Raw genomic sequence first — 57,109 nt, 5'->3', positions numbered from 1 at the left:
CTGCGGCGCATCGAGCGCGACCTGCACGACGGCGCGCAGGCGCGGCTGGTGGCGCTGGCGATGGACCTGGGCCTGGCCAAGGAGAAGCTGCTCGAAGATCCGTCGGCCGGGGCCGTGATGGTCGAGGAGGCGCACGGGGAGGTGAAGATCGCGCTTCAGGAGCTGCGGGATCTGGCGCGCGGCATCCACCCGGCGATCCTCACCGACCGCGGGCTGGACGCGGCCCTGTCGTCGGTCGCGTCGCGCTGCACCGTGCCGGTCGCCGTGACCGTCGATTTGCCGGCGCGGCCGGTGCCGGCCATTGAGGGCATCGCCTACTTCACGGTGTCCGAGCTGCTGCAGAACGTCAGCAAGCACAGTGGCGCTTCGCGCGCGACCGTGGAGGTGTGGCGGGTCGGTGACCGGCTCATGATGCAGGTGTCCGACAACGGGCGCGGGGGCGCCGCCGTGTCCGGTGGGTCCGGGCTCGCCGGGCTCGCCGAGCGGCTCGACTCCGTCGACGGTGTCCTCGCCGTGGCCTCGCCGCCCGGTGGCCCCACCCACATCACCACCGAACTCCCCTGGCGCGTCTAACCCCTCCGGGCCGGTCCCCTTACCCCTCCCCGCGCCCCGCCCAAAACGGCTCGCCCCTCCAAGAGGCGGTCCGCCGATCTTTTCAGGGGCGCGGGGAACTGCGCGGCCCGCCCCCACCGGGCCTTCAGCCCGAAAACAACCGCGTCTGCCCCACCGGGGCCGCGCCCCTGAGAGATCGGCGTCCGCCCGGCAGGGGGCGGCTAGGTCAGGGTGAGGAGGACTTTGCCGCGGTTGGTGCCGGCCTGGAGGGCTTGATGGGCTTGGAAGGCCGCGGCAAGCGACAACTCGGCGGTGATGTCGAGCCGAATGGCTCCGGAGGCCAGGAGGGACAGGGCGGCGAGGGCGTGGCCGCGCAGAACGGCCGGGGCGCGGAGCGCGAGGTCGCGGATGGAGTAGCCGGTGAGAGCGCGGTTGCGCTCGGAGAAGGGGAGCACCGGCAGCGTGAGGTCGGGCTGCCGGGCAGCCTCGCCGTAGGCGACCAGACGGCCGAAGGGGGCCAGAAGGGAGAGCCCGGCCAGCCGCGTCCCCCCGCCGATGGGGTCGAGCAGCACGTCGATCTCGGTGCGGGCGGCGGCCAGCTCCTCGGCGAAGGTCTCGCGCAGCAGCACCGCGTCGTAGCCGAAACGTTTCGCGTACTCGGCCTTCTCGGCCGTACGGACCGTCCCGTACACGGCGGCGGCCCCCAGCGCGCGGGCGATCTGCGCCGCGACCGAGCCGACCCCGCCCGCGGCGGCGTGGATGAGGACGGTGTCCCCCGCGGTGAGCCGCGCGGCCCCGGCGAGCACCCCGTACGCGGTGGTGAGGACGAGCGCCGCCCCGCCCCCGTCCCGGAGGGAGATCCCGTCGAGCGGGAAGGCGAAGTCGGCGGGCGCGACCGCGTATTCGGCGTATCCGCCGCCGTCGGGCAGGTAGGCGGCGACGGGGTCGCCGACGGCGAGCCCGGTGACGCCCGCGCCGAGCGCGGCGATCTCGCCGGAGACCTCGAGGCCGGGCACGGCGATCCCGTCCGGCGGACCGTAGTCGCCGAGCCGGTGCAGCACCTCGCCGTGGTTGACGCCCGCGTACGCGACCTGGATCAGCACCTGCCCGGGGCCCGGTTCCGGGACGGGGATTTCCACCGGCCGGAGCACTTCCGGGCCACCGTTGACGTCGAATCCGACCGCGCGCACACGCTCTCCTCTTGCCTGTGAGCCGCTGACGCGCGACCCCCGCCGACCTTCCGGGCGCAACCTTGCCCACCGGAACCGTATTCCCCATCAGCGCGTCGTTGCTGGGATGCTGGGGAAGACAGGGTCGGATGTGGGGGGCTGGAACGGGTGGAGGACAGGGTGCGGGTGGTCATCGCCGAGGATTCGGTGCTGCTTCGGGAGGGACTGACCCGATTGCTGACCGATCGCGGTCACGATGTGGTGGCCGGCGTCGGTGACGCCGAGGCGCTGATCAAGGTCGTACGGGAGCTGGCGGACGAGGGCGCGGCCCCCGACGTGGTGGTGGCGGACGTACGGATGCCGCCGACGCACACCGACGAGGGGGTGCGGGCGGCGGTGCAGCTGCGCCGGGACCACCCCGGCGTGGGCGTGCTGGTGCTGTCGCAGTACGTGGAGGAGCAGTACGCGACCGAGCTGCTGGCGGGCAGCAGCCGCGGGGTGGGGTATCTGCTCAAGGACCGGGTGGCCGAGGTCCGCGAGTTCGTGGACGCGGTGGTGCGGGTCGCCGAGGGCGGCACGGCGCTGGACCCCGAGGTGGTCGCGCAGCTCCTGGGCCGCAGCCGCAAGCAGGACGTGCTGGCGGGGCTGACGCCGCGCGAGCGCGAGGTGCTGGGGCTGATGGCGGAGGGCCGGACGAATTCGGCGGTGGCCAAGCAGCTCGTGGTGAGCGACGGCGCGGTGGAGAAGCACGTCAGCAACATCTTCCTGAAGCTGGGCCTGGCGCCGAGTGACGGGGATCACCGTCGTGTCCTGGCGGTGCTCACCTATCTGAACTCCTGATCTGTTGACACTCTGTCTCACAGCAGACGCCTGACGGCGCGGGCCTCACGGGCACCGCGCCGTTACCTGCACATGCCACACACATGTCCGGCAGTCCGCAGGTCGGGGCCGCGCTCCCGCATCCACATTCCGGGACGTACGGGGAAGGCGACCCTTACCGACGTACGATGACCGGTGAGCCGCCGCCTCTAGGGAGGTCCGTTTCAGTGACCAGCCAGGTCAGCAGCAGCAGCCCCGTGCCCACGGAGCAGCCCGCGCATCCGCCGGTGATCGGCGATGTCCTGGGCGAACAGCGCAAACCGGCGAAAGAGACGAAACGCCTCGACCGGGTGATCATCCGGTTCGCCGGTGACTCCGGGGACGGAATGCAGCTCACCGGGGACCGTTTCACCTCGGAGACCGCGTCCTTCGGGAACGATCTCTCGACGCTGCCGAACTTCCCGGCCGAGATCCGGGCCCCCGCAGGCACCCTGCCGGGCGTGTCGTCGTTCCAGCTCCACTTCGCGGACCACGACATCCTCACGCCCGGCGACGCGCCCGACGTGCTGGTCGCGATGAACCCGGCCGCGCTGAAGGCGAACGTCGCCGACCTGCCGCGCGGCGCCGAGATCATCGTCAACACCGACGAGTTCACCAAGCGCGCGATGGCGAAGGTCGGATACGCCGCCAACCCGTTGGACGACGGGTCCCTGGAGGCGTACGCGATCCACCCGGTGCCGCTGACGACGCTCACCGTCGAGGCGCTCAAGGACAGCGGCCTGGCGCGCAAGGACGCCGAACGGGCGAAGAACATGTTCGCGCTCGGCCTGCTGTCGTGGATGTACCACCGGCCGACCGAGGGCACCGAGTCCTTCCTCCGCAGGAAGTTCGCCAAGAAGCCGGACATCGCGGAGGCCAATGTCACGGCCTTCCGCGCGGGCTGGAACTTCGGCGAGACCACCGAGGACTTCGCGGTCAACTACGAGGTGCAGCCCGCCTCCAGCGCCTTCCCCGCGGGCACCTACCGCAACATCTCCGGGAATCTGGCGCTGTCGTACGGCCTGATCGCCGCGAGCAGGCAGAGCGAACTGCCGCTCTTCCTCGGCTCGTACCCGATCACCCCGGCCTCCGACATCCTGCACGAGCTGTCCAAGCACAAGAATTTCGGCGTGCGCACCTTCCAGGCCGAGGACGAGATCGCCGCGATCGGCGCGGCGCTCGGCGCGTCCTTCGGCGGGTCGCTGGCGCTCACCACCACCTCGGGTCCCGGTGTGGCGCTGAAGTCGGAGACGATCGGGCTCGCCGTCAGCCTGGAGCTGCCGCTGCTGATCATCGACATCCAGCGCGGCGGCCCTTCGACCGGGCTGCCCACCAAGACCGAGCAGTCCGACCTGCTCCAGGCGATGTACGGGCGCAACGGCGAGGCGCCGGTGCCGATCGTGGCGCCCAGCACCCCGGCGGACTGCTTCGACGCGGCGCTGGAGGCGGCCAGGATCGCGGTCACGTACCGCACCCCGGTCTTCCTGCTCTCCGACGGCTATCTCGCCAACGGCTCGGAGCCGTGGCGGGTCCCCGACGTCCAGGACCTGCCCGACCTGCGGGTGCAATTCGCGACCGGGCCCAACCACACGGCCGAGGACGGCACCGAGGACTTCTGGCCGTATCTGCGCGACCCGGAGACGCTGGCCCGCCCGTGGGCGGTGCCCGGCACGCCCGGCCTCGAACACCGCATCGGCGGCATCGAGAAGCAGGACGGCACCGGCAACATCTCGTACGACCCGGCCAACCACGACTTCATGACCCGCACCCGGCAGGCCAAGGTCGACGGCATCAAGGTGCCCGACCTGATCGTGGACGACCCGGAGGGCGCCGCGCGGACCCTGGTCATCGGCTGGGGTTCGACGTACGGGCCGATCACCGCGGCCGTGCGCCGCATCCGGCGCGAGGGCGGCACGATCGCGCAGGCCCATCTGCGCCATCTCAACCCCTTCCCGGCCAACCTCGGTGAGGTCCTGCGGGCGTACGACAAGGTCGTGGTGCCCGAGATGAACCTCGGCCAGCTCGCCCACCTGCTGCGCGCCAAGTATCTGGTCGACGCCCGTTCGTACACGCAGGTCACCGGGTTGCCGTTCAAGTCGGAACAGCTCGCGAAGGCCCTCGTGGAGGAGAGTGCGAATGATTGAGGCGCTGTCGCTGGTGCCCAAGGCCGAGGCGAAGCAGTCCATGAAGGACTTCAAGTCGGACCAGGAGGTGCGCTGGTGCCCGGGCTGCGGGGACTACGCGATCCTGGCCGCCGTCCAGTCCTTCATGCCGGAGCTGGGCCTGGCCCGCGAGAACGTGGTGTTCGTGTCCGGGATCGGGTGCTCGTCCCGCTTCCCGTACTACATGAACACCTACGGCATGCACTCCATCCACGGCCGCGCCCCGGCCATCGCGACGGGGCTCGCCGCCTCGCGCCGCGACCTGAGCGTGTGGGTCGTCACCGGTGACGGCGACGCGCTCTCCATCGGCGGCAATCACCTGATCCACGCGCTGCGGCGCAATGTGAACCTGAAGATCCTGCTGTTCAACAACCGGATCTACGGGCTCACCAAGGGCCAGTACAGCCCCACCTCCGAGGTCGGCAAGATCACCAAGTCGACGCCGATGGGTTCGCTGGACGCGCCCTTCAACCCGGTGTCGCTGGCGATCGGCGCCGAGGCGTCCTTCGTGGCCCGCACGATCGACTCCGACCGCAAGCACCTCCAGTCGGTGCTGCGGGCGGCGGCCGAGCACGAGGGCACGGCGCTGGTGGAGATCTACCAGAACTGCAACATCTTCAACGACGGCGCCTTCGACGTCCTGAAGGAGCGCGAGACCGCGCAGGACGCCGTGATCCGGCTGGAGCAGGGGCAGCCGATCCGCTTCGGCGCCCCCGCCGAGGACGGTCTCGGTTCGAAGGGCGTCGTACGCGACCCGGCGACCGGTGACCTGAAGGTGATCGACGTGACCGTGGAGGGCAGCGCGGGAGTGCTCGTCCACGACGCGCACACCCAGTCCCCGACGACCGCTTTCGCGCTGTCGCGGCTGGCGGACGCCGACACGCTCCACCACACGCCGATCGGTGTGCTGCGGGACGTGACGCGCCCGGTGTACGACACGGAGATGTCGGACCAGCTCGAAAAGGCCGTGGTGCAGCAGGGCAAGGGCGACCTCGCCGGGCTGCTGACCGGGCGGGACACCTGGACCGTCGTCGGCTGAGGCACGGGACCGCACAAGGGCGGGGCGCGCACCCTCATCGGTGCGCGCCCCGCCCTCGTCCGTCTCTCCCGTGCTCACCGCGTGGTCCCGCTGTTGAACAGCGAGCGCGACCAGAGGTACCCGGCCAGGCCGATACCGGCGCACCAGGCGAGCGAGATCCAGGCGTCGTGGCCGATCGCCGAACCGGTCAGCAGCCCGCGCAGGGTCTCGGTAATCGGCGTGAACGGCTGGTACTCGGCGAACCAGCGCAGACCGGGGGACATCGAGTCGGCCGGTACGAAGGCCGAGCCCAGGAACGGCAGGAACTGGACGAGCAGCGGCTTGTTGCTCGCCGACTCGACCGTCTTGGAGATCAGGCCGAGCGCCGCCGACAGCCAGGTCACCGCGAAGGCGACGGCGGCGAGCAGCCCGGCCGCCGCCAGCCACTCCAGCGGGCTCGCGTCGGGCCGGAAGCCGACCGCGAGCGCCACGCCCATGACCAGCACGAGGCTGGTCATGGTCTGGATGACGCTGCCGACGACATGGCCGGTCATGAACGAGGCCCGCGAGATGTTCATCGTGCGGAAGCGGTTGATGATGCCCTCGGTCATGTCGGTGCAGACCGCGATCGACGTGGACATGGCCCCGGCGGCCACCGCCATGATCAGGATGCCGGGCGTCAGGTACTCCAGGTACACGCTCCGGCCGCCGCCCGCCCCGAGTCCGGCGCCGATCGACCCGCCGAAGGCGTACACGAACAGCAGCAGCATGAGGATGGGCATCGCGGCCGTGCCGAAGCCGACCGCCGGGTAGCGGATCGCGTGCTTCAGATTGCGCCGCAGCATCGTCGTCGAGTCGCGCACGGCGTAGGTGAGGGTGCTGCTCATCGCGAGGTCTCCTTGGGGTGAGGGGCGGAACCGTCGCCGGTCAGGGCGAGGAAGACGTCGTCCAGGTCGGGGGTGTGCACGGAGAAGTCGGCGGTACGCACGCCGGCGGCGTCGAGCCGGTCGAGCAGCGAGCGCAGCGCGTCGAGTCCGGCGTCGCCCGCCACGCGCAGGGCCAGCTCCCCGTCGTCGCGGACCGCGCCGGGGACGGCGGCGGCGGCCCGTTCGTACTGCTCGGGGTCGGTGAACCGCAGGCGTACGTGGCTGCCGGGGATACGCGCCTTCAGCTCGTCGGCGGTGCCCTCGGCGACGATCCGGCCGCCGTCGAGCACGGCGACACGGTCGGCCAACTGGTCGGCCTCCTCCAGGTACTGCGTGGTGAGGAAGACGGTGACGCCGCTCGCGACCAGTGACCGCACGGTGTCCCACATCGTGCGGCGGCTGCGCGGGTCGAGGCCGGTCGTCGGCTCGTCCAGGAAGATCACCTTCGGGTCGCCGACCAGCGTCATGGCCAGGTCCAGGCGGCGCCGCATGCCGCCGGAGAAGAGCGCGGCGCGCTGCTTGGCGACGTCGGCGATGTCGAAGCGGGCCAGCAACTCCTGGGCCCGCGACCGCCCTTCGGCCCTGCCGAGGTGCAGCAGGTCGGCCATGAGGAGCAGGTTCTCCTCGGCGGTGAGCAGGTTGTCGAGCGCGGCGAACTGCCCGGTGACGCCGATCGCGGCGCGGACGCCGTCCGGTGAGCCGGCCACGTCGTGGCCCGCGACCTGGGCGTGGCCGCCGTCGGCGGAGATGAGGGTGGACAGGATCTGCACGGTGGTGGTCTTGCCCGCGCCGTTGGGGCCGAGCAGCGCGAAGACGGTGCCCGCCGGGATGCGCAGGTCGATGCCGTCGAGGACGGTCTTGTCGCCGTAGGACTTGCGCAGGTCGGCGGTGGAGACGGCGGGCGGGCGCGGGTCGGCACCCTGAGCATTTCTGGGCATGGGCATGACAGAAGAAGGCATGGAGCTCTCCCGTTTCGGGGCGTGGTGAGAGGAGCGGGGTGGGGGGTGCGCGGTGAAGGATGCGCGGTGCGCGGTGAAGGGTGGGCGATCGGCGGTGCGCGGTGAAGTGGCCCGGTGCGTCGGGCCGTACGTGGCGAGGGGGGCGGGCGGGTCAGCCGCGCGCGCGGAGGATCTCGATGTTGCCCCAGTTGGTCCTGGCGCGGACCGAGACGGTGTCCTCGCTCTGGCCGGGGGCCTCGGAGGCGGGGAGCCTGTTGCGCACCTGCCCGTGGCTGGAGCTGACGTCGAGCCAGGCGGCGGTGCCCTCGCGGACGCCGACCTCGATGGGGCCGTTGGAGGTCTCCAACTGGACCTCGCCGCGTACGACTTCGGCGACGCGCAGGTGGCCGTTGGACGTGGTGCCGGTGACCGACGCCTCGGCGCGCGCGATGTCGATGCCGCCGTTGGTGCCGCTGACCCGCAGTTCGCCGGTGACGGCGGCGAGGGTCGTGGTGCCGTTGGAGTTCTTCAGCACGGCGGTCCCGTCGACCGTGCCGATCCGCAGACTCCCGGAGCTGGTGGCGATCTCGGCCGGGCCCTCGACCCGGTCCACGGTGACGCTGCCGTGCGACACGGCCAGATTGAGCGGCCCGGTCGTGTCGAACCGCACGTCGCCCACCGAGACCTTCACCCGCACCTCGCCGAGCCTGCCCTCGCCGTGCACCTGCGCCCACGCGCCGGTCACCTCGACCGCCGAGCCCGTGGGCAGTTCGACCGCCACGTCCACGGCGCCCGAAGGCCCGATGAGGCGGCGGCCCTTGGGGGTCCTGATGGTCAACAGGCCGCCGGAGTAGCGCACTTCGGTCTGCTCCGCCGCCTTGACGTCCTGGTCCCGCTTCGGGTCGCGGGGCCGTACCTCCACGAGGGTGTCGAGGCGGTCCTCGGCCGTGAACTGGATCGATCCGGCTTCCACGGTGCTCGTCACCGAGATGGGTTCCGGGGTGTCGAAGGGGGTGAAAGAAGGCATGGTTGTCCCGTCCTCTTGGGTCGTTGTGACGTCTCCGCAGGTGGGAGGCGGTGGGCTTCTCGCGCTTCTCGCGCTTTTCGCGCTTTTCGCGCTTTTCGCGCTTCGCGGCTAGCGGACCCAGCCCTTGAAGCTCTGTCCGACGGTTCTGGTGGTACGGGTCTTCTCCGTCGTACGCGGCTGGCCGCCGCCGTCGCCGACCGCCGCCGAGACGGCTCGCACCAGCCAGGAGTTGACCGACAGGCCCTCCCTGGTCGCGGCCTCCTCGGCCCGCGCCTTGAGGTGGCCCGGCAGTCGCAGATTCACCCTGGCGGTGCCGCTGTCGTCGCCCTCGACCGGTGCGGGCGGCGCCGGGGCCTGCGCCTGTGCCGGGGCCTCCTCCTGCGCGTACGGCCGCGTCACCACGAAGTCCGGGTCCAGGCCCCGGAGCCGCACGTCCACCGAGCCCGGTGCCAGGTCCCGCGTGATCTCGTCCATGGCCGCCGACAGCACATTCAGCATCGTCAACCGCGTCGCCGACTCCAACGGTGCCGTCAGGCGCTCCGCCAGCTCCCTCGCTTCTTCGCCTCCGGCTTCGGCGGCCACCGCCAGCTCGCGGCGCAGATTCTCGACATACGGCGTCAGGTCCATGACGCCATAGTGGCACCACCCTGGCACCACCCGCAACCCCCTCCCTGACACCACCCTGGCACCACGTGACACCACCCCCCACCCAAGGGCTTGCTTCCAGGTGCGCGGAGAACTGCGCGCTCACCGGCCCCAGCGGGGCAGACGCGGTTGCGTTCGGGCTGAAAGCCCGGCGGGGGCGGGCCGCGCAGTTCCCCGCGCCCCTCAAAAGACCGGCCCACCGCCCCGGTGCGTTCACGCCACGCAAGGGCCCGTCTTCAGGGGCGCGGGGAACTGCGCGACCAGCCACGACCATGGCACCGCCAAAAAACCGGCCCACCGCCCCGGTGCGTTCACCACACGCAAGGGCCCGTCTTTAGGGGCGCGGGGAACTGCGCGCTCAGCCACGACGGTGGCACCGCCAAAAAACCGGCCCACCCCCCCAGTGCGTTCACGCCACGCAAGGGCCCGTCTTCAGGGGCGCGGGGAACTGCGCGACCAGCCACGACGGTGGCACCGCCAAAAAACCGGCCCCAGCGGGGCAGACGCGGTTGTGTTCGGGCTGAAAGCCCGGTGGGGGGCGGGCCGGGCAGGGCCCCGGCGAGTCTTAGAGGGTCGGCGAGCCGACCGGGGAGTGGGCGGCGTCGTAGGCGGTGCGGGCGGAGAGGACGGCGGGGACGGCGGCAGCCGTCCAGACGGAGAGGGCGCGGACCTGACCGGCGGCCTCACGGCCGAGAGGGGTGAGGGAGTAGGTGACGTGCGGCGGGATGACGGGCAGAGCCCGGCGAAGGACGAAGCCGTCCCGCTCCAGCGTGCGCAGCGTCTGGGTGAGCATCTTCTCGCTGACCCCGCCGACGGCCCGCCGCAGCTCACTGAAGCGCAGCACCGCCCCGTCGAGCAGCTCGCACAGGACAAGAACCCCCCACCGGGAGGTGACGTGTTCGAGAATGAGCCGCTCGGGGCAACTTACGTCCATGTCGGTACCTTACTTCAAGGTGGGTACTTTCCAAGAGTTAGTGCCCGGCGTACGGTGGAGCCGAAGACACCGGACCACCGCAAACAGGGAGCAAAAAGACATGAGCATCGTCGTCACAGGAGCCACCGGGCACCTCGGCCACCTCGTCATCGACGAGCTGCTCAAGCAGGTCCCGGCCACGGACGTGGCCGCCGTCGTGCGGGACGAGGCCAAGGCCGCCGACCTGGCGGAGCGCGGCGTGGAGCTGCGGATCGCGGACTACAACCACCCCGAGACGCTGAAGGACGCCTTCCACGCGGGCGACAAGGTGCTGCTGATCTCCGGCAGCGAGGTCGGCCGCCGCATCGCGCAGCACAGCGCCGTCGTGGACGCGGCGGCGGCCTCGGGCGTGGCGCTGCTGGCGTACACCGGCATCCTCGGCGGCCCGGACGCCGACCTGAAGCTGGCGGACGAGCACAAGGCGACCGAGACGTACATCCTGGCCTCGGGCCTGCCCTACGTGTTCCTGCGCAACGGCTGGTACAGCGAGGTCCAGACCGAGAATCTGGCCCCGGTCCTGGAGCACGGCGCCGTCATCGGCAACGCGGGCGACGGCCGGGTCGCGAGCGCGGCCCGCGCCGACTACGCCGCCGCGGCCGCCGCCGTCCTGACCGGTGAGGGCCACGAGAACACGGCGTACGAGCTGAGCGGCGACACGGCGTGGAGCTTCGCCGAGTACGCGGCACTGGTCGCCGAGCTGACCGGCAGGGAGATCACGTACAAGAACGTCCCGGCCGAGACGCGCCAGTCGATCCTCGAAGGCGCGGGCGTCCCGGCGGACTTCGCGGCCATCCTGGTCGACGTGGACCACGCCATCGAGCGCGGCCTGCTCGCGCGCACCAACGGCGAGCTGTCCCGGCTGATCGGCCGCCCCACGACCCCGATCCGCGAGACCCTGGCCGCCACCCTCAAGGACACGTCCAAGGACACGCCCAAGGCGTGACCCCGGCCTGACCCGGCCTGACCCGGCCTGACCCGGCCTGACCCGGCCTGACCCGGCCTGACCCCGGCGGCCTGCACCACCCCCGCACACGACAGAGGTCCCCGGCTGTTCCGGCCGGGGACCTCCCCCGTTCACGCCCCCGCCCCGGAGCGTTGCTTGTCTTCGCGGGACGGCGCGTCCTCGTGAACAGACGGCGGGCGGCCTCGACGCAGCGCCCCGAGGACCCCACCGTGACCACGGCCACCGCACCGCCGCACCCGCGGAACCCGCCGCGCCTGGACATCCAGGGGCTGCGCGCCGTCGCGGTCACCCTCGTCGTCCTCGCGCACGCGGGCGTCGGCGCGGTCGCGGGCGGATACGTCGGCGTCGACGTCTTCTTCGTCGTCTCGGGCTTCCTGATCACCTCGCTGCTGACCCGCGAGTCCCGCGCCACCGGCCGCATATCGGTCAGGGACTTCTACGCCCGCCGCGCGGTGCGCCTGCTGCCCGCCGCGACCCTCGTCGTGCTCTGCACGCTCGCGGGCTGCCGGCTCTTCCTGTCGAAGATCCGCTTCGCGCAGTACGCGGGGGACGCGCTCGGCAGCTCGCTCTACGCCGTCAACTTCCGGCTGGCCGCCGCCGGTACGGACTACCTCGGCGCGAGCGAACCGCCCTCCCCCTTCCAGCACTTCTGGTCGCTGGCGGTGGAGGAGCAGTTCTATCTGCTCTGGCCGCTGCTGCTCGTCCTGTGCCTGCGGTGGCGCCGCCGCCCCGCGCTCCCGGCGGCCCTGGCCCTCACCGCCCTCAGCGCGGCCTCCTTCGCGCTGAGTCTCGCCCTCACCCGCTCCTCCCCCTCCTGGGCCTACTTCGGCTCCCCCGCCCGCTTCTGGGAGCTGGGCGCGGGCGCGCTGCTCGCCCTCGGCGCGCACCGACTGGCCCTCCGAGCCCCCCTCGCGGCGGCCCTGAGCTGGGCGGGCCTGACCGGCATCGTCGTGGCCGCGCTGACGTACGACGACGCCACGCCCTTCCCCGGCCGTTACGCGCTCCTGCCGGTCGTCGGCACCCTCCTCGTCCTCGCGGGCGGCCGATCCCCCGGCCCCTCCCCGACCCACGCCCCCGGCTCCTCCCCGGCCCACGCCCCCGGCCGCTCCCCGACCCGCACCCCCTCCCCCGCCCGCTACGGCGCCCAACTCCTGCTCGCCCGGCGGCCGGTCGCCCGGCTCGGCGGCCTCTCCTACGGCTGGTATCTGTGGCACTGGCCCCTGCTGGTCATCGGACCCGCGGCGCTGAACACCGCGCCCTCCACCGGTCTCGCCCTCGCCCTGTGCGCGGTCGCGCTGGCGCTGGCCTGGGCGACGCTGCGGCTGGTGGAGAACCCGATACGGTTCCACACCGCCTTCCGCCGCCGTCCGGCCCTGGCGCTGCGGCTCGGCGGCGGCCTGTCGGCGGGCGCCGCGGTGGCCGTGCTGACCGCCGCCCACTTCCCGCCCGCGGTCGACTCCGGCAGACCCGCGCCCGACCTGCGGCGGGAGCTGACGGCGGCGCGCGACCCCGCGCTGCGGCTCGGGCAGCTCCTGCGGACCTCGGGTCCGAGCCTGCCGAGCAATCTCACCCCGCCCCTGGCCGAGGTCAAGCCGGTGCGCTCGGCGGTCTACCAGGACGGCTGCCACGCGGGCTACGCGAGTACCAGCACACCCCCGTGCGTCTACGGCGACCCGTCCGCGGCAACCACCGTCGTCCTCTTCGGCGACTCGCACGCCGCCCAGTGGTTCCCCGCGCTCGACCGGCTGGCGCGCGAACGGCACTGGAAACTGGTGTCGTTGACGAAGGCGTCGTGCAACGCCGCGACGGTGACGACCGTTTACCAGGGCGGCCCCGCCGTCTGCGACACCTGGCGCCGCGCGGCGGTCGCCCGGATCGCCGCGCTCCGCCCCGGTCTCGTCCTCGTCTCGTCCTCGGACGCGGGCCGCCCGCTGCACCCGGCCGCCGATCCCGTACGGCAGTGGACGGACGGCTTCCGCGCCACCTTCACCGCGCTCTCGGCCTCGGGCGCGCGGGTCGCCGCCCTGCTCGACACCCCCTGGCCCGCCTCCGACGCCGTCGAGTGCGCGGCGGCCCACCCGCTGCGGCTCGGCCACTGCGCGAGCCGGCTGCCCGACGCGCTCCGGGACCCGGCGCGGCAGGGCGCGGTACGGGCGGCGGCGACGGCGGCCGGCGCCGCCGTGATCGACCCCGCGCCCTGGCTGTGCGCCACGGACGGCACCTGCCCGGTGCTCGCGGGCGACACCCTGGTCTACCGCGACGACAGCCACATGTCCGAGACGTACGCCGAGGCGCTGGCCCCGGTCCTCGTCCGCCGCCTCACCGCCCTCCTGCCGTAAGGCGGTCCCGCCCGGCCCCGGCCACCGTCCTGTCATGACCGTGGAGCGGAACGGACATGACAGGCCGGGGCGGCTGCCGCTACCGTCGTCACGTCGCGCGCCGACGGCGGGTCGTACGGCCGGGGCGGTACGGGAAGGGGTCGGGATGAACGAGCGGCGCGCGGGACTGGTCTACGGCTTCGCGGCCTACGGCATGTGGGGCCTGTTCCCGCTGTTCTGGCCGCTGCTCGAACCGGCGGGAGCGCTGGAGATCCTGGCCCACCGGATGGTGTGGGCGCTGGTGGTGGTCGCCGTGATCCTGCTGGCGATGCGCCGCTGGGCGTGGATAACCGAACTGGTCAGGCAGCCCGGGCGGCTCGGCCTGATCGCCGTCGCCGCCGTCTTCGTCTCCGCCAACTGGGGCCTGTACATCTGGGCCGTCAACGCGGGCCATGTGGTGGAGGCTTCACTCGGCTACTTCATCAACCCGCTGGTCACCATCGCGCTCGGCGTCCTCGTCCTGCACGAGCGGCTGCGCCCGGTGCAGTGGGCGGCGGTCGGCGTCGGCGCGCTGGCCGTCGTCGTCCTCACCGTCGGATACGGGCGGCTGCCGTGGATCGCCCTCTCGCTCGCCTTCTCCTTCGGCGTCTACGGCCTGGCGAAGAAGCAGATCAACATGGGCGGCCTGGAGTCGCTGGCCGCCGAGACCTCGGTGCAGTTCCTGCCCGCGCTGGTCTTCCTCGTCGTGCTCGGCGCGCGCGGCGACTCGACCTTCACCCACCACGGCCCCGGCCACGCCGCCCTGCTGGCCGCCTGCGGCCTGGTCACGGCGGGGCCGCTGGTCTGTTTCGGCATGGCGGCGACCCGGCTCCCGCTGTCCACCATCGGCCTCATGCAGTATCTGACGCCGGTCTTCCAGTTCCTGATCGGCGTGCTCCACTTCCACGAGGAGATGCCCCCCGAGCGCTGGGCCGGTTTCCTGATGGTGTGGGCGGCGCTCGTCCTGCTCACCTGGGACGCGATCAGGGGCGCACACCGCGGGCGTACGGAAGCGCGCGCGGCGCGCCAGGCCCCGGCGGTCGTGGAGTCCCCGGAGGCGACCGACTCCCCGCTGCCCGGCTGAGCCGTACGGGCGAGCGACGACATCCACTCGGGTGACACGGACACCGCCGCCGATTGGGTGATCTGACGATGGGTCATGCGAAGGACGTACTGGTCCGGCGGTCAGGCGCCGGGCCGCCCGAAGTGCAGGAGAACGCGTCGTGCGCATGCCGGCCAACAGACTCACCACGAGAACGGCCCGGGGGCTGGCCGCGGCGGCCACGGCCGCCGTCATGATCCCGCTGGCCGCGAGCCCGGCCGTGGCGGCGGGCTCCGCCTACGGGAGCTGGAGTCCCGAGGTGCTGCACGTGCCCGTGACCGGCTTCCCCGACGCCACCTTCAGCACCGACAGCAGCTCGCCGTCCATCCCCGGCGGCACCTCGACCTTCCTCAACGGCTCCACCCCCTTCGGCGCCGAGTACGGCAGCTCGCGCGGGCAGAACTACCTCGCCCTGCGCCCCTCGACCGGCGGCACCAACGGCCGGCCGTCCCTCACCACCGTCACCTTCGCCGCCGCCACCCCGGTCGGCTGGGGCTTCACCCTCGGCGACATCGACGCCGACCAGGTGCGGATCAGCGCGACCGGCGCGGGCGGTGTACGGCTGACGGCGGCGCAGCTCGGCTTCCAGTCGACCTTCAACTACTGCGTGGGCACGCCGAAGCCGTCCTCGTGCGGCTCCGGCCCGAACACCGACGTGCCCACCTGGGACCCCGCGACCTCGACGCTGCGCGGCAACGTGCTCGACACCAACGGCGCCTCCGGCTGGTTCCGCCCCACGGCCCCGGTGACCTCGGTCTCCTTCACCTACAGCGTGCTCAGCGGATCGCCGGTCTACCAGATCTGGATGGCCGCCCCGGACGCCGACATCAGCGGCACGGTCGCCTCGGACTGCGGCATCCCGCCCGGCACGTCGGTACGGCTGCGCACCGCGACCGGCGCCCCCGTGCTCGACAGCGCGGGCCAGCCGGTGGCGGCGGCCGTCGACGCCGACGGCGCGTACTCCTTCTCCGGCGTGGCCACCGGCCGCTTCCGGGTCGTGCTGCCGGTGCCCGCCGGGTACACGGCGACCGGCGCGACCAGCCGTACCGCCGACACCTCGGGCGGTGACGTGCGCGGCGCCGACTTCCGGATCGGCTGTACGCCCGAGCCCGCGCCGCCGGTGACCGTCCCCGAGAACGGCGGCCCGGTCCGGGTCCCGGTCACCCCCGACCGCGCGCCCCACACCCCGGTCACCGTCCCCGAGCCGCCGGACCACGGAAAGGTCGCGGTCGAGGGAGACCACCTCGTCTACACGCCCGACAAGGGCTACGCGGGCAAGGACTCCTTCATCTACAAGGTGACGGCGAAGGACGGGCAGCCGAAGTTCGTGAAGGTGAGTGTGGACGTCACCAGGCCGAAGCCGACGCCGACGCCGCCCAGGCCGCACCCCGCTCCCCCGGCCAACCACCCGCAGCCGCAGCAGACCGGCCCCGAACTGGCCGCCTCGGGCACCGACGGTCCCCTCGCCATGGTCGCGGGCGGCCTCGTCGCCGCCGGGGCCCTCGCGGTGACCGCCACCCGCGCGCGGAAGCGCCGCCGCTGACCCCTGCCTTCGTGTACGGCTCCGCGCCCGCCGGTACGGTTCCCGGCGGGCGCGGTCACGTTCACCCGCGCGTCACCGCCCGAGGCCGCACTCCGCCCAGACCATCTTCCCGACGCCGTCCCGCTCCCCGACGCCCCAATGCCCGGGCCCCGCGACCGCGTTGACCAGCGCGAGCCCGCGCCCGTCCTCGTCGCTCTCCGCCGCGACCCGTGGCTCGGGCCGCCCGTCCCCCGCGTCGTGCACCTCGATCCGCACACCGCCCGGCGTCCGCACGTACCGCGTCTGCACATCGCGCCCGGCGACCCGCGCGTGCACGACGGCATTCGTGAATAACTCCGACAGGATCAACACGGCGGAATCCGTGAGGTCTTCCAGTCCCCAGCCCTTGAGGGCCGTTTCCAGTTCGTGCCGCGCCCGCCCCACCGAACGCGGCGTACGCGGCCACAACCGGGCGACCGTTCGGGATTCGGCACCGGGCGGCTCGCCCGCCGATTCGTCGGACTGTCCAGGTGGTTCTCGGTGCATGGCCGTGCCTTCCCTCGTCGCCGAATCCCATTGACGTCGGGGCCCCCTTGTCGCCACGTCGGGGGCCCCGACGGAGGACTCACCCGGGCGCCCACGGGGAGTGGCGCCGCACGGGGGTCCTCGCCACCCGTCGCGGGGCGCGGCACCCACGCGACGGGAATCGGTACGTACTTGGCAGCGCCAAGCACCGCGCCGCATCGCGGTGCGAAGTAGCGCGTAGTACGAGAGTAGGCACGGAATTGGCCGCGCCGCAACCAGAACAGGCGCACGCGTGCAATCCGGTGCGTCAACGGCGTCGCGTGGCCCTAGAGTTGTGCCCGGTACGTGACCGGGCGTGCCGAGGAGGGAGCCGACCCATGCCCGCAGGGGGACGGCCGACCGTGCGCAGCAGGCGACTCGGGTCGGCCCTGAAAAAGTACAGAACCGCAGCTCAGCTCGATCAACCACAGGCCGCCGAGGTGATCGCGGTCAGCGCCAGCAAGATCAGCCGCATCGAAACCGGCCACATCAGCACCCGCGTCATCGAACTGCGCCTGCTCCTCGACGCGTACGGCGTGACCGATCCCGAAGTGCGTTCTCGGCTCGAAGAGTTGGCCAAGGGGTCGAACCGGCGCGGTTGGTGGCTGGAGCACGCTGCGCACCTACGCGCGGACTACTTGGACCACATCTCGCTTGAGGATGACGCGACGTACATCCGCGAGTGGCAGCCCAACCTGATCCCCGGACTGCTCCAAGTCCCCGCGTACGCGGAGGCGGTGATCACAAGTGCTCCGCACTTCATCGACCCGGAGCGGGTCTCGCAGCTCGTCAAGGTGCGGCAGGACCGCCAGGTAAAAATCGACGAGGTCGAGGGCTCGGCGAACTACACGGTCATCATCTGGGAACCGGTGATCATCCACTCGATCGTCAAACCCGAGGTCTACCAACAGCAATTGGCCCATATTCTTGAGGTCGGCCAAAGGCAGAACGTGACGCTACAGGTGCTATCGATTTCAGCCGGAGTCAAGGCGTCAATGCCCGCCGCGTTTTCGAGCTTCTCCTTCGACAGCGAACCCGTGGTCGAGGCAGTCACGTTGGACAATCTCCGGGGGGCCTCCATCCTGGAAGCCGCCGAGGATTTGACCGCTTACGCTCTCGCATTTGATCAACTACGATCGGCAGCACTGGCCCCGGATGCAAGCGCGCGGCTCATCCGAGGCGCACTACAGAGAAGCAAGGACGACACAAAGTGACCCCTAAGGTAATAGGGCCCTTCCGGAAGTCCTCGTACTCCGGGGCGGAAAACAACTGCGTGGAGGTCGCCGCCACGGCCGGCGGAGGGCGGGCCGTGCGGGACAGCAAGGACCCGGCCGGTCCGAGCCTCTACTTCACGCCCACCGAGTGGACCGCCTTCCTCGCGGGTACGCGAAACGGCGAGTTCGCTCACTAAGGCACCACGCGCCACGCGAAGGCCCCCGGAGTCGCCACCGGGGGCCTTCGCCATGTCGGCGGGCCAACGGCATGCTGCCGTCGACCAGCGCGCGGAAGTACGGATTGTTCAGGACCCCGGTATCGGCGACGACGCGTTTGGCGTGCGCCGTCACCAACGGGGCTGCGGGCGCCCGCAGATGGGTGGTCACCGCTGTTCCCCTGGCAGGGCTCCCAGGAGGCGGTGGCCCCGGTCGGCCGGGTCGGTGCCCGAGCCGTCGGTGTCGATGACGAGCACTGGGGGCCGCTGAGCGGGCCGGGTTACGGCATCAGGTGGGCGCTTGAGGGGTGAGCGTGTGCTGGAGGCGGGTGATGGTCGCCCGCCAGGGGCCGTCAGGGGGCTCGTCCCAGAGCTCCAGCAGCTCGGAGGGTTCGGTGACGACCCGGTCCAGGGCCCTGAGGGCCGTGGACCGCAGCGGTGTGAGGTCCGCGAGCGGCCGCTTCGGCCCGTAGTCGGGGTCGATGGGCTCACCGCCGGGGCACTGGGCGGCGACCAGCGCGGCGGCGGCGACGGCCTCTTCGGAGATGTCCGCGTCGAGGTCGCCCGTCGTGTCGATCACGCGGACGAGGGCGTCGCGGACGATGCCGGGGCGCGCCTCGGGGCTCGCCTCGTCGAGGGTGTCGCTGAGGTCCCACGCGGTGTCGTTGTCGAAGGGGCCGACGTGCCAGGTGCCCATGTCCTTCTCCCGCCGCTCAGACGGCCGCCGCGCCCAACGCCTCCGTCAGGGCGCTGAGGGTGGGGCCGAGGGGCAGGTCGAGGGTGAGCGCGGCCAGATCGTCGCCCCTGGTGGGGCCCTGGTTGACGATCGCCACCGGGGTGCCCTGGCGGGCGGCGCGGCGGACGAAGCGCAGCCCCGACATCACGGTGAGGGACGAGCCCAGGACGAGCAGGGCGGGGGCGGCGTCGACCAGGGCGAAGGCGCGGTGGACCCGCTCGGGCGGCACGTTCTCACCGAAGAAGACCACGTCCGGCTTGAGCGTGCCGGTGCCGCAGACCTCGCAGGGCACGAGCCGGAACCGCTCGGTGCTCCCCGCCGGGAGTTCGGCGTCGCCGTCCGCGTTGGTGTGGGCGACGGCGGTGGCGCGGAAGCCGGGGTTCGCCTCGTCCAGGCGCTCGTCCAGCCGCGTACGGTCGCTGAGGTCGCCGCAGTCCAGGCACACCACCCGGTCCAGCCTGCCGTGCAGGTCGATCGCCTCCGCCGTACCGGCCGCCGCGTGCAGCCCGTCCACATTCTGCGTGATCACCCCGGTCACCGCGCCCGCCCGCACGAGCCGCGCCACCGCCCGGTGCCCGTCGTTCGGCAGCGCCCGCGCGATCGTCCGCCACCCGAGGTGGCTGCGCGCCCAGTACCGGCGCCTGGCCGCCTCTTCCCCGACGAACTCCTGATACGTCATCGGCGCCGACGTCCGCCGCCGCCCCGTCACCCCGCGGTAGTCCGGAATCCCCGACTCCGTCGACAGCCCCGCCCCGCTGAGCACCACGGCCGGCCGCCCGGCCAGGAACCCGGCCAGCACGTCCACGCCTTCCCCCAGCCCCCTGCCGACCCCGGTCTCCATACCGGCAGCGTACGCCCGCCTGACGGGCGCTAGGGGCCTGTCCTAGGCCGTCACGTCGCGGGTGGTGAAGCGGGCCCAGGCGGCCGAGCCGAAGACGGCGGCGTAGAGGGCCTGGAGGCCGAGATTCTTGGCGATGCCGGTCCAGGTGACGGGGTCGCGGAGGATGTCGGCGAAGCTGAGCCAGTAGTGGGGGAAGAGGTAGGGCTGGAAGGCGTGGAGCTGGGGGATGTTGTCGATGATCTGGACGGTGATGAGCAGGCCGACGGTGGCGGCCATGGCGCCGATGCCGCTGTCGGTGAGGGTCGAGATGAACAGGCCCAGCGCGCCGATGCCGACCAGGGAGGCCGCGACCAGGACCGCGATCAGCAGGCAGCGCAGCATGCCGTCCGAGAGCGGGATCGTCGTGCCCGACAGCAGCGTGACGTCTCCGACCGGGAAGAGCGCGAAGCCGACGATCAGCGCCGAGACGGCGACCACCAGGGTGGCCGCCAGGCAGAAGGCCAGCACGGACGCGTACTTGGCGAGCAGCAGGCGGGTGCGGCCCGCCGGGGCCACCAGCAGATAGCGCAGCGTGCCGCCGCTGGCCTCGCCCGCGATCGAGTCGCCCGCGATCACCCCGATCGCCATCGGGAGGAAGAACGGGAGCGTGGCCGCCAGGGCGGCGAACGTCAGGAACAGGCCGTTGTTGCTCACCTGCTCGATGAACGCCGGGCCGTTGCCGTTCCCGTCCGGCCCGCCGCCCCCGCCGAGCGACCCCCCGTTACGCGTCTCGATCCGCACCGCCACGCCGACCAGCAGCGGCACCCCCGCCAGCACCGCGAACAGCGCCAGCGTCCGCCACCGCCGGAACACGGTGACCAGCTCCGACCGGAACAGCCCGAAGGTCCAGAGCAGCCGGGGCGTACGCGGCCCGGACGGCGGCTCGGTGGCCACGGTGCCCGCGGCGGCTCCGGCTTCGGTCCCAGGGGGATCGGTGGCGGGCCCGGAGGGCCGGGCGGCGGGCTCCGGGGGCGATGCGGCCTCCGGGCCGGCCGGGCCCGGGGCGGGGGTCGGCTCAGGTCGCGGCCCGGTCGCAGGCCGGTTTTGGTCGACCGCAGGCCGGTTCTGGTCGGCGCTCGAAGCGGTCGGCTCCGTTTCAGCCCGCGACATCGAAACCCTCTCCTGTCAGGGCGACGAACGCGTCCTCCAGGGAGGCGCGTTCGAGGCCGAAGCCGCGGACGCGGACGCCCGCGGCGACCAGCGCGGCGTTGAGGTCGGCGAGGTCCGGCGGGTCGGGGGGCAGTTCGCCGCTGACGCGTTGGCCGTCGGTGAGGAGGGCGCCGACGCCCTGGTCGGTGAGTACGCGGGCCGCCTCCGCCGGGTCCGGTGTGGTGACGACGAGCCGCCCGCGCGTACCGGCCGCGAGGTCGGCCACCGGCCCCTGCGTGAGGAGCCGGCCGCGCGCCATGACGGCCGCGTGCGTACAGACCTGCTCGATCTCGTCCAGCAGGTGCGAGGAGAGGAAGACGGTGGTGCCGTCGGCGGCCAACTCCCTTACCAGGGAGCGGATTTCGCGCATGCCCTGCGGATCGAGCCCGTTCGTGGGCTCGTCGAGGACCAGCAGCTCGCGCGGCTGGAGCAGGGCGGCGGCCAGTCCGAGCCGCTGCTTCATGCCCAGCGAGTACGCCTTCGCCTTCTTCGGGCCCGCCGCCGTGAGCCCGACCCGGTCCAGCGCGGAGCCCACCCTGGCCCGGCGCGTACGCGGGTCGGCCGTCGGGTCGGCCGCGTCGTACCGCAGCAGATTGTCCCGGCCGGACAGGAAGCCGTAGAGGGCCGGGCCCTCGATCAGCGCGCCCACCTTGGGCAGCACCGTGCGCTGTGCGCCCGGCATCGGGCGGCCCAGCACCCGCGCCGTGCCCGCCGTCGGCGCGATCAGGCCCATCAGCATCCGGATCGTCGTCGTCTTCCCCGAGCCGTTGGGGCCCAGGAAACCGAAGACGCTGCCGCGCGGCACCCGCAGGTCCAGGCCGTCCACGGCGAGCGTGCCGCGGTACCGCTTCGCGAGGCCGCGCGTCTCGATCACCACGTCGGCGGCGTCCGCCGCGGGCACGGTCACCGCGTCGTACGCGCTCGGCCCGTTCGGCCCGGCGGCCTGCGGCTGCTGCATCGCGCTCCTCTGCGACGGGGACTGGGAAGTGTACGGCGCACGCCGCGCCCGGCCGGAACTCCCGGCTCCGGGCCTGGGCCCGGACCCGCTTCCGCCCGCGCCCGGTGGGTGCCCCCCCGGACGGGGACGGGCACCCGCCGACTGGCGTGCGAGCGACGCTACTTCGCCGCGTTCGCCGCGTTCGCCGCGTTCGCCGCGTCCATCAGCGCGGACTGCGTCACCGCGCCCACGTACAGGGTGCCCTTGTCGGTCAGGAGGGCGTTGACCAGGCGGGTGTGGAAGACGGTGCCGGAGCCGAAGTCACCGGTGACGTGCCGCCCGAAGCTGTTGAGCAGGGACTGGGCGTCGCCGCCGCCCTTGCCGTGCGCGTTCTTGTCGGCGCCGGAGGGCAGGCCGCCGGGCGACGTGATGACGGCGATGGAGTCCCAGCCCTTGCCGATGACGGTGGGCTCGCCGCCGGAGGTGTGACCGGTGCCGTTGACACCGTCGAAGCCGGGCAGGCCGGTGACACCGTCAAACCCCTTCTGGCCCTTGGTGACGGCGTCGGACTCCTTGCCGGCCTCGGTGACCTTCGTGCCCTTGGGCGGGGTGAAGGTGAAGGTCGACGCGGACGGCTTGCCGAAGCTCACCTTCGTGAAGCCGATGTCCACGATGGCCTTGCCGCCGCCCTTGGGCGAGAGCGTGAACTTCAGCGGGACGCCGGTCTTGGAGTCGACGGCGATACGGATCGCGCCGACCGTGGTCTTGTCCGCGTGCTGCGGGGTGACCAGGAGTTGGTACGCGCTGTGGCCCGCGACGCGCGCGGTGCCGTCCACGGTGACCGAGGCCGTACCGTCGGCGGCCTTGAGCACCTGCTGGGCGGCGGCCTGCGGGGTGGCCGGGAAGTCCTGGGACCGGGCCCTGCTGTCGGCGCCGCCCTTGGCGTCGGCCGGGGCGGTCGCGTGATACGCCTCGTTGGACCCGCTGTCGTAGCCCCAGACCTCGGTGCCGTTGTGGATCAGGCTGTACTCGGCGGTGGGCTCGATGATCGAGACCTTCTGCCGGTCGGGGCCGTCCGCCGCCACGTGCAGGGTGTGCGAACCGGCCAGGAGCTGGGTGAGCTGGGCCTGCGGGGCCGCGGCCGAGCCCTTGCCGTCCTTGCCGGACGGGCCCGCGGCGCTCGCGGCGCCGCCGAACAGGCTGCTCGCCGCGCCGCCGGACAGGACGTCGGGCAGCCCGAGGTCCGTACTGACCTTCACCGAGCCCGACACCGTCTGGGTGTCGGACGCCGCGACCTTCGTGAGCAACTGCTCCGCCGTCAGCGTGGGCAGCGACGGGCTGCCGGTGTCCGCGAGCGCGGGTACGAGGCTGATGGTCGCCGCCGCCACCCCCGCCACCGCGACGGGCACCGCGTACCGCATGGCCTTGCGTCCCCGCCCCCTGCCGGGCTCGTCCGATTCCGGGTGCTCCGGAAACTGTGCCGGTTGGATCCGTGCCATCGCGTCTCTACCTCCGTCGTCGCGGCGGTTCACTGCCTCGCACTCGTCCGCTCCCCGGGCCATTGTCGCCCGGTCCGCCGTGAAGTGGACGTCTCCATCACACCAAAACGGCCAACCCGCCACATCAGCCGACGGATGCAACCCTGTGTACGTCCCCGGGATGACAGACCCCGACGCCGTACTCGGGTCGGCGCAGGGCGCCACCTAGGGGACGCCGGCGATCCGACCTCACCGGCCGGTGCACGTCGCCGATGCAGCCCGACGCCGGGGCCCGACGCGGGAGCCCGACGCGGGGGCTAGCCCGCCCGGTGCACCACGATGTCGCACAGCGCCGCCAGCGCCAGCTTCGCCGTGCACTCCGGCAGCGGCGCGAGGGCGGCGCGCGCCTCGTCGGCGTACCGGAGGGTGTCACGGCGGGCCTGTTCGAGCGCGGGGTGGCCGCGCAGGAGGCTCAGGGCCTCGCCGTGCAGGGCGTCGTCGGTGAGGTCGCCGTCGAGGAGCTGGTTGAGGCGGCGGTCGGTGGCCGAGACGCCGCCCGCGGCCTGCTGGTACAGACGGCGTACGTGCAGGATCGGCAGCGTGGCGATGCCCTCGCGCAGGTCGGTGCCCGGGGTCTTGCCGGACTCGTGGCTGTCGCTGGTGATGTCGAGGAGGTCGTCGGCGAGCTGGAAGGCCAGGCCGATGCGCTCGCCGTACTGGGTGAGGGTGTGCACGACCGTCTCGTCCGCGCCGGACATCATCGCGCCGAACCGCCCGGACACGGCCATCAGCGAACTGGTCTTGCCCGCGAGGACGTCCAGGTAGTGGTCGATCGGGTCGCGGCCGTCGCGCGGTCCGACCGTCTCCAGGATCTGGCCGGTGACCAGCCGTTCGAAGGACTCCGCCTGGACGCGTACGGCCTCGGGGCCGAGGTCGGCCAGGATGTGCGAGGCGCGGGAGAAGAGGAAGTCGCCGGTCAGGATGGCGACGGAGTTGCCCCAGCGGGCGTTGGCGCTGGGCACGCCGCGGCGCACCTCGGCCTCGTCCATGATGTCGTCGTGGTAGAGCGTGGCCAGGTGGGTCAGCTCGACCACGACGGCCGCGGGGACCACCCGGGGCGCGTGCGGGTCGCCGAACTGGGCCCCGAGCATCACCAGGAGTGGCCGGAAGCGCTTGCCTCCCGCCTTGAGGAGGTGGCGCGCGGCGTCGGTGATGAACGGGACATCACTCTTGGTGGCCTCCAGCAGGCCCTCTTCGACGGCCGAGAGACCGGCCTGGACGTCGGCCTCAAGGGCCTCGTCCCACACGCTCAGCCCGAAGGGCCCGACGACGGTCACGAGGGGTACTCCTGTCGCTGATCTGGCTTCTGGCGGGGTCTGAGGGGCGGCACTGTCTACACGGGCAGCGTAGCCGGTCGGCTGTGGATCACCGCCGGGGCATCGCCCTGGAAGCGGGGTCGCGGCGTACCGGAAGCGAGGTTCCGGAATTCCCCCCGGATTCGCCCCGTATTCGCCGCGGCTTCCTCACGGGTTCCCCGCTCCGGCGGCACCGATTCCTCACTCCGGCGGCGCGGCTTCCCCCGCTCTGCCCCTCGGCTTTCCCCGTCCCTGCCCCTCGGCTACCCCCGTCCCTGCCCCTCGACTACCCCCGCTCCGGCACTACACCAGGCCGTCTCCGACCGGGCCGGTTATGATCCGTAATGCCGGTTTTAGCGACGTAAAGACCGCCCGGAAGGGATGATGGCCGATTCGGGCGGTTGACCGAAGAACGTTCACCATTACGTAAGACGGTCCCGCAACATGGTCAACTACACTCGCGGCAGCAACAGGTGACATGTCCTCGCTTCGGGGTAGACCCCACGGGTAATCCCCGGGGAAACCCCCCAAGGAAAGAGAGGAGGTGGATCGATGGCAGCCGACCTGCGGGAAGACGAGGCGGAGGCCCACGTGCGCGGGGTCTGCTTCAAAACGGGTCCGCCCGCACGCACCGGTGTGGAATTGGAGTGGCTGGTCCACGACCGCTCCGATCCGCTGTCCCTGATATCCGTCGACCGGCTGGACGCGGCCCTCGCGCCCGTCGAACAGCCGGGCGGGCTGCCCAGCGGCAGCAGGCTCACCCGTGAGCCGGGCGGCCAGGTGGAGCTCAGCTCCCGGCCCGCCGACACCCTCGCCGCCTGCGTCGACTCCATGGCCGCCGATCTCGCGGCACTGCGACAGGCGACCGACGAGGCCGGACTCGTCCTCGTGGGACGCGGGCTCGACCCGTTCCGCGACCCTCCCCGCGTGCTCGACCATCCCCGCTACCGGGCCATGGAGAGCTTCTTCGACCGCGACGGCCCGTGGGGCCGCACGATGATGCGGCGCACCGCCGCCCTTCAGGTGAACCTCGACGCGGGCGACGACTCCGCGGGCACCTCCGGCTACCGCTTCCGCTGGGAGCTGGCGCACCGGATCGGCCCGGTCCTGGTCGCGGCCTTCGCGAATTCGCCGGTCCAGGGCGGTACGCCGACCGGCTGGGTCTCCACCCGGCAGGCGGTCTGGAGCCGGATGGACCCCAGCCGCACCCGGCAGCCGGGGCACGACGAGGACCCCCGTACCGCGTGGACGCGCTACGCCCTCGACGCGCGCCTGCTGTGCGTACGCGAGGGGCCCACCGACAGCAGCGGCGTCTGGGACGCCGCCCAGCCCGACTGGTCGGTGCCGGGCGACCTGACCTTCCGCGCATGGCTGCGGGGCGCGCCGGGCGTGCGGGCGCCGACCGTGGACGACCTCGACTACCACCTCAGCACGCTCTTCCCGCCGGTCCGCCCGCGCGGCTGGCTGGAGCTGCGGATGACCGACGCGCAGGACGGCGACGACTGGATCGTCCCGACCGTGCTGACGGCGACACTGCTGGACGACCCCGTCGCCGCCGAGGCCGCCCACGCGGCCACCGAGCCGCTCTGCGAGGACGGCGATCCGATGCCGTCCGAGGAGATGTGGCGGCGCGCCGCCCGGGTCGGCCCCGCCGACCCCGTCATCGGCGAGGCCGTACGGGCCTGTTTCGACGCCGCTGCCGGTGCGCTGGCGCGTACCGACGCGCCGGCGGCCCTGCGGCTGGCCGTCGCCGACTTCGCCGAGCGCTATCCAGAACGCGGACGATGTCCCGCCCATGACCAGTTGGACGCGCTGCGCCGCGTCTGACCCTCCGGAAGGCATGTCGTGACAAACCCTCGTACCGACGGCCGGAACACGGCCGAAAACAGTGCCTCACCCGGCACTTCCCTCACTTCTGGCGCATCCAGCACTTCGGACGCTTCCGCCACGCCTGGCTCGGCATCGGGCGCTTCGGGCGCTTCGCGTGCTTCGGGCGGTGCTGACGGGTCCGGTGGCTCCGGGGCTTCCGGTGGCTCCGGGGCTTCCGGCGGGTCCGGGGCTCCCGGCGGCTCCGGTGGCTCAGGCGGCTCAGGCGGCTCCGGCGGCTTTGATGTCAAGGCGCGGGCGCTCGCCGCGCTGGAGACCGCCCGGCGCAGGACCATGGCCCTCACCGACTGCGTGGACGACGCGGATCTGGCCGCGCAGCACTCGCCGCTGATGTCCCCGCTGGTCTGGGACCTGGCGCACATCGGCAACCAGGAAGAGCTGTGGCTGGTCCGTGAGGCCGGCGGCAGGCCGGGCCTGCGGCCCGACCTCGACCAGCTCTACGACGCCTTCCAGCACCCGCGCGCCGACCGTCCCGCGCTGCCGCTGCTCGGCCCCGACGAGGCCAGGGCGTACGTGGCGGAGGTACGCGCCGAGACCGTCGACGTACTGGACGCCGTCGACACCTCGCCCAACGACTCGCCGTCCCTGAAGCGGGAGCGGGCGGAACGGCTGCTCGCGGACGGCTTCGTCTTCGGGATGCTCGCCCAGCACGAGCAGCAGCACGACGAGACGATGCTCGCCACCCATCAGCTCCGCAGCGGCCCGGCCGTCCTGGAGGCCCCCGAGCCTCCGCAGGCGCCCGCGGACGCGGCCGTGCTGCCCGCCGAAGTCCTCGTCCCCGGCGGCCCGTTCACGATGGGCACCAGCACCGAACCGTGGGCGCTGGACAACGAGCGCCCCCAGCACACCGTGGACGTCGCCGCCTTCTGGCTGGACACCGTGCCGGTCACCAACGGCGACTACCTCGCCTTCATCGCGGCGGGCGGCTACCAGGACGCCCGCTGGTGGACCGAGGAGGGCTGGCGGCACGTCCAGGACGCGGGCCTCGAAGCGCCGCTCTTCTGGTCGTACGACGACGGCGCCTCCGTCTGGACCCGGCGCGTCTTCGGCCGGACCGAGCCCGTACGGGTCAACGAGCCGGTCGTGCACGTGTGTTGGTACGAGGCCGACGCGTACGCCCGCTGGGCCGGGCGGCGGCTGCCGACCGAGGAGGAGTGGGAGAAGGCGGCGCGGCACGACCCGGCGACCGGGCGCTCGCTGCGCTACCCGTGGGGTGACGCCGATCCCGGTCCCGAGCACGCCAATCTCGGCCAGACGCACCTGCGGCCCGCGCCCGCGGGCAGTTACCCGGCCGGTGCGGCGCCCTGCGGCGCGCGTCAACTCCTGGGCGACGTATGGGAGTGGACGTCCTCGGACTTCGCGCCGTACCCGGGCTTCGAGGCGTTCCCGTACAAGGAGTATTCCGACGTCTTCTTCGGTCCCGACTACAAGGTGCTGCGCGGCGGGTCGTTCGGCGCGGACCAGGTGGCGGCGCGCGGGACGTTCCGCAACTGGGACTATCCGATCCGGCGGCAGATCTTCGCCGGGTTCAGGACGGCGCGGGACGCGTCGGGGCCGGGGGCCGGGGCAGGGTCCGGGTCGGCGTCCACGTCTCCGTCCGGGTCGGCGTCCACGTCTCCGTCCGCGTCCCCGTCCCCGGAAGCCGGGCGCGGCTGATGTGCCGTCATCTCGCGTACGTCGGGCCGCCGTTGACGCTGGCCCGGCTGCTCACCGAGCCGTCGCGCGGACTGTACGAGCAGTCGTGGCAGCCGCGGCTCCAACGGCACGGCACGGTGAACGCGGATGGTTTCGGCGTGGGTTGGTACCCGCTGGAGCCCTCGCCCGAGGAGGGTGACGAGGGCTTTCCGCTCCCCGCCCGTTACCGGCGGGCCGTACCCGTCTGGTCGGACGCCAACTTCACCGAGCTGGCCCGGACGATCCGGGCCGGCGCCGTCCTGGCGGCGGTACGGTCCGCGACCGCGGGCACCACGCAGGACGAGTCGGCCGCCGCGCCCTTCCGTGACGGCCGCTGGCTGTTCAGCCACAACGGCGCCGTCGCCGACTGGGAGCGGCTGCCGACCGATCTGACCTCCGCCGAACTGCTGGGCCTCGCGTCCCACAGCGACTCGGCGCTGTTGTGGGCGCTGCTCACCCGGCGGCTGCGGCAGGGCCAGCCGCCGGGCGGGGCGCTCGCCTCCGTCGTACGTGAGGTCGCCGCCGCCCGGCCGACCGCGCGGCTCAATCTGCTGCTCACGGACGGCCGGACGATCGCGGCCACGGCGTACGGGGACACGCTGTGGTTCCGTACCGGCCGCGATGTGCCGGGGTCCGCGGAGGCCCTGGCCTCCGGGGGGTCCGTGCTCGTCGCCTCGGAGCCGGACGACGCTCCGGGCGACTGGCACGAAGTCCCGGACCGGTCGCTGCTGTTGGCGACCACCGAGGGCGTACGGATCATCCCGCTGCGCCCGCCGACCCCTGTCCGTACCGCCCGCGAGGACGCCCGAGGCAAGGACCGCACACGCGAGGACCCGCACCCGCACCTTATGGAGGAGAGCAGCATGGACGAGAGCCGCACGGGTGGCAGCCGCTTCACCCTCGACGACCGGCTGCCCGCCGACTACTTCACGACCTCACTGCGCGCCGACGTGCTCGGCGGGCTCACCACCGCGCCGCGCACCCTGCCGCCCAAGTGGTTCTACGACAAGCGCGGCAGCGATCTCTTCGAGCAGATCACGCGGCTGCCGGAGTACTACCCGACCCGCGCCGAGCAGGAGATCCTGACCCGCAGGGCCCCCGAGATCGCGCAGCTCACCCGGGCCGCGACCCTGATCGAGCTGGGCTCGGGCTCCTCCCGCAAGACGCGGCTGCTGCTCGACGCGCTGACCTCGGGCGGCACGCTGTCGCGCTACGCGCCGCTGGACGTCAGCGCGTCCGCGCTCGAAGAGGCCGGTGAGGCGATCGTCCGCGACTACCCGGGGCTGCGCGTCGCCGCGACCGTCGCCGACTTCGAGAGCGGTCTCGCGCTGTCCGACGAGCCGGGCCCGCGCCTGCTGGCCTTCCTCGGCAGCACCATCGGCAACTTCGACGCGGCCCAGCGCCGCGCCTTCTACCGGACGCTGTCCCTCTCCCTCACCAGCGACGACGTCCTGCTCCTCGGCGCCGACCTGGTCAAGGACCCCGACGTCCTGGTCCGCGCCTACGACGACTCGCAGGGCATCACCGCCGAGTTCAACAAGAACGTCCTGCACGTGCTCAACCGCGAACTCGGCGCCGACTTCGACCCCGACGCCTTCGACCACGTCGCCCTGTGGAACACCGACCACGAGCGGATCGAGATGCACCTGCGCTCCCGTACCGCCCAGACCGTCAAGATCCCCGACCTCGACCTCACCACCGGCTTCACCCCCGGCGAGCACCTGCGCACCGAGATCTCCTGCAAATTCCGCCGCGACTCCCTCACGGCCGAACTCCACGAAGGCGGCTTCACCGTCCGCCACTGGTGGACCGACCCCCAGTCCCGCTTCGCCCTCCTCCTCGCCGTCCCCAACTGACCCCGCCCCGTCCCCCGGGGCAACGGCCGGTGGCCGGGTGCCCGCACGCCCCCCACGCGCCGCGCCCCCGGGGCCCCTTGAGGGGGCACCCGGGGGCGCGGCGGCGAGGAGACGGTCAGCGGACGAACACGCCCGCCTTGTCGGCGAGATCCAGGAAGTACTGGGGGGCCAGACCCAGCACGATCGTGACGGCCACCCCTATGGCGATGGCGGTGGACGTCAGCGGGCTCGGCACCGCGACGGACGGACCGTCCGCCTTCGGCTCGCTGAAGAACATCAGCACGATCACGCGGATGTAGAAGAAGGCCGCGATGGCCGACGAGATGACACCGACGATGACCAGCGGCATCGCACCGCCCTGCGCCGCGGCCTTGAACACCGCGAACTTCCCCGCGAAACCGGACGTCAGCGGGATGCCCGCGAAGGCCAGCAGGAACACGGCGAAGACGGCCGCGACCAGCGGCGAGCGCCGCCCGAGACCGGCCCACCGCGACAGGTGCGTGGCCTCGCCGCCCGCGTCGCGCACCAGCGTGACGACGGCGAAGGCGCCGAGGGTCACGAAGGAGTACGCGGCGAGGTAGAACAGGACGGAGGAGACGCCCTCCTTGTCGGTGGCGATCACGCCCGCCAGGATGAACCCGGCGTGGGCGACCGAGGAGTAGGCCAGCAGCCGCTTCACATCGGTCTGGGTGACGGCGATGATCGCGCCCGCCAGCATCGTGAGGATGGCGACGCCCCACATGACGGGCCGCCAGTCCCAGCGCAGTCCGGGCAGGACGACGTACAGCAGCCGCAGCAGCGCGCCGAAGGCGGCGACCTTGGTGGCGGCGGCCATGAAGCCGGTGACCGGGGTCGGCGCGCCCTGGTAGACGTCCGGGGTCCACATGTGGAACGGGACGGCGCCGACCTTGAAGAGCAGGCCGACCGCGACCATCGCGAAGCCGATCAGGAGCAGCGCGTCATTGCCGGTGCTGTTGGCGAGCGCCGGGGTCATCGGGGCGGTGCCGTCGATGACCGAGGCGATGCCGCCGTAGGTGACCGTGCCCGAGTAGCCGTAGAGCAGGGCGATCCCGAAGAGCAGGAAGGCCGAGGAGAAGGCGCCGAGCAGGAAGTACTTGACGGCGGCTTCCTGCGACAGCAGGCGGTTGCGGCGGGCCAGCGCGCACAGGATGTACAGCGGCAGCGAGAAGACCTCGAGGGCGACGAAGAGCGTCAGCAGGTCGTTCGCCGCCGGGAAGACCAGCATGCCGCCGACCGCGAAGAGCAGCAGCGGGAAGACCTCGGTGGTGGTGAAACCGGCCTTGACCGCGGCCTTCTCCTGCTCGCCGCCGGGGACGGCGGAGCCCTGGGCCGCGAAGGAGTCGACGTTGTTGCCGTGCGCCTTCGGGTCCAGGCGCCGTTCGGCGAAGGTGAAGACTGCCACGATCGCCACCAGCAGGATCGTGCCCTGGAGGAAGAGCGCGGGACCGTCCACGGCGACCGCGCCCATCGCGGCGACATGCGCCTTCGTGGTGCCGTACCCCTTCTCGGCGAGCGCGACCACGGCGGCGAAGGCCGCCGCGAGACCGACCACGGCGAGGACGAGTTGCGCGGTGTAACGGGAGCGGCGCGGCAGGAACGCCTCAAGGAGGATGCCCACCATCGCCACGCCGAAGACGATCAGCACCGGCGAGAGCTGGGCGTACTCGATGTCCGGCTTCGGGATCTTGTCGGCGACCGGAGCGGCCGTCGTCCACAAGCTGTGGACGGCGCCCACACCTACGGCTCCCTTGTCTGCTGCGCTCACTTCTTCGCCTCCAGCGCGGGCTTGGGATCGGTCTTGTGCACGTCGGAGAGCGTGTGCTTGACCGACGGGTTGAGGATGTCGGTCACCGGCTTCGGGTACACGCCCAGGAAGAGCAGCAGCGCGATCAGCGGTGCCACGACGACCAGTTCACGTACCTTCAGGTCGGACATGCCCTCGATCCCGGCCTTGACCGGGCCGGTCATCGTGCGCTGGTAGAGCACCAGCACGTACAGCGCGGCGAGCACGATGCCCAGCGTGGCGATGATGCCGAGCACCGGGTAGCGGCTGAACGTGCCGACCAGTACGAGGAATTCACTGACGAAGGGCGCCAGGCCCGGCAGCGACAAGGTGGCGAGGCCGCCGATCAGGAAGGTGCCCGCCAGTACCGGCGCCACCTTCTGCACACCGCCGAAGTCGGCGATGAGCCGCGAGCCGCGCCGGGTGATCAGGAAGCCCGCGACCAGCATCAGCGCGGCCGTCGAGATGCCGTGGTTGACCATGTACAGCGCGGCGCCGCTCTGCCCCTGGGTGGTCATCGCGAAGATGCCCAGGATGATGAAGCCGAAGTGCGAGATCGAGGCGTACGCGATCAGCCGCTTGATGTCCCGCTGGCCGACGGCGAGCAGCGCGCCGTAGATGATGCCGATCACGGCCAGGACCAGGATCACCGGGGTCGCCCACTTGGACGCCTCGGGGAAGAGCTGGAGGCAGTAGCGCAGCATCGCGAAGGTGCCGACCTTGTCGACGACCGCGGTGATCAGTACGGCGACCGGCGCGGTGGACTCGCCCATCGCGTTCGGCAGCCAGGTGTGCAGCGGCCACAGCGGCGCCTTCACCGCGAAGGCGAAGAAGAAGCCGAGGAACAGCCAGCGCTCGGTGGACGTCTCGATGTGCAGCTTCCCGGAACCGCGCGCGGCCAGGATCTCCTGGAGCGAGAAGGTGCCGGTGCCGAGCTGCTTGGCGGTGACCGCGTACAGGCCGATCACCGCGGCGAGCATGATCAGGCCGCCCGCCAGGTTGTACAGCAGGAACTTGACCGCCGCGTACGACCGCTGCCGTGCCGCCTCTTCCTCACCGGCCGCGTGGGCCCGGTCGCCGAAGCCGCCGATGAGGAAGTACATCGGGATGAGCATGGCTTCGAAGAAGATGTAGAAGAGGAAGACGTCGGTGGCCTCGAAGGAGAGCACCACCATGGCCTCGACCAGCAGGATCAGCGCGAAGAAGCCCTGCGTGGGACGCCACTTGAGGTGGGGGTTGCCCGCGGCGGAGCCGCTGGGAGCCGCGGTCTCCAGAGGCTCGGCGTCGTGCCAGCCGGCCAGCATCACGAAGGGGATCAGCAGCGCGGTCAGGGCGATCAGGGCGACGGCGATGCCGTCCACGCCGAGGTCGTAGCGGAGCCCGAAGTTCTTGATCCAGGCGTGCGACTCGGTGAGCTGATAGCGGTCGCCGCCCGGATCGAAGCGGACCAGCGCGGCGATGGCCAGACCGAGCGTGCCCAGCGAGAAGACCAGCGCCGTGTACTTGGCGGCGGTCCTCTTCGCCGCGGGCACGGCCGCGGTGACGACAGCGCCTACCGCGGGCAGCGCGGCGGTGACCGTGAGGAGGGGAAAGGACATGAGCTATCAGACCGCCCTCATGAGAAGAGTCGCGGCGACCAGCACCGCGGAGCCGCCGAGCATCGAGACGGCGTACGACCGTACGTAGCCGTTCTGGAGCTTGCGGAGGCGGCCGGAGAGGCCGCCGACCGAGGCGGCCGTGCCGTTGACGACGCCGTCGACCAGGGAGTGGTCGAGGTAGACCAGCGAGCGGGTGAGGTGCTCGCCGCCGCGGACGAGGACGACGTGGTTGAAGTCGTCCTGGAGCAGGTCGCGGCGGGCCGCCCGGGTCAGCAGCGAGCCGCGCGGCGCGACGGCGGGGACGGACCTGCGGCCGTACAGCATCCAGGCGATGCCGACGCCGATGACCAGCGCCACCATCGTGCCGCCGGTGACGGTGCCCGCGCTGATCGGCGAGTCGCCCTCGGCGTGCCCGGTGACCGGCTCCAGCCACTTCACGAAGGAGGAGTTGATGCTGAACAGGCCACCGGCCAGGACCGAGCCGAAGGCCAGGATGATCATCGGGATGGTCATCGACTTGGGCGACTCGTGCGGGTGCGGCTCGTGGCCCTCGGCGTCCGGCACCCAGCGCTTCTCGCCGAAGAAGGTCATCAGCATCACGCGCGTCATGTAGAAGGCGGTGATCGCGGCGCCCAGCAGGGCGCAGCAGCCGAGAATCCAGCCCTCGGCGCCGCCCTTGGCGAAGGCCGCCTCGATGATCTTGTCCTTGGAGAAGAAGCCGGACAGGCCGGGGAAGCCGATGATCGCCAGGTAGCCGAGACCGAAGGTGACGAAGGTGACCGGCATGTACGTGCGCAGGCCGCCGTAACGCCGCATGTCGACCTCGTCGTTCATGCCGTGCATGACCGAACCGGCGCCCAGGAACAGCCCGGCCTTGAAGAAGCCGTGCGTGACCAGGTGCATGATCGCGAAGACGTAGCCGATCGGGCCGAGCCCGGCCGCCATGATCATGTAGCCGATCTGCGACATCGTCGATCCGGCGAGCGCCTTCTTGATGTCGTCCTTCGCGCAACCGACGATCGCACCGAACAGCAGCGTGACCGCGCCGACGGTGACGACGGCGGTCTGCGCGTCGGGCGCCGCGTTGAAGATCGCGCCGGAGCGGGTGATCAGGTAGACGCCCGCGGTCACCATGGTCGCGGCGTGGATCAGGGCCGAGACCGGGGTCGGGCCCTCCATCGCGTCGCCGAGCCAGGACTGGAGCGGCACCTGGGCCGACTTGCCGCACGCGGCCAGCAGCAGCATGAAGCCGATGCCGGTGATCGTGGCGTGCTGCGTGGTCGAGGCGTCGGCGGCCCGCGGCAGGATGTCCGCGAAGGCGAACGAGCCGAAGGTGGTGAACATCAGCATGATGGCCACCGACAGGCCGATGTCGCCGACCCGGTTGACCAGGAACGCCTTCTTCGCCGCGGTCGCCGCGCTCGGCTTGTGCTGCCAGAAGCCGATCAGCAGGTACGAGGCGAGGCCGACGCCCTCCCAACCGGCGTACAGCAGGAAGTAGTTGTCGGCCAGCACCAGCAGCAGCATCGCCGCGAGGAACAGGTTGAGGTAGCCGAAGAAGCGGCGGCGGCGCTCGTCGTGCTCCATGTAGCCGATCGAGTAGATGTGGATCAGCGTGCCCACACCGGTGATCAGCAGCACGAACGTCATCGACAACTGGTCGAGCTGGAAGCCGACATCGGCGCGGAAACCGCCGACCGGCACCCAGGTGAACAGGTGCGAGTGCAGGCCACGCGCGTCGGCGTCCTTGCCCAGCATGTTGGCGAACAGCACCACGCCGAGCGCGAACGACGCCAGGGCGAGCAGCGTGCCGAGCAGGTGACCGAAGCGGTCGAGCCGCCGGCCTCCGGTCAGCAGGATGCCCGCGCCCAGCAGCGGCGCCGCGACGAGCAGTCCGATCAGGTTCTCCACTGTCGCAGCCCCTCTACAGCTTCATGAGATTGGCGTCGTCGACCGAAGCCGAGTGGCGGGAGCGGAAGATCGACACGATGATCGCCAGGCCGACCACGACTTCCGCGGCGGCGACCACCATCGTGAAGAACGCGATCACCTGGCCGTCGAGGTTGCCGTGCAGCCGAGAGAAGGTGACGAACGCCAGGTTGCAGGCGTTCAGCATCAGCTCGATGCACATGAAGACCACGATCGCGTTGCGCCGGATCAGTACGCCCGCCGCGCCGATGGTGAACAGCAGCGCCGACAGGTACAGGTAGTTGGCCGGATTCACTTGGCACCCTCCTCGGCCCGGTCGGAAGCCCGGTCGGCCTCTCGTGCGGCTTCCCGGTCGGCCTCGCGTACGGTCTCGCGCTCGGCCCGTTCGGCCTTGCGCTCCACCGCCGTACGCTCCGGCTCGCGCTCCAGGTACTCCTCGGTGCGCTGGTCCAGCTCGGCGAGCCGGTGCAGGGCGTCGGCGGACACGTCACGGATCTGGCCGCGGGCCCGCAGCGTGGCGCTGACCGACAGCTCCGAGATGGAACCGTCGGGCAGCAGCGCGGGGATGTCCACCGCGTTGTGCCGGGCGTAGGTGCCGGGCGCGGGCAGCGGGGTGACCTGTACGCCGCCGCGCACGCGCGCCTCGGACAGCTCGCGCTGGGTGCGCCGCTCCTCGGTGCGCTCGCGGTGCGTGAGCACCATCGCGCCGATGGCCGCGGTGATCAGCAGCGCGCCGGTGATCTCGAAGGACCACACGTACTTGGTGAAGATCAGCCGGGCCAGACCGGGCACGTTGCCCGCGGAGTTGGCCTGGCCGACACCGGCGAAGGTGTCGAGCGAGGCGTTGCCGATCCCGGCGATCAGCAGGATGCCGAAGCCGAGACCGCAGGCCGCGGCCATCCAGCGCTGGCCCTTGAGCGTCTCCTTCAGCGAGTCGGCGGCGGTGATGCCGACCAGCATGACGACGAAGAGGAAGAGCATCATGATCGCGCCGGTGTAGACGACGATCTGCACGACGCCCAGGAAGTACGCGCCCTGCGCCAGGTAGAAGATCGCGAGCACGATCATCGTCCCGGCCAGCGACAGCGCGCTGTGCACGGACTTCTTCATCAGGACGGTGCCGAGCGCGCCGAGCACGGCGACCGTGCCCAGAATCCAGAACTGGACGGCCTCGCCGGTGGAGGTCTGCGACGCGGCGGCGGCGAGCTGGGAGGTGGCGAGCTGGGAGGTCGCGGCGATCATGCCTCGTCCCCCGTTCCCGCGGGCGTGCCGCCGCCGGGGGCGGGCGCGACCGCGGCGCCCTCGGCGTCGGTCCTGGTGAAGCCCGTCTCGGGGGCGTCGGGCGCGTCCGCCGCGGTGGCGCCGTCGGTCCGCACCGTCTCGTCCGGCTTCTCGCCCTTGGAGACCGCGACCTGCCGTACGGTGCCGGGCGCGGCCTCGGTGACCGCGCCGCGGTAGTAGTCGCCCTCGTCCATGCCGGGGAAGATCGAGTGCGGCGAGTCGACCATGCCCTCCTCGAGACCGGACAGGAGCTGTTCCTTGGTGAAGATCAGCGACTCGCGGGTCCGGTCGGCCAGTTCGTACTCGTTGGTCATCGTCAGCGCGCGCGTCGGGCACGCCTCGATGCACAGGCCGCACAGGATGCAGCGGGCGTAGTTGATCTGGTAGACGCGGCCGTAGCGCTCACCGGGTGAGTAGCGCTCCTCCTCGGTGTTGTCCGCGCCCTCCACGTAGATGGCGTCCGCCGGGCAGGCCCACGCGCACAGCTCGCAGCCGACGCACTTCTCCAGGCCGTCCGGGTGCCGGTTGAGCTGGTGGCGGCCGTGGAAACGCGGGGCGGTGGGCTTCTTGTACTCGGGGTACTGCTCGGTCAGCCGCTTCTTGAACATGGCCTTGAAGGTCACGCCGAAGCCTGCGACCGGGCCGAGGAACTCAGGCATCGCCGTCCTCCTTCTTCTCCTGCTCGGGGGCATCCTGGACGTCCGGTTCCGCCGCGCCGGACACGCCGGACGCGCTGGCGGCACCCACGAGTTGGGGCTGTGCCGCCCGGCTGGGGCGCCGCGGCACCCGCTCCGCCTCCTGACCCGGCAGCGGCGGTACGGGATAGCCGCCCGCCATCGGGTCGAAGCGGTCCGGTGGCGCGAGCGCGCCGCCGCCGCGGACGGCGGCCTTCTTCTCCTCGCGGTCCCTGAAGACGTCCGCGATGAGCGAGATCAGCAGCAGCGCGATCACCACACCGCCGATGTACAGGACGATCTTCGTGAAGTCGTAGTCCTCGTTGCGCATCGCGCGGACCGCGGCGACCAGCATCAGCCAGACCATGGAGACCGGGATGAGGACCTTCCAGCCCAGCTTCATGAACTGGTCGTAGCGGACCCGGGGCAGGGTGCCGCGCAGCCAGATGAAGAAGAACAGCAGCAACTGGACCTTGACGATGAACCAGAGCATCGGCCACCAGCCGTGGTTCGCGCCGATCCAGACCGTGCTGATCGGCCAGGGGGCGCGCCAGCCGCCGAGGAAGAGCGTCGTCGCGACCGCGGAGACCGTCACCATGTTCACGTACTCGGCGAGCATGAACAGCGCGAACTTGATCGAGCTGTACTCGGTGTTGAAGCCGCCGACCAGATCGCCCTCGGACTCCGGCATGTCGAACGGCGCGCGGTTGGTCTCGCCGACCATCGCGATGATGTAGATGATCAGCGAGACGGGCAGCAGGATCGCGTACCAGCGGTCGTGCTGCGCCTCGACGATCGTCGACGTCGACATGGAGCCGGAGTAGAGGAAGACCGCCGCGAAGGACAGGCCCATCGCGATCTCGTACGAGATCATCTGCGCGGACGCGCGCAGGCCGCCGAGCAGCGGGTACGTCGATCCGGACGACCAGCCCGCCAGGACGATGCCGTAGATGCCGACCGACGCGGTGGCCAGGATGAACAGCAGGCCGATCGGGAGGTCGGTGAGCTGGAGCGCGGTGCGCTGGCCGAAGATCGACACCTCGTTGTCGGCCGGGCCGAAGGGGATCACCGCGAACGCCATGAAGGCCGGGATGGCCGCCACGACGGGCGCGAGGATGAACACCACCTTGTCGGCCCGCTTGACGACGATGTCCTCCTTCAGCATCAGCTTGATGCCGTCGGCGAGGGACTGGAGCATGCCCCAGGGGCCGTGCCGGTTCGGGCCGATGCGCAACTGCATCCACGCGACGACCTTGCGCTCCCACACGATGGCGACGAGCACGGTCAGCATCGCGAAGGCGAAGCAGAAGACCGCCTTGAGGATGATCAGCCACCAGATGTCGTTGCCGAACCAGGAGAGATTCTCCGTGGTGGCGGCGAGCTGGGTCAGTGGCGCGCTCATCGGGTGCCCTCCTCTTGCGTGACCGCGGCGGCGCTGCCGACGGAGACGACCTGGCCCGTACGGGCACCGGTGTCGGAGGCGACGCCGTTCCCCGCGGAGTTCAGCGGCAGCCACACCACCCGGTCGGGCATCGCGGTGACGACCAGCGGCAGCGTGACCGCGCCCGCGGGCCCGGTCACCGTCAGCGGGTCGCCGTCGGTGACACCGGCCTCGGCGGCGGTGGCGGCCGACAGCCGGGCGACGGCCGCGTGCCGGGTGCCGGCCAGGGCGTCGTCCCCGTCCTGGAGGCGGCCCTGGTCGAGCAGCAGCCGGTGTCCGGCCAGCAGCGCCTGGCCCGCCTCGGGGCGGGGCAGCGATCCGGCGGACTCCAGCGGCGAGCTGCCCCAGGGGCCGTCCCACCCGGCGAGCCGGTCGAGTTCGGAGCGCGCGCCCCGCACGTCGGCCAGGCCGAGCCGGACGTCGAGCGCGTCGGCCAGCATCGTCAGGACGCGGGCGTCCGGGAGCTGGTGCCGGTTGGTGGCCTGGTCGGGCTTGATGGCCGCGTCGAACATCCGGGCCCTGCCCTCCCAGTTGAGGAAGGTGCCGGTCTTCTCGGCGACCGCGGCGACCGGGAGGACGACGTCGGCGCGGTCGGTGACCTCGCTGGGCCGCTGCTCCAGGCTGACCAGGAAGCCGACCGCGTCCAGCGCCTCGCGGGCGCGGGCCGGGTCCGGCAGGTCCGCGACCTCGACGCCGCCGACGACCAGGGCCGCCAGCTCGCCCGCGGCGGCGGCCTCGACGATCTGGCCGGTGTCGCGGCCGAAGCGGTGCGGCAGCTCCGGCAGACCCCACACCGAGGCGACCTCGGCGCGGGCCCGCGGGTCGGTGACCGGACGGCCGCCGGGCAGCAGTCCGGGCAGCGCGCCCGCCTCGACGGCGCCGCGCTCACCGGCCCTGCGCGGAATCCACGCCAGCGCGGCGCCGGTGGCCGTGGCCAGCCGGACCACGGCGGTCAGCCCGCCGGGCACGGCGGCCAGCCGCTCGCCGACCAGGATGACGGCGCCCGCGGCGCGCAGCGCCTCGGCCGCGGCCTGCCCGGTCTCGTCCAGGCCGACACCGCCCGCGAGCGCGTCCAGCCACTCGGGTTCCGTGCCGGGGGCGGCGGGCAGCAGGACGCCGCCCGCCTTCTCCAGGCCGCGGGTGGCGTGCGTGGCCAGGGCGTACGTCTGCTGCTTGCGCTTGCGGTGCGCCTTGCGGAGCCGCAGGAAGACCCCGGGGGCCTCCTCCTCGGCCTCGAGTCCCGCCAGCAGTACGGCCGGTGCCTTCTCCAGCGCCGTGTACGTGATGCCGGTGCCCGACAGGTCGAGGCCGCGCCCGGCGACCGTGGCGGCCAGGAAGTCGGCCTCCTCGGCGGAGTGCGCGCGGGCCCTGAAGTCCACGTCGTTGGTGCCGAGCACGACGCGGGCGAACTTGGCGTACGCGTACGCGTCCTCGACGGTGACGCGTCCGCCGGGCAGCACCGCGGCGCGGCCGTGCGCCGCGCTGAGCCCGGCCGCGGCGGCGGCCAGCGCCTCGGGCCAGGACGCGGGGACGAGTTCGCCCTCGGCGTTGCGGACCAGGGGGTGGCTCAGCCGGTCGGGGCGCTGCGCGTAGCGGAAGCCGAAGCGGCCCTTGTCGCAGATCCACTCCTCGTTGACCTGCGGGTCGTCGGCCGCCAGCCGCCGCATGACCTTGCCGCGGCGGTGGTCGGTACGGGTCGCGCAGCCGCCCGCGCAGTGCTCGCACACCGACGGCGACGACACGAGGTCGAACGGCCGGGAGCGGAAGCGGTACGCGGCCGAGGTGAGCGCGCCGACCGGGCAGATCTGGATGGTGTTGCCGGAGAAGTACGACTCGAAGGGGTCGCCGACCCCGGTGCCGATCTGCTGGAGCGCGCCGCGTTCCAGCATCTCGATCATCGGGTCGCCCGCCACCTGGTTGCTGAACCGGGTGCAGCGCGCGCACAGCACGCACCGCTCGCGGTCCAGCAGCACCTGGGTGGAGATCGGCACCGGCTTCTCGTACGTCCGCTTCTTGCCCTCGAAGCGCGAGTCGGTGTCGCCGACCTGCATCGCCTGGTTCTGCAAGGGGCATTCGCCGCCCTTGTCGCAGACCGGGCAGTCCAGCGGGTGGTTGATCAGCAGCAGCTCCATCACGCCGCGCTGCGCCTTCTCGGCGACCGGCGACGAGAGCTGCGTCTTGACGACCATCCCGTCGGTACAGGTGATCGTGCAGGACGCGACCGGCTTGCGCTGGCCCTCGACCTCGACGATGCACTGGCGGCAGGCCCCGGCCGGGTCGAGCAGCGGGTGGTCGCAGAACCGGGGGATCTCGATGCCGAGCAGTTCCGCGGCCCGGATGACCAGGGTCCCCTTGGGGACGGACACCGCGATGCCGTCGATCTGCACGGAGATGAGATCTTCCGGCGGCACCGCCGCCTGACCCCCTCCGGAGGGTGCGTTGGTAGTGACGGTCACGCGTGGGCCTCCGTACGGGACTTGTCGGCCCAGGCGGTGGAGCGGGCCGGGTCGAAGGGGCAGCCCTTGCGCTCGATGTGCTCCTCGTACTCCGCGCGGAAGTGCTTCAGAGAGGAGAAGATCGGGGCGGCGGCGCCGTCGCCGAGCGCGCAGAAGGACTTGCCGTTGATGTTGTCGGCGATGTCGTTGAGCTTGTCCAGGTCCTCGGGCCGGCCCTTGCCCGCCTCGATGTCACGCAGCAACTGGACGAGCCAGTACGTGCCTTCGCGGCACGGCGTGCACTTTCCGCAGGACTCGTGGGCGTAGAACTCGGTCCAGCGGGTGACGGCCCGCACCACGCAGGTCGTCTCGTCGAAGCACTGGAGCGCCTTGGTGCCGAGCATCGATCCGGCGGCGCCGACGCCCTCGTAGTCCAGCGCGACGTCCAGGTGCTCGTCGGTGAACATCGGGGTCGAGGAGCCGCCGGGCGTCCAGAACTTGAGCCGGTGTCCCGGCCGCATGCCGCCGCCGAGGTCGAGGAGCTGCCGCAGCGTGATGCCGAGCGGCGCCTCGTACTGCCCGGGTTTGGCGACGTGCCCGGAGAGCGAGTACAGCGTGAAGCCGGGGGACTTCTCGCTGCCCATCGCCTTGAACCAGTCCTTGCCGCGCTGCATGATCGCGGGAACCGAGGCGATCGACTCCACGTTGTTCACCACGGTGGGACAGGCGTACAGGCCCTCCACGGCGGGGAAGGGCGGGCGGAGCCTGGGCTGGCCGCGACGGCCCTCCAGGGAGTCCAGGAGCGCCGTCTCCTCACCGCAGATGTACGCGCCCGCGCCGGCGTGGACGGTCAACTCCAGGTCGAATCCGCTGCCTTGGATGTCACGGCCGAGGTAACCGGCCGCGTACGCCTCGCGCACCGCCTCGTGCAGCCTGCGCAGGACGGGGACCGTCTCGCCGCGCAGGTAGATGAAGGCGTGGCTGGAGCGGATCGCGTAACACGCGATGATCATGCCCTCGATGAGGGAGTGCGGGTTCGCGAAGAGCAGCGGGATGTCCTTGCAGGTGCCCGGCTCCGACTCGTCCGCGTTGACCACGAGGTAGTGCGGCTTGCCGTCGCCCTGCGGGATGAACTGCCACTTCATGCCGGTCGGGAAGCCCGCGCCGCCACGGCCGCGCAGTCCCGAGTCCTTCACGTACGCGATCACGTCGTCCGGCGCCATGGCGAGCGCCTTGTCCAGGCCCTGGTAGCCGTCGTGCCTGCGGTAGGTGGCCAGGGTCCAGGACTCCGGCTCGTCCCAGAAGGCCGACAGCACGGGGGCGAGCAGCTTCTCCGCCGAGTCCACGGTCATCACTCGCCCTCCTCCTGCCTGGCGTTGTCGGCCACAGGGTCCGCGGCGTTGGCCGGGTCGGACTCGGCGGTCTTGTTGGGCGCGTCGTGCGAGCTGGCGTGCTGGGCGGGCGACGGGGTGTCCCGCGGCCCGGCCGGTGTGTCACGCGGCGAGTCGGCGCGCTGGGTGACGACCCGCGAGGGGGTCTCGCCCTTGTGCAGCCGCAGACCGGTGAGGGACGCGGGGCCCGCGCCGCCGCTGGCCTCGACCGCGCCGGGGCGCTCGTCGGGGAAACCGGCCAGGATGCGGGCGGTCTCCTTGTACGTGCACAGGGGCGCGCCGCGGGTCGGCCGGACCTCGCGTCCGGCGATCAGGTCGTCCACGAGCTGCTTGGCCGACTCCGGCGTCTGGTTGTCGAAGAACTCCCAGTTGATCATCACGACGGGCGCGAAGTCGCAGGCCGCGTTGCACTCGATGTGCTCCAGCGTGACCTTGCCGTCCTCGGTCGTCTCGTCGTTGCCGACGCCGAGGTGCTGCTTCAGCTCGTCGAAGATCGCGTCGCCGCCCATGACCGCGCACAGCGTGTTGGTGCACACGCCGACCTGGTAGTCGCCGGACGGCTTGCGCCGGTACATCGTGTAGAAGGTCGCCACCGCGGTGACCTCGGCGGTGGTCAGGTCGAGCACCTCGGCGCAGAACCGGATGCCGGTCCTGGTGACGTACCCCTCCTCGGACTGCACGAGGTGCAGCAGCGGCAGCAGGGCGCTGCGCGATCCGGGGTAGCGGGCGATCACTTCCTTGGCGTCGGCCTCCAGCCGGGCGCGCACATCGGCCGGGAAGTCCGGGGCGGGCATCTGCGGGATGCCCAGGGACACTCCCCCGGTGGCACCCATGGCCACGTCTGTCATCGGTCGACGCCTCCCATCACGGGGTCGATGGACGCCACCGCGACGATGACGTCGGCGACCTGGCCGCCCTCGCACATCGCCGCCATGGACTGGAGATTGGTGAAGGACGGGTCGCGGAAGTGCACCCGGAACGGGCGGGTGCCGCCGTCGCTGACCGCGTGCACCCCCAGCTCGCCCTTGGCCGACTCGATCGCCGCGTAGGACTGTCCTGCCGGGACCCGGAAGCCCTCGGTCACCAGCTTGAAGTGGTGGATCAGGGCCTCCATCGAGGTGCCCATGATCTTCTTGATGTGGTCGAGCGAGTTGCCGAGGCCGTCGGGGCCGAGCGCGAGCTGCGCGGGCCAGGCGATCTTCTTGTCCTCGACCATCACCGGGCCCGGCGCGAGCCGGTCGAGCACCTGCTCGACGATCCGCAGGCTCTGGTGCATCTCCTCCAGGCGGACCCGGAAGCGGCCGTAGGAGTCGCAGGTGTCGGCGGTCGGCACCTCGAAGTCGTAGTTCTCGTAACCGCAGTACGGGTCGGACTTGCGCAGGTCGTGCGGGAGTCCGGCGGCGCGCAGGATCGGTCCTGTGGCGCCGAGCGCCATGCACCCGGCGAGGTCCAGGTAACCGACGTCCACCATGCGGCCCTTGAAGATCGGGTTGCCGGTGGCGAGCTTGTCGTACTCGGGCAGATTCTTGCGGAACGTCTTCACGAACTCGCGGACGAGGTCGATCGCGCCGGGCGGCAGGTCCTGCGCGAGGCCGCCGACGCGGACGTACGCGTGGTTCATCCGCAGGCCGGTGATCAGCTCGAAGATGTCGAGGATGTACTCGCGGTCGCGGAACCCGTAGATCATGATCGTGGTCGCGCCCAGCTCCATGCCGCCGGTGGCGATGCAGACCAGGTGGGACGCGATCCGGTTGAGCTCCATCATGAGCACGCGGATGTCGGTGGCGCGCTGCGGCACCTGCTCGGTGATGCCGAGCAGCTTCTCGACGGCCAGGCAGTACGCCGTCTCGTTGAACAGCGGCGTCAGGTAGTCCATGCGCGTCACGAAGGTGGACCCCTGGGTCCACGTCCGGAACTCCATGTTCTTCTCGATGCCGGTGTGCAGGTAGCCGATGCCCGACCTGGCCTCGGTGACCGTCTCGCCGTCGATCTCCAGCATCAGCCGGAGCACACCGTGGGTGGACGGGTGCTGCGGGCCCATGTTGACGATGATGCGCTCGTCGTCGGCCTTGCTGACGGTCTCGGCCAGCTCGTCCCAGTCACCGCCGGTGACGGTGAAGACCCGGCCTTCGGTGGTCTCCCGCTCGTCGGCCTGCTGCGGGGCGTGGTGAGTACTCATTAGCTGTACGACCTCCGCTGGTCGGGAGCCGGGATCTGGGCACCCTTGTACTCGACGGGGATGCCGCCGAGCGGGTAGTCCTTGCGCTGCGGGTGACCGGGCCAGTCGTCCGGCATCATGATCCGGGTGAGCGCCGGGTGGCCGTCGAAGACGATGCCGAAGAAGTCGTACGTCTCGCGCTCGTGCCAGTCGTTGGTCGGGTAGACCGAGACCAGCGACGGGATGTGCGGGTCGGCGTCGGGGGCGCTGACCTCCAGGCGGATCAGCCGCGCGTGGGTGATCGAGCGCAGGTGGTAGACGGCGTGCAGCTCGCGGCCCTCGTCGCCGAGGTAGTGCACGCCGCTGACGCCGAGGCACAGCTCGAAGCGGAGCGCCGGGTCGTCGCGGAGCGTCCTGGCGACGGTGACCAGGTGTTCGCGGGCGATGTGGAAGGTCAGCTCGCCGCGGTCCACGACGGTCTTCTCGATCGCCTCGGCCGGGGGCAGGCCCTGCTCCTCCAAGGCGCCTTCCAGCTCGTCGGCGATCTCGTCGAAGACGCCGTCGGGTCCGCCGTAGGGCCTGTTGCTCGCGCCGGGCAGCCGGACGGTACGGACCAGGCCGCCGTAACCGCTGGTGTCGCCGCCGTTGTTGGCACCGAACATGCCCTTGCGGACGCCGATGACCTCACCGGCGTCGGCGCGCTGTCCCGGCAGGTTCTCCGGGGTCTCGGGAGTGTTGCTGGTCACCGCAGCAGGCCCTTCATCTCGATCGTCGGGAGCGCCTTGCGGGCCGCTTCCTCCGCCTCGCGGGCCGCCTCTTCGCGGTTCACGCCGAGCTTGGAGTGCTGGATCTTCTCGTGCAGCTTGAGGATCGCGTCCAGCAGCATCTCGGGGCGCGGCGGGCAGCCGGGCAGGTAGATGTCGACCGGCACGACGTGGTCGACGCCCTGCACGATCGCGTAGTTGTTGAACATCCCGCCGCTGGAGGCGCAGACACCCATCGAGATGACCCACTTGGGGTTCGGCATCTGGTCGTAGACCTGGCGCAGCACCGGGGCCATCTTCTGGCTCACCCGGCCGGCCACGATCATCAGGTCGGCCTGGCGCGGCGAGCCGCGGAAGACCTCCATGCCGAACCTGGCCATGTCGTAGCGCCCGGCGCCCGCGGTCATCATCTCGATGGCGCAGCAGGCCAGGCCGAAGGTGGCCGGGAAGACCGACGCCTTACGTACCCAGCCCGCGGCGGTCTCCACGGTCGTGAGCAGGAATCCGCTCGGCAGTTTCTCTTCGATACCCATGCGTTGGCTCCTGGTCCCCTTCTGTCCCCTGGTCCCCTGGTCCTCTCGGCGTTCCCTAGTCCCACTCCAGGCCGCCGCGCCGCCACACGTACGCGTAGGCGACGAAGACGGTGAGCACGAAGAGGAGCATCTCCACCAGGCCGAACATCCCCAGCCGGTCGAAGGTGACGGCCCAGGGATAGAGGAAGACGATCTCGATGTCGAAGACGATGAAGAGCATCGCCGTCAGGTAGTACTTAATCGGGAAGCGTCCCCCGCCGACCGGCTGCGGGGTGGGCTCGATGCCGCACTCATACGCTTCCAGTTTGGCCCTGTTGTACCGTTTTGGCCCGATGATCGAGGCCATGAAAACGGAGAAGATCGCGAAGCCGGCCGCAAGGCCTCCCAGCACGAGGATGGGCGCGTAGGCATTCACCGTCCCCCGCTCCTTCCTTTTCAGTCGCCAGTGACTGCGTGGGTGTCCCCCCGCCGAGGTGGGCGGAGGAGCCGGCCCTTGCCCGTGGTCCGCGTCACCGAAACGACGAAGATCGCTTCTATGTGAGGCAGTTCACAAGCCTGAGCCGCCTGCATCCTATGCCTGCCGGTCTGTGATCTGCGACACGGGGTACGCCAAGACCTTTGTGATCTCCACCACCTGACGAACGATCATGAAGTCGGATGAGCGGTGATCATGGTGCGGAACGGCCGCAAAGGATCACTTCACGTCACAAGCGGAAGCGTTGTCGCTGGTCAGAGCGGTGCGCGCATTATCAAGGCGCGCTCGGCAGAGGCAAATTGGCGCTGGACGACTCCACGTGATAGCGCGCGGCGGTCGAGCGGCGACGGCCCCGGAGCCCGGCATTCACACGTGATTCACCCGCGTGAAAGCGCGCACGAGCGCATAGGTGACCGCTTATCCGAAACCGGGCGAAAGTGCTCGCGCACCAAGATCACAAACGGGGCATTTGAGCCGTGAGCACGTCAACTGTGTCGCATCCCACCTTTGTTGAACGGAACCAAGCATTCCTGATAGCCAGGACCGCATGTCCCCGAACCAGATACGGACCTCCGCGTCCGACCGGACCTCCGCGTCCGGCTCGCATCCGACCGAATCGCATACCGGCCGCCGACGGCACGCCGCCCCCGGCCGCCCCAACTGGGTACGCAGGGCAGGACTCGTCGGCGGCGTCGTCAGCGCGATCGCTCTCGGCGGCTCCGCCGCCCCGGCCCTGGCCGACAACACCGACTCCACCCCCGCGCACGGCACTCCGGCCCTCACGCCGTCCGATCTCGCGAACGCCGCCGAGGCGGCCGCCCAGGCGTCCACGCTGACCACCGAGGTGACCGCGGCGCAGGCCGCGCAGGCGATCGACCAGGCCGCCATCGCGATGCAGCTCCAGGCCGCCAAGGACGCCTCCGTGGCCGAGGCCGCCAAGGAGGCCGCCGCCACGAAGAAGAGCGCCGACGCCAAGGCCGCCGCGAAGGCGAAGGCCGAGGCCGAGGCGAAGGCCGCCGAGGCCGCCAAGGAGCGCGCCGCCACCCAGGCCGCCTCCCGCTCGGCCGAGCGCACCGCGCTGGCCACACCGACCGCGTCGGCCAACTCGTCCGGTTCTTCTGATTCTTCTGGTTCGTCCGGTTCGTCCGACTCCGGTACGACCACCTCGACGGCCAGTCCGTCCGCCACCACGGCGACCGGCAGCGTCGCGAAGCTGATCAGCTTCCTGAAGTCGCAGATCGGCAAGCCGTACGTGTACGGCGCCGCCGGTCCCGACTCGTACGACTGCTCCGGCCTCACCCAGGTCGCCTACGCCACCGTCGGCGTCGACCTGCCGCGCACCTCCCAGGAGCAGTCCAACGTCGGCACCCCCGTCTCGGTCAGCAATGTGCAGGCCGGCGACATCATCTTCTGGGGCGGCCAGGGCAGCGCCTACCACGTCGGCGTCTACATCGGCGACGGCCAGTACCTGGACGCGGCCAACCCCTCGACCCCCGTGGCCATTCACCAGATGGCCGACTACATGCCGGACTGGGCGGTTCGGGTCCTCTGACCCGTTTCCCCCTTTTCGTACGCTTGGCACCATAAGACCGCCGTGACCCCCTCGCCGGGACGTCACGGCGGTCCGCTGCCCGGTGTGCGCTGACGCGCGGGCGGGGAAGGGGCGGGGGTATGACGGACGCAGACACCCGCACGCCGGACGGTCGGACGTACCGGCGGGCGGGTCAGGACGCGGAGAGCGTCACGCGCTCGGCGTGATCTTGGTCAGGCCGTTGATCACGCGGTCCATCGCGTCACCGCCGGTCGGGTCGGTGAGGTTGGCGAGCAGCTTGAGGCAGAAGCGCATCAGCATCGGGTGGGTGAGACCGCGCTGCGTGGCGATCTGGAGCACCTTCGGGTTGCCGATGAGCTTCACGAAGGCGCGGCCCAGCGTGTAGTAACCGCCGTAGGTGTCCTGGAGGATGCGCGGGTAGTTCTGGAGCGCCAGCTCGCGCTGGGCGGAGGTGGCACGGGCGTGCGCCTGGGTGATGACGTCGGCGGCGATCTGGCCGGACTCCATCGCGTAGGCGATGCCCTCGCCGTTGAACGGGTTGACCAGGCCGCCCGCGTCGCCCACCAGGACCAGGCCCTTGGTGTAGTGCGGCTTGCGGTTGAAGGCCATCGGGAGCGCGGCGCCGCGGATCGGCTGCGTCATGTTGTCCGGGGTGTAGCCCCACTCCTCCGGCATCGAGGCGCACCACGCCTTGAGCACCTCGCGCCAGTCCAGCTCGCGGTACGCGGAGGAGGAGTTGAGGATGCCGAGACCGACGTTCGACGTGCCGTCACCGAGGCCGAACACCCAGCCGTAACCGGGCAGTTGCCGGTCCTGCGGCCCGCGCCGGTCCCACAGTTCGAGCCACGACTCCAGGTAGTCGTCCTCGTGCCGCGGCGAGGTGAAGTACGTGCGGACCGCGACGCCCATCGGCCGGTCCTCGCGGCGGTGCAGGCCCATCGCCAGGGACAGCCGGGTGGAGTTGCCGTCGGCGGCGACCACCAGCGGCGCGTGGAAGGTCACCGGCCGCTTCTCCTCGCCGAGTTTGGCCTCGACGCCGGTGATCCGCCCGGTGCGCGCGTCGGTGATCGGGGCGCCGACGTTGCACCGCTCGTACAGCGTCGCGCCCGCCTTCACCGCCTGCTGGGCGAGGATGTCGTCGAAGTCGTCGCGCTTGCGGACCAGTCCGTAGTTCGGGTACGCGGCCAGCTCGGGCCAGTCCATCTGGAGGCGCACGCCGCCGCTGATGATGCGCAGGCCCTTGTTGCGCAGCCAGCCCGCCTCCTGCGAGATGTCGATTCCCATCGACACGAGCTGCTTGGTGGCGCGCGGGGTCAGGCCGTCGCCGCACACCTTCTCGCGCGGGAACGCGGTCTTCTCCAGCAGCAGGACGTTCAGTCCCGACTTGGCCAGGTAGTACGCGGTCGTCGAACCGGCGGGCCCGGCGCCGACGACGATCACATCGGCGCTGCGCTCGGACAGGGCGGTGTCGGTCACGGTGGGCTCTCCCGTTTCGGCGAGTGTCGGTGTCGGCGACGGTCGTTATCGGCCGGGCGCTGCTCGGCCGAGAGCTGCCCGGCCGGTACCGAGTCTATGAGGCCCGGCGACGGGACACAGCGGGGCCCGCCTGAACCGCGGTTCGCGGCAGCGCGGCGCGTTGACGCGAGCGCGCGGTCCTACGCGGAGGGAGCCGTGGACGGAGCCGTCGCCCGGTGCAGGGCGACGATGCCCCCGGTGAGATTGCGCCAGGCCACCGCGTTCCAACCGGCCTCCTGGAGCCGGGTGGCGAGCCCCTTCTGGTCGGGCCAGGCGCGGATGGACTCGGCGAGGTAGACGTACGCGTCGGGATTGCTGCTGACGGCCGTCGCGACCGGCGGCAGCGCCCGCATCAGGTACTCGGTGTAGACGGTCCTGAACGGCCGGTACGTGGGGTGGCTGAACTCACAGATGACCAGCCGTCCCCCGGGCTTGGCCACCCGCCGCATCTCGCGCAGCGCGGCGGCGGTGTCGTGGACGTTGCGCAGCGCGAAGGAGATGGTGACCGCGTCGAAGACGCCGTCCGCGAACGGCAGCCGGGTCGCGTCCCCCGCCGTCAGCGCCAGCTCCGGGTGCCGCTTCTTGCCCTCGCGCAGCATCCCGATCGAGAAGTCGCACGGCACGACGTCGGCTCCCGCGGCGGCGAAGCGCAGCGAGGACGTGCCCGTCCCCGCCCCCAGGTCCAGCACCCGCTCGCCCGGCCCCACCTCCAGGGCCTGCGCGACGGCCTTCCGCCACAGCCGCGTCTGGCCGAGCGACAGCACGTCGTTCGTCACGTCGTACTTGGCCGCCACGTCATCGAACATGGCGGCGACTTCGTGCGGTTGCTTGTCCAGCGATGCTCGCGTCACGCCCCCACCCTATTCGCATCGCGCGCCGCCAAGGCCGCTGCCCCGTCGGGGGACCTACGCGCGGCGGTGGACGAGGCGGCCGGCCAGGACGGTGGCGACGCAGGAGCCGTCGGTGGCGAGGACGGCGAGGTCGGCCCGGCCGCCGGGGGCGAGGCCGGGCGAGGTGGTGCCGGGCCAGAGCCGGAGCAGGCCGGTGTGGTCGACGGCGGAGCGGACGGCGGCGTCGGTGAGGTCGTCCACCACCCCGGTCACCCCCCGGGAGAGGAGCTCGTGGATGCCGCGCCGCACCGACTCGGCGCGGTCGTGCGGCCGGTCGGGGTCCTGCGGGTCCTCGTGGTAGGTCTCTTCGAGGAAGACGCGCACGCCGTCGGCGACGAGTCCTGGGCCGATGGTGCCGCGCCAGCGCCGCACCCGGGCGTCCGGGTGCGCGGCGGCGACCTCGTCCATCGGCCCGACGGCGACGACCCGGCCGCCGTCGACGAGGACGGCGCCGTCCGGGACGGCCTCGCCGCCCGCGGTGAGCCGGAGCAGCGGGGCGACGTGAAGGGTCAGCATGGGTCCATGATCCAGCACGCCGGGCCTCCGGGGGCAGGCCGCCCCCGGTCGCCTCAGCGCGAGGCGTCCAGCAGCTTCAGCTCCGGGTGCGCCGTACCGCCCTCGATCGCCGTGGACGACAGGTGCGAGACGACGTGGTCGTTGACCGGGTCGTTCGCCGGGTCGTCGTGGATGACCAGGTGCTCGTACGTGGTGGCGCGCTGCGCCGGGACGCGGCCCGCGGACCGGATGAGGTGGATCAGCTCCATCCGGTTGGAGCGGTGCTTGGCGCCGGCCGACGACACCACGTTCTCCTCCAGCATCACCGAGCCGAGGTCGTCGGCGCCGTAGTGCAGCGAGAGCTGGCCGACCTCCTTGCCGGTGGTGAGCCAGGACCCCTGGATGTGCGCCACGTTGTCGAGGAAGAGCCGCGCGATGGCGATCATCCGCAGGTACTCGAAGAGGGTCGCCTGCGTCTGCCCCTTCAGGTGGTTGTTCTCCGGCTGGTAGGTGTACGGGATGAAGGCCCGGAAGCCGCCGGTACGGTCCTGCACGTCGCGGATCATCCGCAGGTGCTCGATCCGCTCGGCGTTGGTCTCACCGGTGCCCATCAGCATGGTGGAGGTGGACTCGACGCCCAGGTTGTGGGCGGTCTCCATGATCTCCAGCCAGCGCTCGCCGGACTCCTTCAGCGGCGCGATGGCCTTGCGCGGCCGGGCGGGCAGCAGCTCGGCCCCGGCGCCCGCGAAGGAGTCCAGGCCCGCCGCGTGGATCCGGCGGATCGCCTCCTCGGCGCTGACCCCGGAGATCCTCGCCATGTGCTCGACCTCGGACGCGCCGAGGGAGTGGATGACGAGCTGCGGGTACGCGGCCTTGATCGCGGAGAAGTGCTCCTCGTAGTACTCGACCCCGTAGTCCGGGTGGTGGCCGCCCTGGAACATGATCTGGGTGCCGCCCAGCTCCACGGTCTCCGCGCAGCGCCGCAGGATGTCGTCGAGCCCGCGCGACCAGCCCTTGTCGGTGTCCTTGGGGGCCGCGTAGAAGGCGCAGAACTTGCACGCCGTCACGCAGACGTTCGTGTAGTTGATGTTCCGCTCGATGATGTACGTCGCGATGTGCTCGGTGCCCGCGTACCGGCGGCGGCGTACGGCGTCGGCGGCCGAGCCCAGCGCGTGCAGGGGCGCCGAGCGGTAGAGGTCCAGCGCCTCCTCCGGCGTGATCCGGCCACCGGCGGCGGCACGGTCGAGGACGGCTGCGGTATCGCTCACCGGGAGGTCCTTTCGGAGGAGTGCGGACGTGGAGTGCGGACGGACCAGCCCAGCGTACGCCAGCGTCCCGGACGACCCACGGCCCCCACGGACGGGTGTGCCGGACGTACGGGGGTGCCGGACGCGCGGGGCTGCCGAACGTACGGGTGCGCCGGACGCGCGTGTGCGCCGCGGCGGATCATGTCGCCGCGGCGCACACGCCGGGTCTCGCGGGTCGTGCCGGACGGTCGGGGGGACCGTCAGCCGTTCAGACCCTTGGCGAGCTGCTCGTCCGCCTGCTGGAACGCGTCGGCCGCGCTCTCCAGGAACTTGCCCATGCCGTCCAGACCCTCGATGGTCTTGGTGGCACCGGTGTTGAACTCGCTGTAGGACTGGTCGAACTGCTTCGAGGAACGGTCCGTGACGTAGCCGCCGTTGACGAGATCCTGAACGAACTTGTGCAGCGTGTTCAGCTTCTCGGTGATCTCGTGCTGACCGGTGCGCAGCTTGGTGGCCGCATCCCGCATGTCCTGGTACGTAACGTTGACATTAGCCATAGCGGCTTACCTCTCGTCGAACGTGCCGCAGGGCCGACCCCCGTGGCTCCTGATCGCAGATTTGTCTGATGGTCTGCTGATGCCTCAACTTACAGGGGAGGACGTGAGGGGTGCAGCCCCCGGTTCCCGGTACCGAAACGTCGACGTGACGGCGTCGAAGATGTCGAAGAACGAGTCCGCCAGGTCGAGTACGGCACTGCTGCCCGCCACGAGCGCGACCTTGTCGGAGTGCCCCGGCAGCGGGATGAACGTCTGCATCAGCACGGTCCGCACCGTCCGCGAGTCGCCCGGCACGGTGACGTCCTCGATGCCGTACGTCCGCGCCGCCAGGCCCGTCTCCGGGATGTCGACGGTGGTCACCTTGCGCCACGGGTCGCCGTCCTTGGCCGCCTCCCGCGCACGCAGCCCCGCCACGATCGACGCCGGGTCCGCAGCCAGCAGTTCACCCTCCGGCGTCCGCGCGCCGATCAGCGAGACCGTCACCGACGCGGTGAGCGGCAGCGCGCCGAAGTTCTGCGCCATGCAGCCGACGTACACCGCGCCGCTCTCGTACGCGTCCCGCGCCGCCTTGCGCAGGAACCGCGCCAGCACGTCGCGGTGTTCGGCCAGCGCCGGATTCTCCTTGACGCGCTGCGCGATGGTGCGGCGCACGCTCTCGTCGCGGGTCGCCGGGTGCAGGTCGAACTCCCACCACGTCATGGGCACCGTGAGGGAGAAGCCCTCCCGCTCGACGGGCATCACCCGTACGGGCCGCGGCTGTCCGCTGTCGTCGGCGTCCGCGCCGGGGGTCGTCACTTGCCGTCTCCCTTGGCGGACTTGGCGAGTTGGTCCGCGAGGTCCTTGTCCGCCTTCTTGATCTCGCGCACCGCGGTGTCGGCCATCTTCGACAGCCCCTCCAACTGGCTGTCGATCTCCTTGCGGCCGTCCTTCCAATTGTGCTCGAAGCTGTCGAGCGCCCCCGACACCTTGTCCGAGCCCAGCTTGGCCTCGTACGAGTTGAAGAGTTTCCGCGTCCCGTTCATGGTCGTCCGCACGGAGTCCAACGTCCGCGCGAAGTCCTCAAGTCCGGTCAGATCGACCGCGAGCCGATCCGGAGCCCCACCCATCCGATCCCCCTCCCCACGTCAGGTCGTCCGCTCCAACAATCCCACTGTTCCGCCGCCGGGCGGCGCGGCCGTGACCCGCAGCAGGTCGTCCTCGGGGTCGAGGACGAAGCCCGCCGACGTCAGCACGGCCGCGAGCGCCGGGCTCATGGCCTGCTCGATCTCTCCGAAGCGCTGCATCGTGCCCGCGGCCTCGTCCCGCGCCGCGACCGCCCGGTCCGCGGCCACGGCGAGGCTGGGGTGCGGGCGCCAGGACACGACGACGCCGGGGTCGTCGTCGTCCAGCGCGTCGATCTCCACCTGCGCCCCCCGCGCCACCAGCCGGTGCCCCCCGGCCGCGACCGGCAGCCCGGCCAGCTCCAACTCGTCCCGCACCTGCGCGGCGAGCCGCCGCATGGCCGCCATCGTCTGGTCACTGGGACCGGTCATCGCGATGTCCTCGCTCTCCTGGTCAGAACGGCAGGGAGGTCCAGCCGTGGTTGCGGGCCTCGGTGTTGATCAGCCCCCGGAGCATGTCGCGGGCGGCCCCGGCCAAAGCGTGGTCCTCAGCATAAGGAACCGTGTACGTGATCTTCGCGAGGTCGCTGAGGCCGCCCTTGAGCGCGGGCAGGCAGATCTTCGAGCACGGGTACCGCTCGGTGTACAGGTGCGTGATCTTGTCCATGCTGATGCCCTTGGCCTTGAGCTGGTTGATGATGTCGATCTCGGCGTGCAGCTTCTTGCCCTTGCTGAATCCGATGACGATCTCGTCAAGACCCTCCACACGGGCCGCGGCCACATTGCGTCCCGCGGGGAAGAACTGCACGCCGTTCTTGAACCGTGCCTCGAAGGCCGCCTTCGCGAGATCGGTGGAGGCGTAGGCGATCTCGGAGATGCACGGGCCCAGGCCCAGCGGGTCGGACCAGAGCGTCGGGTTGTGGACGTAGGCGTAGTTGTTGGGCGCCGGGGCCAGGCCCAGCGGGTCGGGGCTGAGGTACCGCGCGGACTCGGGGTCGTAGTAGCGGTAGTGGTTGTAGTGGAGCCCGGTCTCCGGGTCGGCGTACTGACCGGGGAAACGTAACGGGCAGTACGCGCCCTCGTCCGGCGGGGCCAGCGGCGCTCCCCAGACCGTCGCCCGGCCCTGCCGGTGCACCCGCCCGTCGTCGCCGATCAGTTCGGTGGGGGTGCCGATCAGATCGGTGACGATCGCGTAGAACCGCCGGTCGATCTCCTCGTCGGGAGCGTCCCGCAGCGCGCTGCGTTCGGTCTGCGCGACCGGGGCGTCGCCGTCCGGCGTCCAGTCCCACGTCGTGGTGGTGACCGTGTCGCCCGCCGTCGTGCGCTCCTCGGCCAACTCCGTCTCGTACCAGGTGAAGTCGGTGCGCTCCCGCACCCGCCCGTCCGGGCCCAGCCGTTCCTTGGCGATCCGGCGGCCGAGCGCGTCGTACCGGTAGCGCCAGACCGAACCGTCCGGCGTCGTGACCCCGGTGAGGCGGTCCTCGGCGTCCCAGGTGTACGTCCACCGCTTACTGCCGCCGGACAGCAGGGCGCGGGTGCGGCCGGCCAACCGGCCCTGAGCGTCGTAGGTGTACCGGGTACGGCCGAGGCGGCGCGGCAGCATGCCCGTGTACTCGCCGGCGTCCTCCGTCCGCTCCCCGCCCGCCTGTTCGCCGGATTCCGACGGCCCGCCGGACGTGAGGTTGCCCGCGCCGTCGTAGGTGTACCGCTGCGACCAGCCGTCGCCGTCCACCGCGACGACGCGACCCGCAGCGTCGGTGGTCAGCCTGCGTTCCGCCGACGCCTCGCCGATCGTCGCGAGGTAGCCGTCGGCGCCGAATCCGTAGGCACGGCGGTGCGCGAGGGCGCCGGAAGGGTCCTCGGGGCCGAGCACGGTCTGTGCGACCAGGCGTCCCGCGCCGTCCCACTCCTGCGTCAGGAACGGGCGGTCCCCGGTGCGGCGTTCGGTCTCCCGCCCGGCCCGGTCGTAGCCGAACGACACGGTTCCGGCCGCGCCGTGCAGCACGACGGGGCTGTTCGACCGGTCGTACTCCCAGCGGGACCGCGCCCCGGACGGCGTGACGCGCCCCACCCGGCGGCCGAGCGCGTCGTACTCGACGGCGACCGTACGGCCGTTCCCCGTCTCGGCCACCACCCGTCCGGCCGCGTCCCGCGCCAGGACCAGATCGCTGTCCTCGTTGACGGCCCGCACCGTACGGCCCACGGCGTCGAACGCGTACGTGGACACGGACGTCCCGGCGCGCACCTCGGTCGCCTGGCCCATGGCGTCCCGCTCGTAACGGGTGCGCTCACCCGCGCCGTTGACCCGCTCGACCAGCCGACCGGCCGCGTCGTGGACGTATCCGATGGTCCGCCCGTCGAAGTCCGTCTCCCGGATCACCCGGCCCACCGGGTCGCGCTCGTAGGTCCAGGTCAGCCCGAGCGGATTGGTCACCGAGGTCAGCTGCCGCTCGGTGTCGTAGGCATACGTGTATCCGGCGCCGTCCGTGCCCGTGCGCCCGGTGGCGGAGTCCATCCCGGAGATCTCGTAGCGCGTGACCCGCCCGTCGGGGCCGCGGTGCTCGACCGTGTTCCCCTCGCCGTCGTACGCCCACTGGTCGGTGGAGCCGTCGGGCAGCACCCGTCGGCTGAGCAGCCCCTCCACCGTCCAGGCCAGTTCGGTGACCTCCCCCGCGGGGGAGGTCACGGCCCGGATTCGCCCGAAGGGGTCGCGGTCCAGCCGCACCACGGCCCCCACCGCGTCGATGAGGGCCACCGGGATGCCCGCCGCGTCGTTCTCGATGCGCTGCTGCTCGACGCCGAGCGCGTCCGTGACCGACGCCAGGGCGCCACGGCCGTCCCGTTCGAACACCGTCGTGGCACCGGTCGGATCGGTGACGGTCCGCTGGTTGCCCCGCTCGTCGTACGTGTACCGCCACCGTCCGCCGTCCGGCTGTGTCACGGCGACGGGCAGCCTGACGCCCTCGTACTCGACCGTGGCGACTGTGCCGTTGGGGTGGGTGATGTGGGTGGGGTTGCCGTGGGTGTCGTAGGTGTAGGTGGTGGTGTGGCCGAGGGGGTCGGTGTGGGTGAGGAGGTTGTCGTGGGGGTCCCAGGTGCGGTGGGTGGTGTG

The 57,109-nt window shown here is 71.6% G+C and carries 50 protein-coding genes and 1 pseudogene (1 of these 51 cut by a window edge); 15 read left to right on the top strand and 36 right to left on the bottom strand.

Annotated elements, in window-relative coordinates:
* A protein-coding gene (locus tag ACFZAM_RS29210; RefSeq protein WP_391050404.1) for a sensor domain-containing protein crosses the window boundary here: on the top strand, positions 1–573 show its 3' portion. It extends 759 nt beyond the left edge of the window; the window shows 573 of its 1,332 coding nt (coding positions 760–1,332); the start codon falls outside the window, past its left edge; the stop codon is at positions 571–573.
* Between the two features lie 200 nt (positions 574–773).
* Here ACFZAM_RS29210 and ACFZAM_RS29205 read toward each other — a convergent pair whose 3' ends face one another.
* Complete coding sequence (locus ACFZAM_RS29205; protein ID WP_391050403.1) at positions 774–1,742, bottom strand: zinc-binding dehydrogenase; 969 nt, start codon at positions 1,740–1,742, stop codon at positions 774–776.
* A 159-nt stretch (positions 1,743–1,901) separates the two neighbouring features.
* Here ACFZAM_RS29205 and ACFZAM_RS29200 point away from each other — a divergent pair, with 159 nt between their 5' ends.
* The 3 genes from ACFZAM_RS29200 to ACFZAM_RS29190 all read left to right on the top strand — a co-directional run bounded on the left by ACFZAM_RS29200 (position 1,902) and on the right by ACFZAM_RS29190 (position 5,780).
* The gene (locus ACFZAM_RS29200) at positions 1,902–2,561 is read left to right on the top strand and encodes a response regulator transcription factor (protein ID WP_355340363.1); all 660 of its coding nucleotides are present in this window, start codon (positions 1,902–1,904) and stop codon (positions 2,559–2,561) included.
* A 206-nt stretch (positions 2,562–2,767) separates the two neighbouring features.
* Positions 2,768–4,723, top strand: a complete 1,956-nt coding sequence (locus tag ACFZAM_RS29195) for a 2-oxoacid:acceptor oxidoreductase subunit alpha (RefSeq protein WP_391050402.1) — start codon at positions 2,768–2,770, stop codon at positions 4,721–4,723.
* On the top strand, positions 4,716–5,780 hold the full coding sequence (locus ACFZAM_RS29190) for a 2-oxoacid:ferredoxin oxidoreductase subunit beta (RefSeq protein WP_355340369.1): 1,065 nt from the start codon (positions 4,716–4,718) through the stop codon (positions 5,778–5,780). The genes ACFZAM_RS29195 and ACFZAM_RS29190 overlap by 8 nt, the downstream gene beginning before the upstream one ends.
* A 74-nt stretch (positions 5,781–5,854) precedes the next feature.
* Here the strand turns inward: ACFZAM_RS29190 and ACFZAM_RS29185 are convergent, their stop codons facing one another.
* The 5 genes from ACFZAM_RS29185 to ACFZAM_RS29165 form a co-directional block, all read right to left on the bottom strand.
* Positions 5,855–6,646 (bottom strand): ABC transporter permease, encoded by a 792-nt coding sequence (locus ACFZAM_RS29185; RefSeq protein ID WP_391050401.1) that lies wholly within the window; start codon positions 6,644–6,646, stop codon positions 5,855–5,857.
* Positions 6,643–7,629, bottom strand: a complete 987-nt coding sequence (locus tag ACFZAM_RS29180) for an ATP-binding cassette domain-containing protein (RefSeq protein ID WP_391050444.1) — start codon at positions 7,627–7,629, stop codon at positions 6,643–6,645. Before ACFZAM_RS29180 ends, ACFZAM_RS29185 begins: the two co-directional genes overlap by 4 nt.
* A 166-nt stretch (positions 7,630–7,795) precedes the next feature.
* Complete coding sequence (locus tag ACFZAM_RS29175; RefSeq protein ID WP_355340375.1) at positions 7,796–8,650, bottom strand: DUF4097 family beta strand repeat-containing protein; 855 nt, start codon at positions 8,648–8,650, stop codon at positions 7,796–7,798.
* A gap of 108 nt (positions 8,651–8,758) precedes the next feature.
* Positions 8,759–9,277 carry a toxin-antitoxin system HicB family antitoxin gene (locus ACFZAM_RS29170; protein WP_391050400.1) on the bottom strand — a complete coding sequence of 173 codons (519 nt, stop codon included), beginning with the start codon at positions 9,275–9,277 and terminating at the stop codon, positions 8,759–8,761.
* A 583-nt stretch (positions 9,278–9,860) separates the two neighbouring features.
* Positions 9,861–10,229, bottom strand: coding sequence for a winged helix-turn-helix transcriptional regulator (locus tag ACFZAM_RS29165; RefSeq protein ID WP_391050399.1), 369 nt, complete (start codon positions 10,227–10,229; stop codon positions 9,861–9,863).
* Positions 10,230–10,329: 100 nt separating this feature from the next.
* On the opposite strand from ACFZAM_RS29165, the gene ACFZAM_RS29160 reads away from it, so the two are divergent.
* From ACFZAM_RS29160 to ACFZAM_RS29145, 4 genes are all read left to right on the top strand, one after another.
* Entirely contained in the window at positions 10,330–11,211 is an 882-nt protein-coding gene (locus tag ACFZAM_RS29160; RefSeq protein ID WP_391050398.1) for an NAD(P)H-binding protein, read from the top strand.
* A gap of 230 nt (positions 11,212–11,441) precedes the next feature.
* Complete coding sequence (locus ACFZAM_RS29155) at positions 11,442–13,571, top strand: SGNH hydrolase domain-containing protein (protein ID WP_391050397.1); 2,130 nt, start codon at positions 11,442–11,444, stop codon at positions 13,569–13,571.
* A gap of 145 nt (positions 13,572–13,716) precedes the next feature.
* Positions 13,717–14,673, top strand: a complete 957-nt coding sequence (gene rarD / locus ACFZAM_RS29150; RefSeq protein ID WP_391050396.1) for an EamA family transporter RarD — start codon at positions 13,717–13,719, stop codon at positions 14,671–14,673.
* A 145-nt stretch (positions 14,674–14,818) separates the two neighbouring features.
* Positions 14,819–16,234, top strand: a complete 1,416-nt coding sequence (locus ACFZAM_RS29145; RefSeq protein ID WP_391050395.1) for an Ig-like domain-containing protein — start codon at positions 14,819–14,821, stop codon at positions 16,232–16,234.
* Positions 16,235–16,306: 72 nt separating this feature from the next.
* On the opposite strand, the gene ACFZAM_RS29140 is transcribed toward ACFZAM_RS29145, so the two are convergent.
* A complete protein-coding gene (locus tag ACFZAM_RS29140; protein ID WP_355340396.1) occupies positions 16,307–16,759 on the bottom strand; it encodes an ATP-binding protein in 453 nt (150 codons plus the stop codon).
* A 356-nt stretch (positions 16,760–17,115) separates the two neighbouring features.
* Here ACFZAM_RS29140 and ACFZAM_RS29135 point away from each other — a divergent pair, with 356 nt between their 5' ends.
* The gene (locus ACFZAM_RS29135) at positions 17,116–17,991 is read left to right on the top strand and encodes a helix-turn-helix transcriptional regulator (protein WP_355340399.1); all 876 of its coding nucleotides are present in this window, start codon (positions 17,116–17,118) and stop codon (positions 17,989–17,991) included.
* On the top strand, positions 17,988–18,188 hold the full coding sequence (locus ACFZAM_RS29130) for a DUF397 domain-containing protein (RefSeq protein ID WP_355340402.1): 201 nt from the start codon (positions 17,988–17,990) through the stop codon (positions 18,186–18,188). The genes ACFZAM_RS29135 and ACFZAM_RS29130 overlap by 4 nt, the downstream gene beginning before the upstream one ends.
* A gap of 307 nt (positions 18,189–18,495) precedes the next feature.
* Here ACFZAM_RS29130 and ACFZAM_RS29125 read toward each other — a convergent pair whose 3' ends face one another.
* From ACFZAM_RS29125 to ACFZAM_RS29100, 6 genes are all read right to left on the bottom strand, one after another.
* On the bottom strand, positions 18,496–18,903 hold the full coding sequence (locus tag ACFZAM_RS29125) for a DUF4259 domain-containing protein (RefSeq protein ID WP_391050394.1): 408 nt from the start codon (positions 18,901–18,903) through the stop codon (positions 18,496–18,498).
* Positions 18,904–18,919: 16 nt separating this feature from the next.
* Complete coding sequence (locus ACFZAM_RS29120; RefSeq protein ID WP_391050393.1) at positions 18,920–19,783, bottom strand: NAD-dependent protein deacetylase; 864 nt, start codon at positions 19,781–19,783, stop codon at positions 18,920–18,922.
* A 42-nt stretch (positions 19,784–19,825) separates the two neighbouring features.
* On the bottom strand, positions 19,826–20,716 hold the full coding sequence (locus ACFZAM_RS29115; RefSeq protein WP_391050392.1) for an ABC transporter permease subunit: 891 nt from the start codon (positions 20,714–20,716) through the stop codon (positions 19,826–19,828).
* 202 nt (positions 20,717–20,918) lie between these two features.
* The gene (locus ACFZAM_RS29110) at positions 20,919–21,929 is read right to left on the bottom strand and encodes an ATP-binding cassette domain-containing protein (RefSeq protein ID WP_391050391.1); all 1,011 of its coding nucleotides are present in this window, start codon (positions 21,927–21,929) and stop codon (positions 20,919–20,921) included.
* Positions 21,930–22,087: 158 nt separating this feature from the next.
* A complete protein-coding gene (locus ACFZAM_RS29105; protein ID WP_391050390.1) occupies positions 22,088–23,407 on the bottom strand; it encodes an outer membrane lipoprotein carrier protein LolA in 1,320 nt (439 codons plus the stop codon).
* Between the two features lie 296 nt (positions 23,408–23,703).
* The gene (locus ACFZAM_RS29100) at positions 23,704–24,723 is read right to left on the bottom strand and encodes a polyprenyl synthetase family protein (RefSeq protein ID WP_355340417.1); all 1,020 of its coding nucleotides are present in this window, start codon (positions 24,721–24,723) and stop codon (positions 23,704–23,706) included.
* A 570-nt stretch (positions 24,724–25,293) separates the two neighbouring features.
* Between ACFZAM_RS29100 and egtA the strand changes: the two genes are divergently transcribed.
* From egtA to egtD, 4 genes and pseudogenes are all read left to right on the top strand, one after another.
* Positions 25,294–26,568, top strand: a complete 1,275-nt coding sequence (gene egtA, locus ACFZAM_RS29095) for an ergothioneine biosynthesis glutamate--cysteine ligase EgtA (protein ID WP_355340420.1) — start codon at positions 25,294–25,296, stop codon at positions 26,566–26,568.
* A gap of 333 nt (positions 26,569–26,901) precedes the next feature.
* Positions 26,902–28,284 carry an ergothioneine biosynthesis protein EgtB gene (gene egtB, locus ACFZAM_RS29090; protein ID WP_391050389.1) on the top strand — a complete coding sequence of 461 codons (1,383 nt, stop codon included), beginning with the start codon at positions 26,902–26,904 and terminating at the stop codon, positions 28,282–28,284.
* Positions 28,284–29,009, top strand: a pseudogene (egtC, locus tag ACFZAM_RS29085) (ergothioneine biosynthesis protein EgtC); the annotation flags it as partial. The gene egtB and the pseudogene egtC, both read left to right, overlap by 1 nt.
* 156 nt (positions 29,010–29,165) lie before the next feature.
* The gene (egtD, locus tag ACFZAM_RS29080; RefSeq protein ID WP_391050443.1) at positions 29,166–30,158 is read left to right on the top strand and encodes an L-histidine N(alpha)-methyltransferase; all 993 of its coding nucleotides are present in this window, start codon (positions 29,166–29,168) and stop codon (positions 30,156–30,158) included.
* A gap of 115 nt (positions 30,159–30,273) precedes the next feature.
* Here egtD and nuoN read toward each other — a convergent pair whose 3' ends face one another.
* The 14 genes from nuoN to ACFZAM_RS29010 are packed head-to-tail and all read right to left on the bottom strand — an operon-like array spanning position 30,274 to position 46,581.
* A complete protein-coding gene (nuoN, locus tag ACFZAM_RS29075) occupies positions 30,274–31,944 on the bottom strand; it encodes an NADH-quinone oxidoreductase subunit NuoN (protein ID WP_355340423.1) in 1,671 nt (556 codons plus the stop codon).
* Positions 31,941–33,560, bottom strand: a complete 1,620-nt coding sequence (locus ACFZAM_RS29070; RefSeq protein ID WP_355340426.1) for an NADH-quinone oxidoreductase subunit M — start codon at positions 33,558–33,560, stop codon at positions 31,941–31,943. Before ACFZAM_RS29070 ends, nuoN begins: the two co-directional genes overlap by 4 nt.
* A gap of 6 nt (positions 33,561–33,566) precedes the next feature.
* Positions 33,567–35,471 carry an NADH-quinone oxidoreductase subunit L gene (nuoL, locus tag ACFZAM_RS29065; RefSeq protein ID WP_355340429.1) on the bottom strand — a complete coding sequence of 635 codons (1,905 nt, stop codon included), beginning with the start codon at positions 35,469–35,471 and terminating at the stop codon, positions 33,567–33,569.
* Between the two features lie 13 nt (positions 35,472–35,484).
* Positions 35,485–35,784 carry an NADH-quinone oxidoreductase subunit NuoK gene (gene nuoK / locus ACFZAM_RS29060; RefSeq protein WP_355340432.1) on the bottom strand — a complete coding sequence of 100 codons (300 nt, stop codon included), beginning with the start codon at positions 35,782–35,784 and terminating at the stop codon, positions 35,485–35,487.
* Positions 35,781–36,731, bottom strand: a complete 951-nt coding sequence (locus ACFZAM_RS29055; protein WP_391050388.1) for an NADH-quinone oxidoreductase subunit J — start codon at positions 36,729–36,731, stop codon at positions 35,781–35,783. Before ACFZAM_RS29055 ends, nuoK begins: the two co-directional genes overlap by 4 nt.
* The gene (gene nuoI / locus ACFZAM_RS29050) at positions 36,728–37,429 is read right to left on the bottom strand and encodes an NADH-quinone oxidoreductase subunit NuoI (protein ID WP_355340438.1); all 702 of its coding nucleotides are present in this window, start codon (positions 37,427–37,429) and stop codon (positions 36,728–36,730) included. Before nuoI ends, ACFZAM_RS29055 begins: the two co-directional genes overlap by 4 nt.
* Complete coding sequence (nuoH, locus tag ACFZAM_RS29045; protein ID WP_355340441.1) at positions 37,422–38,846, bottom strand: NADH-quinone oxidoreductase subunit NuoH; 1,425 nt, start codon at positions 38,844–38,846, stop codon at positions 37,422–37,424. Before nuoH ends, nuoI begins: the two co-directional genes overlap by 8 nt.
* A complete protein-coding gene (locus tag ACFZAM_RS29040; RefSeq protein ID WP_355340444.1) occupies positions 38,843–41,341 on the bottom strand; it encodes an NADH-quinone oxidoreductase subunit G in 2,499 nt (832 codons plus the stop codon). Before ACFZAM_RS29040 ends, nuoH begins: the two co-directional genes overlap by 4 nt.
* Entirely contained in the window at positions 41,338–42,672 is a 1,335-nt protein-coding gene (nuoF, locus tag ACFZAM_RS29035; RefSeq protein ID WP_355340447.1) for an NADH-quinone oxidoreductase subunit NuoF, read from the bottom strand. The genes ACFZAM_RS29040 and nuoF overlap by 4 nt, the downstream gene beginning before the upstream one ends.
* Positions 42,672–43,559: an NADH-quinone oxidoreductase subunit NuoE gene (gene nuoE / locus ACFZAM_RS29030; RefSeq protein WP_355340450.1), complete on the bottom strand. Its 888-nt coding sequence runs from the start codon at positions 43,557–43,559 to the stop codon at positions 42,672–42,674. The genes nuoF and nuoE overlap by 1 nt, the downstream gene beginning before the upstream one ends.
* Positions 43,556–44,890 (bottom strand): NADH-quinone oxidoreductase subunit D, encoded by a 1,335-nt coding sequence (locus ACFZAM_RS29025; RefSeq protein WP_355340453.1) that lies wholly within the window; start codon positions 44,888–44,890, stop codon positions 43,556–43,558. The genes nuoE and ACFZAM_RS29025 overlap by 4 nt, the downstream gene beginning before the upstream one ends.
* Positions 44,890–45,615: an NADH-quinone oxidoreductase subunit C gene (locus ACFZAM_RS29020; RefSeq protein WP_355340456.1), complete on the bottom strand. Its 726-nt coding sequence runs from the start codon at positions 45,613–45,615 to the stop codon at positions 44,890–44,892. The genes ACFZAM_RS29025 and ACFZAM_RS29020 overlap by 1 nt, the downstream gene beginning before the upstream one ends.
* Positions 45,612–46,166 carry an NADH-quinone oxidoreductase subunit B family protein gene (locus ACFZAM_RS29015; protein ID WP_355340459.1) on the bottom strand — a complete coding sequence of 185 codons (555 nt, stop codon included), beginning with the start codon at positions 46,164–46,166 and terminating at the stop codon, positions 45,612–45,614. The genes ACFZAM_RS29020 and ACFZAM_RS29015 overlap by 4 nt, the downstream gene beginning before the upstream one ends.
* Positions 46,167–46,221: 55 nt before the next feature.
* Positions 46,222–46,581: an NADH-quinone oxidoreductase subunit A gene (locus ACFZAM_RS29010; protein ID WP_355340462.1), complete on the bottom strand. Its 360-nt coding sequence runs from the start codon at positions 46,579–46,581 to the stop codon at positions 46,222–46,224.
* Positions 46,582–47,188: 607 nt separating this feature from the next.
* Here ACFZAM_RS29010 and ACFZAM_RS29005 point away from each other — a divergent pair.
* Positions 47,189–48,193, top strand: coding sequence for an NlpC/P60 family protein (locus ACFZAM_RS29005; protein WP_391050387.1), 1,005 nt, complete (start codon positions 47,189–47,191; stop codon positions 48,191–48,193).
* 189 nt (positions 48,194–48,382) lie between these two features.
* Here the strand turns inward: ACFZAM_RS29005 and ACFZAM_RS29000 are convergent, their stop codons facing one another.
* From ACFZAM_RS29000 to ACFZAM_RS28960, 9 genes are all read right to left on the bottom strand, one after another.
* Positions 48,383–49,669, bottom strand: coding sequence for a geranylgeranyl reductase family protein (locus tag ACFZAM_RS29000; RefSeq protein ID WP_355340468.1), 1,287 nt, complete (start codon positions 49,667–49,669; stop codon positions 48,383–48,385).
* Between the two features lie 179 nt (positions 49,670–49,848).
* Positions 49,849–50,559 (bottom strand): demethylmenaquinone methyltransferase, encoded by a 711-nt coding sequence (locus tag ACFZAM_RS28995; RefSeq protein ID WP_355340471.1) that lies wholly within the window; start codon positions 50,557–50,559, stop codon positions 49,849–49,851.
* 54 nt (positions 50,560–50,613) lie between these two features.
* Positions 50,614–51,114, bottom strand: a complete 501-nt coding sequence (locus ACFZAM_RS28990) for a hypothetical protein (protein WP_391050386.1) — start codon at positions 51,112–51,114, stop codon at positions 50,614–50,616.
* A gap of 53 nt (positions 51,115–51,167) precedes the next feature.
* Positions 51,168–52,361, bottom strand: coding sequence for a cyclic dehypoxanthinyl futalosine synthase (gene mqnC, locus ACFZAM_RS28985; protein WP_355340477.1), 1,194 nt, complete (start codon positions 52,359–52,361; stop codon positions 51,168–51,170).
* A 239-nt stretch (positions 52,362–52,600) separates the two neighbouring features.
* Positions 52,601–52,897, bottom strand: a complete 297-nt coding sequence (locus ACFZAM_RS28980) for a WXG100 family type VII secretion target (protein ID WP_188281644.1) — start codon at positions 52,895–52,897, stop codon at positions 52,601–52,603.
* 84 nt (positions 52,898–52,981) lie between these two features.
* Entirely contained in the window at positions 52,982–53,635 is a 654-nt protein-coding gene (locus ACFZAM_RS28975) for a hypothetical protein (RefSeq protein ID WP_391050442.1), read from the bottom strand.
* Positions 53,636–53,688: 53 nt separating this feature from the next.
* Positions 53,689–54,003 carry a hypothetical protein gene (locus ACFZAM_RS28970; RefSeq protein WP_355340480.1) on the bottom strand — a complete coding sequence of 105 codons (315 nt, stop codon included), beginning with the start codon at positions 54,001–54,003 and terminating at the stop codon, positions 53,689–53,691.
* A gap of 18 nt (positions 54,004–54,021) precedes the next feature.
* Positions 54,022–54,429: a hypothetical protein gene (locus ACFZAM_RS28965; RefSeq protein ID WP_391050385.1), complete on the bottom strand. Its 408-nt coding sequence runs from the start codon at positions 54,427–54,429 to the stop codon at positions 54,022–54,024.
* A gap of 22 nt (positions 54,430–54,451) precedes the next feature.
* On the bottom strand, positions 54,452–57,109 hold a 2,658-nt coding region (locus ACFZAM_RS28960; RefSeq protein ID WP_391050384.1), incomplete at its 5' end, for an RHS repeat-associated core domain-containing protein.

The sequence above is a fragment of the Streptomyces sp. NPDC008079 genome, from assembly GCF_042957385.1.
Classification (GTDB): Bacteria; Actinomycetota; Actinomycetes; order Streptomycetales; family Streptomycetaceae; genus Actinacidiphila.
This window is presented reverse-complemented; position numbering and strand designations above follow the sequence as displayed.

Excerpts from the sequence above, each read along its gene's own strand:
- ACFZAM_RS29190 (WP_355340369.1), top strand. The coding sequence starts at position 4,716 with ATGATTGAGGCGCTGTCGCTGGTGCCCAAGGCCGAGGCGAAGCAGTCC.
- ACFZAM_RS29185 (WP_391050401.1), bottom strand. The coding sequence starts at position 6,646 with ATGAGCAGCACCCTCACCTACGCCGTGCGCGACTCGACGACGATGCTG.
- ACFZAM_RS29180 (WP_391050444.1), bottom strand. The coding sequence starts at position 7,629 with ATGCCCATGCCCAGAAATGCTCAGGGTGCCGACCCGCGCCCGCCCGCC.
- ACFZAM_RS29175 (WP_355340375.1), bottom strand. The coding sequence starts at position 8,650 with ATGCCTTCTTTCACCCCCTTCGACACCCCGGAACCCATCTCGGTGACG.
- ACFZAM_RS29170 (WP_391050400.1), bottom strand. The coding sequence starts at position 9,277 with ATGGACCTGACGCCGTATGTCGAGAATCTGCGCCGCGAGCTGGCGGTG.
- ACFZAM_RS29165 (WP_391050399.1), bottom strand. The coding sequence starts at position 10,229 with ATGGACGTAAGTTGCCCCGAGCGGCTCATTCTCGAACACGTCACCTCC.
- ACFZAM_RS29160 (WP_391050398.1), top strand. The coding sequence starts at position 10,330 with ATGAGCATCGTCGTCACAGGAGCCACCGGGCACCTCGGCCACCTCGTC.
- rarD (WP_391050396.1), top strand. The coding sequence starts at position 13,717 with ATGAACGAGCGGCGCGCGGGACTGGTCTACGGCTTCGCGGCCTACGGC.
- ACFZAM_RS29145 (WP_391050395.1), top strand. The coding sequence starts at position 14,819 with ATGCCGGCCAACAGACTCACCACGAGAACGGCCCGGGGGCTGGCCGCG.
- ACFZAM_RS29140 (WP_355340396.1), bottom strand. The coding sequence starts at position 16,759 with ATGCACCGAGAACCACCTGGACAGTCCGACGAATCGGCGGGCGAGCCG.
- ACFZAM_RS29135 (WP_355340399.1), top strand. The coding sequence starts at position 17,116 with ATGCCCGCAGGGGGACGGCCGACCGTGCGCAGCAGGCGACTCGGGTCG.
- ACFZAM_RS29125 (WP_391050394.1), bottom strand. The coding sequence starts at position 18,903 with ATGGGCACCTGGCACGTCGGCCCCTTCGACAACGACACCGCGTGGGAC.
- ACFZAM_RS29120 (WP_391050393.1), bottom strand. The coding sequence starts at position 19,783 with ATGGAGACCGGGGTCGGCAGGGGGCTGGGGGAAGGCGTGGACGTGCTG.
- ACFZAM_RS29110 (WP_391050391.1), bottom strand. The coding sequence starts at position 21,929 with ATGCAGCAGCCGCAGGCCGCCGGGCCGAACGGGCCGAGCGCGTACGAC.
- ACFZAM_RS29105 (WP_391050390.1), bottom strand. The coding sequence starts at position 23,407 with ATGGCACGGATCCAACCGGCACAGTTTCCGGAGCACCCGGAATCGGAC.
- egtA (WP_355340420.1), top strand. The coding sequence starts at position 25,294 with ATGGCAGCCGACCTGCGGGAAGACGAGGCGGAGGCCCACGTGCGCGGG.
- egtB (WP_391050389.1), top strand. The coding sequence starts at position 26,902 with ATGGCCCTCACCGACTGCGTGGACGACGCGGATCTGGCCGCGCAGCAC.
- egtD (WP_391050443.1), top strand. The coding sequence starts at position 29,166 with ATGGACGAGAGCCGCACGGGTGGCAGCCGCTTCACCCTCGACGACCGG.
- ACFZAM_RS29070 (WP_355340426.1), bottom strand. The coding sequence starts at position 33,560 with ATGTCCTTTCCCCTCCTCACGGTCACCGCCGCGCTGCCCGCGGTAGGC.
- ACFZAM_RS29055 (WP_391050388.1), bottom strand. The coding sequence starts at position 36,731 with ATGATCGCCGCGACCTCCCAGCTCGCCACCTCCCAGCTCGCCGCCGCC.
- nuoI (WP_355340438.1), bottom strand. The coding sequence starts at position 37,429 with ATGCCTGAGTTCCTCGGCCCGGTCGCAGGCTTCGGCGTGACCTTCAAG.
- nuoH (WP_355340441.1), bottom strand. The coding sequence starts at position 38,846 with ATGAGCGCGCCACTGACCCAGCTCGCCGCCACCACGGAGAATCTCTCC.
- nuoF (WP_355340447.1), bottom strand. The coding sequence starts at position 42,672 with ATGACCGTGGACTCGGCGGAGAAGCTGCTCGCCCCCGTGCTGTCGGCC.
- nuoE (WP_355340450.1), bottom strand. The coding sequence starts at position 43,559 with ATGACAGACGTGGCCATGGGTGCCACCGGGGGAGTGTCCCTGGGCATC.
- ACFZAM_RS29025 (WP_355340453.1), bottom strand. The coding sequence starts at position 44,890 with ATGAGTACTCACCACGCCCCGCAGCAGGCCGACGAGCGGGAGACCACC.
- ACFZAM_RS29015 (WP_355340459.1), bottom strand. The coding sequence starts at position 46,166 with ATGGGTATCGAAGAGAAACTGCCGAGCGGATTCCTGCTCACGACCGTG.
- ACFZAM_RS29005 (WP_391050387.1), top strand. The coding sequence starts at position 47,189 with ATGTCCCCGAACCAGATACGGACCTCCGCGTCCGACCGGACCTCCGCG.
- ACFZAM_RS28990 (WP_391050386.1), bottom strand. The coding sequence starts at position 51,114 with ATGCTGACCCTTCACGTCGCCCCGCTGCTCCGGCTCACCGCGGGCGGC.
- ACFZAM_RS28980 (WP_188281644.1), bottom strand. The coding sequence starts at position 52,897 with ATGGCTAATGTCAACGTTACGTACCAGGACATGCGGGATGCGGCCACC.
- ACFZAM_RS28975 (WP_391050442.1), bottom strand. The coding sequence starts at position 53,635 with ATGCCCGTCGAGCGGGAGGGCTTCTCCCTCACGGTGCCCATGACGTGG.
- ACFZAM_RS28970 (WP_355340480.1), bottom strand. The coding sequence starts at position 54,003 with ATGGGTGGGGCTCCGGATCGGCTCGCGGTCGATCTGACCGGACTTGAG.
- ACFZAM_RS28965 (WP_391050385.1), bottom strand. The coding sequence starts at position 54,429 with ATGACCGGTCCCAGTGACCAGACGATGGCGGCCATGCGGCGGCTCGCC.